Genomic DNA, 56,825 nt, shown 5'->3' on the forward strand with positions numbered 1-56,825 from the left:
CGTCGCCCTCGCGGCGGTCCAGTTCGCGGTCGTCTTCGCCGCGCTGGGCTACCTCGCGGGTCAGCCCTGGGTGTTCGACCTGTTCGGGTTCCCCACCGAGGCGACCTACGCCGGGCTGTTCGTCGCCGTCCTGCTCGTCGCCCCCGTCCTGCAGCTCAGCGCCCCCCTGCAGAACTACCTCTCGCTGGCCTACGAGCGCGAGGCCGACGGCTTCGCCGTCGAGACGATGGGTGCCGACCCGATGGCCAACGCACTGGCCGCGCTCGCCGCCGACAACATGACGAACCCGTTCCCGCACCCGCTGTACGAGACGTTCCACCACGACCACCCGCCCATCCCCGAGCGCATCCGGTACGTGCAGGAGATGGGCGAGGAGTCGGCCGAATCGGTGGACGAGGGCGCGGGTGACGGGACGCCGTCGGCCTGACGGGTTTACAACTATTGTAACCTCTCACTCTACATCCTCGCCCAATCAGCCGGGTGGCGCGCGGCTGGAGAGACCGCGAGCGGGGTGCGATTCGGAGCGAGCGCCAGCGAGTGAGGACCGCGATAGCGGTCGGGAGCCTGCGACCGAGCGAGGAGCTGAGGAGGCGTGAGGTGCGGTGCGGTCGCGGTTGGGAGTCCCCGTGAGCCAACGGGGGCTCGTCGGACCGCAGGTCCGACGATGGGACTGAAAGGGGCTGTTCGGTCGACCAACCCGGGCCCGTAAACACCGTCGCGCAGCGCGGGTCCCGGGGGTCGAGCGAGCGGGGACTTTCTGGTTCCTCGAGGTCCCCGAAGGTGTCTTAGGACTGTTCACAGACCCACCAACAGCGAAAGATTGAATCGGTAGACACGTCCTCTGTATCTACCAGAACGACTCAACGCATCGAAGTGGGTTCTCACCAGCTGATTCGGAGTGAAACTGCCGTTAGGTAGGCATACCTATGTCACGAGCGTCGATTAAGTGATATACCCCACAGCAGGAGAACAACTCCTGCGATGAAATAAACGATAGCAGGAGGAGTGTACGTGAAAACATTCGCCCATTTGACTACACCATATATGAGCAAGAGAAGACCAAGACCCGTCAGTAGTACTGTCTCTGGTCCATTGTTCGTCATATCATAACCCTCTACGTTAGTCCGTATAAGGGTATACGTACGCAGGCCGCACTTACGAGAGAAACTCACCACATCGAGGCGGGTTCTCCCCACCTATGTCGGTGTGAAACAGTCGGTAAGTAGTTGTGCGTATCCACCGGATCAGCATAGACACTGAAAACTTCGCAGCAGCGGAGCTCATCCGGTCGGCGCGATATTCTGGTTCACGTTGAACAGGTTCTCGGGATCCCACTCGGTCTTGATCGAGCGGAGCCGTTCGAAGTGACCGCCATATGCCTCCCTAATCCGTGCCTTCCCCTCATTGCTCAACACGTTCACGTAAACGCCGTCGCTCGCATACGCGGCCAGGTCCTCGTAGACGTCTCGCGCCCACTCGATGAGTGCCTGGTCGTCGTCCGAATCGGTCCACGCTGGCGAGACCGTGATCGCAAAGAGCGGGTCACGGTGTGGGTAGGCCGTTGCGTCCGAATCGACCCGGCTGATCTCGCCCCCTAGGTGCTCGAAGAAGATCGACGAGTACGGTGTGGGGAGGTCCTCGACGTGCGCAACCAGTTGGTCGATGAGCCCGTCCGGTAAGTCGTCGAAGTAGTTCGACTTCCAGTAGTACCGTCGTCCCGCGGGGAAGAGGTCGTCGGAGATCTGCTGGAACTCGACGTACGGCATCGGTTCGAACGAGTTAATGATCGGCTCACCGAACGCTCGAAACGGTTCGAACACCGCTTTTGCCTCTTCGAGGTCGCCGGCGTAGAACAGCCGAAAGAGTAGGAGGGTCTCTCCCCACTGCTCTTCGGGGAAACGAGGTTCAGGTGGTGCCGGGATGAAGGCCGCGTAGACGCTGGCAGCGTCGGGAGCCTCCGCAGCGAACTCACGATAGAAACGGAGCACCTCGGCTACATCGTCGTGCGTGTAGGCCAACACCCCACCGGGAATCTCCGGACCGACCTCGTGAAGATCGAATTCGAGTGAGGTGACGACACCGAAGTTCCCCCCACCGCCCCGGAGTGCCCAGAACAGATCCGAGTGCTGGTCGTCGCTTGCCTGGACGAGGTCCCCATCCGCGGTGACGACGTCAGCCGACCGAAGATTGTCGATGGCCAGGCCGTACTTTCGTCCCAACCGGCCCCATCCCCCACCGAGTGTCAGTCCAGCCACGCCGGTCGATGAGATGATCCCACCCGTGACCGCCAAACCATGTGTTTGCGTCTCGCGGTCGAGGTCCGCCATCGTTGCCCCTCCCTGGACCCGAGCCGTTCGTGCCGCAGGATCGACCCGGACGGCATCCATCGGCGAGAGGTCGATCACCAGCCCGTCGTCGCACAATCCATTCCCGGCGACGTTGTGTCCCCCTCCCTTTACTGCTAATCGCAGATCGTGGTTTCGGGCGAACGTCACCGCGGCAATCACATCACTCGCTCCGCGACACCTCGCAATGAGCGCGGGTTCTTTCTCGACCATCGCGTTCCAGACTGACGTGGCCTCGTCGTAGTCCGGTTCGCCCGGTCTTAGCAGTGTTCCTCCTATTTGCCGTTCGAACGTTTCGACGGTTTTCGTATCGAGGTTGACTGTTGCCATGGTGCCCCTCCGAGTGGCATCTAGGGGAAGACTGGGCACCTATCTACACTTACTCCGTGAGGGACTCGCCCACGGTTTGAGGGGGTCCCCCACACCGCGAATATTGATAACACTGCACACACTACGGAAGGTATGCATGGAAATCCGAACGAGATGCCTCACGATGCGATGGAGGACATCGCGTATCTCGGTCGGTCGGAGAATCGCTTGCCGCTTCTCAACGCTGTTGCCGAGAAACCGGCTACCCGGTCGGAACTATCGGAACGGACAGGTATCGCATCGACGACAATCGGGCGACTCATCAACGAGTTCCAGGGACGCAACTGGGTGGAACGAACCACGGACGGCGAGTACCGTGCAACACCGACGGGACGAAGTGTCGTTCGGGTATTCACCCCGTTCGTGGCTTCCATGGAGACCATCAGAAGCCTCGGTGATGCTGTGGGGTGGCTCCCGATGGATGAGCTATCGATTGAATTGCAGCATTTCAGCGAAGCACGTATCCTCCGGTCGTCACCGAACGCTCCATACGAATTCGTCGAGCAATTATCGGACCGGATTCGGGCCGCGAGTTGGTTCCGCGTGCTGACCTTCCTTGATCCGCCGCTACCGTCTGGTGAGGCCATGCAGACCGGTGTCGTAGAGGGTCGATTGACTGCGGAACATGTGCTTGCTGGAGGGCTTGTTGAGTACCTCCGAGAACAGAAGAAACAGCCGCCACGATGGATGGAGTACATCGAGGCGGGGGCCACGGTTTACTGTTACGATGGCCACATCCCGTGTAATTTATTCATCACTGATAAGACAGTATTGATAATGGATGAGAAACCCGAAGGAGGTGGTGCCGCAATCGAATCGCACGATGAGACCGTTCGGAGAGCCGTCACTGAACTCTACGAGAACTACCGGGATGCTGCAGTTCTCGTCAAGGCTGACCGGTTCGCGTAGTGGGTGACGAGAGGAATGAGGCACCTGACGAACTGCCCCTCTATATTGAACTTTCAGAGTGCCTTGTCGGTACTGTGAGTGAGGCCGCAAACAACGAGTTCACGGCACTGCTTCCACCAGTGCCGTGAGCGCACACACCACCGTTGAGGATCTCAGGCACGCCAGATGACATCGGCCCCAGTTCAACATCGTGTTCGTTCTAGTGGGGTTTTCCAACAGACCTACCGAATAATGACGATGGCGGATCTGAACAACTAGCTCTCTCTGCGTACGGATACGCACACCCACCCATCGGTTGATTCGGCATCTCACCGGCGAAACGAACACCATTCGAACCGGTCTACGACACCCTACAAGGTCCCCCAGCGAGCCAATCGCCGAAAACTGAGCGACGACGTTCGGCGGCGTCTCGGCTCCGTCTTCGGAACTGTGCCAAACTTGCTCAAGCGGCAATCGACCGAGAACCGGCCGCTTTAGTAGCTGGCTGACTGAACGTTCATTCAACGATGGGCGAGAGCAGCCGGTTCGCCGCAGCCGAGGACGACACGCGGGCCGCCATCATGCGGGCCACGTACGACGCCCTGACGAGTCACGGCTACGCGAACCTGACGATCCAGCGGATCGCCGACGAGTTCGAGAAGTCGAAGTCCCTGCTGTACCACCACTACGACGGCAAGGACGACCTCCTGGTGGACTTCCTGCGGTTCATGCTGGAGCACTGGCAGGCGGAGGCGGAGTGCCGCGAGGACCAGGACCCAAAGGCGCGCCTCGAGGCGCTGCTCGACCGGGTCGCCGCGGTCGAGCTGGACGAGGAGACCGCCGCGTTCACCGCGGCGATGGAGGAGCTGCGGGGGCAGGCCCCGCACGACGCGGCCTACCGGGAGCAGTTCACGGAGCACGACCGTGCGCTGCGCGAGCGGTTCGCTGTCATCATCGAGGCGGGCATCGACGACGGCGTCTTCCACGAGGTCGACCCCGAGCGCGTCGCCGAGTTCCTGCTGACGACGGTCAACGGCGTACGCATCCAGCGGGTCACGCGGGACGACGACGGCGGCGTGGCGGCGGCGCGGGCCGAACTCGATGAGTACCTCGCCACGCGGCTCTACCGGGGTGAGCCCTGATGGGTATCTTCGACGTGTTCCGCGGGCAGGACGAGCTGGACCTCACCTCGGGCGGCATCGGCAAGCCGCTGTTCCTGCTCGCGCTGCCGATCGTCATCACGAACCTGCTCCAGACGGCGTACAACCTCGCGGACACGTTCTGGCTCGCCCAGCTGAACGAGACCGCGGTCGCGGCCATCACGTTCGGCTTCCCGATGGTGTTCCTGCTCATCTCGCTCGGGATGGGTCTCTCGGTGGCGGGGAGCGTCCTCGTCGCCCAGCACACGGGTGCAGAGGAGGAGGCCGAGGCCGAGTACGCCGCCTCGCAGACGGTGCTGTTCGCGCTCGTCGCGTCGGCGCTGCTCGGCGTCGTGGGCTACTTCACGGTCGACGAGGTGCTGTGGTTCCTGGGCGCGCGGGGCGACGTGCTCCGGGAGGCGACGAACTACATGGAGGTCATCGCGCTCGGCATGCCGTTCATGTTCGGCTTCTTCGTGTTCATCTCGCTGATGCGGGGCTACGGCGACACGGTGACGCCGATGATCGTCATGTTCGGCACGGTCGTCCTCAACGTCGCCATCGACCCGCTGTTCATCTTCGGCTGGGGGCCGATCCCGAACGGCCTGGGTGTGCAGGGCGCGGCCATCGCGACGGTCATCTCCCGGGCGCTCGCGACCGCCGTGGGCCTCGGTATCCTGTTCCAGGGCACCCGGGGCGTCGAGATCCACCTCGCGCAGATGAAGCCGGACCTGCAGTTCTTCCGGAAGATGCTGAACATCGGGCTGCCGGCGTCGGTCGAGAGCACCGGGCGCTCCATCTCGGTGAACCTGATGCTCGTCGTCGTCGCCATCTTCACGGACACGTTCGTCGCCGCGTTCGGCGTCGGAATCCGCATCTTCAGCGTCATCTTCCTGCCCGCCATCGCGGTCGGCCAGGGCGTCGAGACGATGGTCGGCCAGAACATCGGGGCGGGCAAGCGCGACCGGGCCGAACGCACGGCCCACACCGCCGCCATCGCGATGTTCATCATCCTCTCTGCGGTCGCGCTGTTCGTGTTCGTCTTCACCGAGCCCATCGTCGCGCCGCTGTCGCCGAACGAGGAGGCGACCGACATCGCCGTCACCTTCCTCCGGGTCGTCGCGCCGACGTTCGGCTTCATCGGCATGATGCGCGCCTACAACGGGACGCTCCGTGGCTCGGGGAAGACGATGCTCTCCGCCGCCGTCTCTATCATGATGCTCGGGGTCATCCGGCTGCCCATCGCGTACGTGCTCTCGCGGTCCATCGAGCCGTTCGCCAGCTGGGCACCGTACGCGACGGGACAGGCGGGTATCTGGGCCTCGTTCGTCGTCTCGAACGCCGCCGGGGCGTTCATCGCGCTCGCGCTCATCCGGCAGGGCTCCTGGCGGCACGGCGACGTTCGCGGTGGGACTGCACCCGAGGCCAGCGCCACCGACGATTGATGCATACTCGTGTATAGAACTCTATTCTGAAACGCCGTTTTAGGCACGAATCCGAGGATTGAAGGGAGTCCTCGGCCAACCCCGGGATAATGACACACGTCATCGACGGCAACGCGGTCGCGGAATCAGTCCGGGACGACGTGCGCGCGGCCATCGACGAACTCGAGGCCGACGACGTCACCCCCGGGCTCGCGACGGTGCTGATGGGCGGCGACGACGGCTCGGCGACGTACGTCGCGATGAAACAGCGTGCCTGCGAGGAGGTCGGCATCGACGGCACGACCGTCGAGATCGACCCCGAGGAGCCGCCGGAGGCGCTGTACGAGGTCATCGACGACCTCAACGACGACCCCGCCATCCACGGCATCCTCGTCCAGATGCCGGTGCCCGACCACGTCCCCAAGCGCGAGGTGCTCTCCCGCGTCGACCCGCTGAAGGACGTCGACGGCTTCCATCCCGAGAACGTCGGCCGGATGGTCTCCGGGCACCCCCGCTTCAAGCCCTGCACGCCCCACGGCATCCAGAAGCTGCTCGCCTCGGCCGACGTCGACCCCGAGGGGATGGACGCGGTCGTCCTCGGCCGCTCCGAGATCGTCGGCAAGCCGATGGCCAACCTGCTCATGCAGAAGGCAGCGGGCGGCAACGCCACGGTGACGGTCTGTCACTCCCGGACGCAGGACCTCGCGGAGAAGACCCGCGCCGCCGACCTCGTCGTCGCCGCCGTCGGCCGCCCCGAGATGCTCACCGGCGACATGCTGAGCGAGGGCACAGTCGTCATCGACGTCGGCACGAACCGCGTCGACGCCGACAACGAGAAGGGCTACGAGCTCACGGGCGACGTCGACTTCGAGAGCGCGAGGGAGAAGGCGTCGGTCATCTCGCCGTCGCCCGGCGGCGTCGGCCCGATGACCATCACGATGCTGCTCTACAACACGGTCAAGGCGGCAAGCCTGCAGTCCGGCGTCGACGTCGGGCTGTAGGCGGGGACGACCGCCAATCAGGCCCAGCACCTTTCTCGCTCGGGTCGGTAGCCGTCCGCATGGCCGAGGATCCCCACCCGCAGGTGCAGGCGGTGCTGACCATGATCGAGTCGCTGGACGCGCCGAAGATCCACGAGATGACGCCCCAGGAGGCCCGCGCGGCGATGGACCCGCTGCTGGCGGCGGCCGGGGGCGAGGAGCCCGTCGGCGCGGTGTCGGACCGGACGATTCCGGGGCGGAACGGCGAACTCCCGGTCCGCATCTACCGCCCCGAGAGCGACGGCCCGCACCCGACCGTCGTCTTCCTCCACGGCGGCGGCTTCGTCATCGGCACCGTCGACACGCACGACGGGCTCTGTCGTGCGCTGGCGAATGAGGCGGAGGCGGTCGTCGTCTCGGTCGGGTACCGCCTCGCACCCGAACACCCGTTCCCGGCGGCCGTCGCCGACGCCCACGCCGCCACCGCCTGGGCCGCCGCCCACCGCGACGAACTCGGCGGGAGCGAGTTCCTCGCCGTCGCGGGCGACTCCGCCGGGGGGAACCTCGCGGCCGTCACCAGCCTGCTCGCCCGCGACCGCGGCCCGGAGATCGACTACCAGGTGCTCGTCTATCCGGCGACGGCGGGCGACGTCGACGACGGGACGTTTCCCTCGCGCGAGGAGAACGCCGAGGGCTACTTCCTCGAGACCGCCGAGCTGGAGTGGTTCTTCGAGCAGTACATCGAGGACGAACTCGACGCGTACAACCCGCTCGCGTTCCCGCTACAGGCCCGGGACCTCTCCGGGCTGCCGCCGACCACCGTCATCACCGCCGGCTTCGACCCGCTCCGCGACGAAGGGCGCGCCTACGCAGACCGGCTCGTCGGCGCGGGCGTCGAGACCACCCACCGCGAGTACGACGACATGATCCACGGGTTCGTCTCGATGCTCGGAGAACCCGGCGTCGACCGCGGTCGGGTGGCCATCCGCGAGATAGCCGCAGACCTCGACGCGGCGCAGGAGTGACCGGGGTGCCGGCGCTCAGTCCTGCAGCCGCTCCCGCGCCCGCGACAGCGCCACCTCGTCGCCGTCCTCGATGTACGCGACGACGTCGCGCAACCCCGCGACAAGCGCGTCGGCCTCCCGCGGCGGCACGTCACCCTCCAGCGCCCGCACCCGCTTCACCCGCTCGTCCAGCGACGCGAGGACCTGCGTCGCGGGACGGTCCAGCTCGATGTCGTTCGCGTCCAGCCAGTCCCGCAGCTCGCGGCGGTACTCCCGCACCGCGTTCGCGGCGGCGAGGCCCCTCGCTTCCCGGAGCGACCCGGGCACGTCCCCGGGCTCCGGTCGGCCCTTCGTGTCCCCCTGGAGCAGCCGTAGCAGGTACCACTCCTCGTCGTCGCTCGGGTCGAACGACCGGTCCACGAGGTCCGCGACGTGGCGCAGCTCCCCCGCCACGAGATAGTCGTCGTCCAGTTCCCGTAGCTCCCCCGCGTCGACGAACCCCCGCTTCCGCTGGTACTCGCGGCAGGTCTCAGCGACGGACTTGAGCGCCTCGTCCTCCGGCTCGGTCTCGAAGCGCTCACGGGCCTCGGTGAGGTCGAACGCGACCGACTGGGTCGTGTGCAGCTTCCGGTCGTCGTCGACGCCCACGCTGTGCATGCTCCCGCACTCCGGACACGAGACGCTCCCGGTTTCGTAGTACGACCACCGTGTCCCGCAGTCCTTGCACTCGCGTTCGCCGCGTATCTCCATGCGCGTCGATTCGGTCGTCGCCGACAAAGGCCCACGGGTTCGTCGGTCCGGGCGGCGTCGGCCGTGACCGCCGTCCACCTCGGTCTCGACCCCCCGGGGTCACTCGGGACGGGCCGCGGCACCCTTCCGCCCGGTCAGCTCCGACGGCTCCATGACGACCCTGGTGACCTCGGTGAGCGGTTCCGACCGGGGGTAGATGAAGGGTAACCAGCCGTTCTCCTCGAGGACGGCCTCGTGGTACGCCGCTTCGTCCGCTCCGACTTCCTCGAGCGGTCCGGTCACGACGACGCTCCGCCAGTCGACCTGGTCGCCGACCTCCATCGCGACCAGACAGGCCTCGTCGGTCTCGTCGAGGTACTCGAGTTTCCTGCTTTGCTCCCCGAACGTGAGTAGCTCCATGAACACGCGGTCGCCGTCGTAGCCGAAGGAGATGGGGACCGCGTACGCTCGATCCCCAGCACTCAGGGAGAGCGTCCCGTACCCCTGTTCGGTCAGGAGTTCGTCGACCTCCGCCGGGCTCATCTCGCTGCCGCGGACCGCGTCGTCGCTGGTACCCGTCATGCCATTTCTTACCATGTGACTGGGTCGACGAGACCGTAAAGGTACGGACTGCTCCGGCACGACAGCCAGTCTCGAGCGAGCGGCGCGCGCCGACGAACAACTGCAGCGGTCCGGGGTCCCACGACGGTTCCACAGTCGGACCTGCACGACCACCACGTTTAGGTCGGCCGAGGGACAAGGGGAGGGTACGATGTCCACGGAGACACCAGAGGATAGAGGAAGTCGCACCGAAGCGGCTGGTCGAGAAATTCTCCCCCGGAACTGACACCCCGACGGTCGTCCGCACGGACGACGGACTGCGACTGGCAGTCGATGGAGAGAGCTACGTTCTGACACCCGACTCCGCCGCGGAGCTGCGCGACCAGCTCGCAGAGGCACTGACACGGACCCACGAGTTCGTCCACACGACCGGCACCCATCGGGAGGACGGCAGCTACGTCGTCGCCCGGCGGGGGGCGGACTCGGCGGGCCACAGCAAGGTGTTCGAGCGCGTCGACGCGCTGGAGCGTCTGTACGACAGACTGCCCGACAACTTCACGGCGGAGGACGTGGGCCGGACCGGGCTGACCGGCGGCCGGCGGCACATGCTCGTCTGGCACTTCGCCGAGCACCCGGGCTTCGACTGCGAGCTCGTCTCTCGCCAGCCACTCACGGTGGAGAAGCACGAGGACGGGGGTGAGACGGACGTGGCCGAAGCCCACCTGGCTGCGCCGACGGCGGACTGAGGCCACGGGTCCGCCCCCTGCCGTCCGGCGCGAAGACGCCCCTGCCGGCGACCGCAGGTTTTTGCCCGATGCCGCCGCAGTGGCGGTCATGCAGCCACGGCCATCCACGTTCTCTATCGCCGCGCGCGACCCCGAGACCGGCGCGGTCGGCGTCGCCGTCCAGTCGAAGTTCATCGGGGTCGGCGCGGTCGTCCCGTTCGTCAGCGCCGACGCCGGCGCGGTCGCCACGCAGAGCTTCGCGAACGTCGCGTACGGTCCGGAGGGGCTGGACCTGATGCGGGACGGCTCCTCCGCCGCCGAGACCGTCGCGGAACTGACGAGCAGCGACGACGAGGCTCCGCAACGGCAGGTCGGTATCGTCGAGGCCCCCGGCGACGGCGTTGGCGAGCGCGGGGACAGCGTCGCAGCGTTCTCCGGCGAGGAGTGCTTCGACGTGTACGGCGACGTCCAGGGCGACCACTACACCGTGCAGGGCAACATCCTCGAGAACCGGGCGACGCTGACCGCGATGGCCGAGACGTTCGAGGAGACCGACGGCGGACTCCCCGAGCGCATGCTCGCCGCGCTCCACGCTGGCAACGACGCGGGCGGCGACTCCCGCGGCGAGCAGTCCGCCGCCCTCTACGTCGCCAAGCCCGAGGGCGGCTACGACGGGAAGAACGACCGCTGGGTCGACGTGCGCGTCGACGACCACGAGCACCCCATCGACGAACTCGAACGGGTGTTCCGGCTCTACGACATCACGCTGCTCGCCCGCGAGGAGCCCGACGACACCCGCGAGCTCTCCGGCGAGACGGCCGAGGCCGTCACCGCGACGCTCGCCGACCTCGGGTTCTACGACGACACGCCCGACGGCGAGTTCGACGACGACGAGCGCGCAGCCCTGGAGGACTTCCGCGGCATGAACAACTTCGAGAACCACAGCGTCGCCGTGCTGGAGGACGCGCTGGCGAGAGGCTGGGACGACGCCGAAGGCGACGGCGAGGACCGGATGATCGACGCCATCTGGCACGGGCTGCAGCGACTGGAGCGGAAGTAGGGCCGGTTACCGATTTTCCGGTGCAAGGCGCGCGACTGGCGAGCGTACCGAACGGAGTGAGGTCGCGAGCCATTTCGCGCGAGGGATGAGCGAGGGAGCCTGCGACCGAGCGAATCGGCTGGGGAGGCGTGAGGTGCGGAACGGTTGCGGTCGGGTGTCCCCGTGGGCGAGCCTGCGAGCGAACGGGGGCTCGTCGGACCGCAGGTCCGACGGTGGGACTGAAAGGGGCGACGGGGCTTTCTGCCTGTTCGTGGTCCAAGCGAGTCCCGCGAACGTCCGGACAGACGTCCATACTCGCTAACGACACGCTTTTTGCCGTCACGGGGCCACGAATGGGTAATGAGCACGGAGACGGACCCGACGAACTCGGACGCGTTCGAGGCGGTCTGCGAGACGCTCGTGGAGGGCATCCTCGCGGGCGAGATCGAACGCGAGGACGTCGAGTCCGCGAAGCTCGCGGCCTGCTCCGAGCACAGCGCGCCGAAGGTGCCGAAGAACTCGGAGATACTGGACTACGCTCCCCAGGACCGCCGCGAGGAGCTGGAGGCAGCCCTCCGGCGCAAGCCCGTCCGGACGGCCTCGGGCGTCTCGCCGGTGGCCATCATGACCTCGCCGCACATGTGCCCGCACGGGAAGTGCCTCTACTGTCCGGGCGGGCCAGCGTCGGAGTTCGACAGCTCGCAGAGCTACACCGGGCACGAGCCGGCGGCGGCCCGCGGCGAGCAGAACGACTACGACCCGTACGGGCAGGTGACGTTGCGGCTCGAACAGCTCCGCGAGATCGGCCATCCGGTCGACAAGGCGGAACTCATCCTGATGGGCGGGACGATGACCGCCCGGAGCCACGACTACCAGGAGTGGTTCGTCAAGCGCGCGCTGGAGGCGATGAACGACTTCGACGTCGACAAGCAGCCCGAACCCGCAGAGGGCGAGAGCTTCGCGCAGGACCCCGATGAGTACGAGTTCCGGTACCTGGAGGACGTCATCGCGGAGAACGAGACGGCGGACGTGCGAAACATCGGGACGACGTTCGAGACGAAGCCCGACTGGTGCGACCCCGAGCAGATCGACCGGATGCTCGACCTCGGCGGGACGAAGGTCGAGGTCGGCGTCCAGACGACCTTCGAGCGGATCAACCGCGAGATGCACCGCGGTCACGGCGTGCAGGCGAGCGTCGACGCGAACCGGCGGCTCCGGGACGCGGCGTTCAAGGTCGGCTTCCACATGATGCCCGGCCAGCCGGGGATGTCGAAGGCGATGTGTCTGGAGGACTTCCGGCGGATTTTCGAGGAGGAGCAGTGGAAGCCGGACTACCTGAAGGTCTACCCGACGCTCGTCGTCCGTGGGACCCGGGTCTACGACTCGTGGTACCGCGACGAGTACGAGCCGCTGACGAACGAGGAGGCGGCCGAACTCGTCGCGGAGGCGCTGTCGATGGTGCCGAGGTACACCCGCGTCCAGCGCGTCCAGCGCGACATCCCGGCGGACTTCATCGACGCGGGCGTCTGGAAGTCGAACCTGCGCCAGCTCGCGTGGCAGAAGATGGACGAGCACGGCTGGGACTGCGAGTGCATCCGCTGTCGCGAGGCCGGGATGAACGACGAGGAGCCCGAGAACGTCACGCTCGACACCATCACCTACGAGGCCGGCGGCGGGACGGAGCAGTTCATCAGCTTCGAGGACCGCGAGAAGGACCTGCTCGTCGGCTTCTGTCGGCTGCGGTTCCCGAACGAACCGGTCAGGCGGGAGCTCGAAGACGCCGCGCTCGTCCGCGAGCTCCACGTCTACGGCGACCAGGTCGGTGTCGGCCAGTCGGGCGGCGACGGTGACCAGCAGCACCGGGGCTACGGCCGGCGGCTTCTGGCGGAGGCCGAGCGCCGCGCCCGGGAAGCCGGCTTCCGGAAGCTCTCGGTCATCTCCGGTATCGGCGTCCGGCAGTACTACCGCGAGAAGCTCGGCTACCACCAGGACGGGCCGTACGTGAGCAAGCGGCTGTGACGGATTCCGGTCGGATATCCGACAGTTTTAACGAACATCGTCTCCGACACTAGCACATGGTGAACCTGAACATGCTGTTCTGGGGCGGTGTGGTCGCCGTCTTCGGAGTCGTGGGCTACCGGTACGCCTACGAGCTCTCCCGGTTCAGCGAACAGCTCGACGCGATCGGGAGCAAGCGCGCTGCCGCGGAGGTCGAGCCGGCGGACTGGAAGGTCGCCCTCGAACGCGGCGTCTCCGGACTGCTAGCCATCGTTGGTGCGGGGATGGTCGTCGGCGCGTTCGTCCTCTGAGACGGCGTCACGCGCCCTCCTCGCCGGCTATCAGCGTCAGGATCTCCTCACGCTCGCGACACTCCGGGAGCAGCTCGCGGTCGAACACGCCCGTGGCCCGGGTCACGCCGGGGTGGTCGATACGCTCGCGTTCGACGGTGAGCGAGCCGCCGACGCGGTGGCCGACGAACTGCGCGAGGGGGAGGGTGACGCTCGACCCGTCGCGGTACTGGAACTCGAACCGGCCGGAGTACAGCAGTTCGGTGAGCTCTATCTCGAGGCCGGTCTCCTCGTGGGCCTCCATGTGGACCGTCTCCTCGGGCGTCTGATTGGCCTCGACGACCCCGCCCGGCGGCTCCCAGTGACCGCTCGGGTTGTAGACGAGGACGGTCTCCTCGCGGGCATCGGTGTAGAACACCACGACGGAGGCGATACCGGCGAGGCGTTCGAGCTGGCCGTCGACGCTGTCCGGCGGGCCGTCGGGGTCGAAGTGGCGCGGGCCGTACTCGAACGGTTCGACGGTGCGCTCGGTGTCCCACCGCTCCCGGAGGTCGGCGAGGACGCGGTCGGTCCGGGCGGCGACGCGTTCGCGGACCGCGGGCCAGTCGTCGGTCATCGACCACCGTACTCGTTTCAGTTATTTATCAGTTCTGTGCGGAACGACCGTGAGGGTTGTCCACACCGACCGAGGCTATGCAGGAACCGGCATCGTCCGGGACGAACTGGGGAACTGAAATCCCCGGACGATGTGGACGACGTATGGACAGGACGGTGTCGAGCGAGCGACTCCGGGAGCGGTTCGACGAGTTCAACGAGATCGGCGAGACCGAGCGCGGCGGGGTGAACCGACCGTCGCTCTCTGACGCGAACCGGCGGGCGAGGGACACGCTGGTCGAGTGGTTCGAGGCGGCCGGGCTGACGGTCACCGTCGACGAACTCGGGAACATCTTCGGCCGCCGACCCGGTCGGAACGACGACCTCCCACCGGTGCTCGTCGGCTCGCACGTCGACAGCCAGTACAACGGCGGGCGCTACGACGGCGTCATCGGCGTCCTCGGCGGGCTGGAGATCGTCGAGACGCTGAACGACGCCGGAATCGAGACGGAACGACCCATCGAGGTCGTCGCCTGGAGCAACGAGGAGGGCGTGCGCTTCCAGCCGGACATGCTCGGCAGCGGCGCGTTCGCGGGCAAGTTCGACGTCGACTTCGCCTACGACCTGACCGACAAGGAAGGGAACCGCTTCGGCGACGAGCTGGAGCGCATCGGCTACCGGGGCGACGCGCCCTGCGAGCCCCGCGACCTGCACTGCTACCTCGAACTCCACGTCGAGCAGGGGCCGAAACTGGAGCAGGCGGGCCACAGCGTCGGCATCGTCGAGGGCGTCTACGGCTTCGTCTGGTTCGACGCGGCGTTCGAGGGCGCGGCCGACCACGCCGGCCCGACGCCGATGCACCAGCGCCACGACGCCCTCGTCGCGACGAGCGACGTGGTCGAGGCGGTCCGGCGCATCGCCGGCACGGGCGGCGACGACCTCGTCGGGACCGTCGGCTCGGTCGACGTCTCCCCGAACGCCATCAACGTCATCCCCGAGCGCGTGGACTTCACCGTCGACTTCCGGTCGTACGACGACGGGACCGTCGAGCGGGCGGCCGAGAAGGTCCGGAAGGAGATTGCCCACGCCGCGGACCGCGAGGGCGTCGACTGGGAGTGCGAGGAGGTCATGCGCATCGAGTCGCAGTCGTTCGACGACGACCTCGTCGAGACGGTCGCAGACGCGGCCGACGCGCTCGACGCCGAGTACACCCGGCTGGTCAGCGGGGCGGGCCACGACGCCAGCTACCTCAATCGGGTCTGCCCGACGGCGATGGTGTTCGTCCCGAGCGTCGACGGCATCAGCCACACCGAGGACGAGTTCACCGAGTGGGAGGACGTCGTCGCCGGGACGAACGTGCTGCTGAACGCGGTGCTGGAGCAGGCGGACGAGTCCTGAGCCCCGGCGGTCCGACTCAGGGACGCGACGATTCGAAGAAGTCGGTGAGTTCGTCCCACGCGACGAGTACCAGGCCGAGCGCGACGAACCCGGCGACCAGCCGGAGGACGGTCGTGTTCACCGGGCGACCGGCCAGCGAGCAGTAGACTCCGTACGCCGTCAGCGAGACGACGGTGAGCGCGATGGTGGCGACGCCGAGCACCCGTGCAGGGAGCGGAATCAGCGAGCCACCGTTGCCGGAGCCCGACGAGCCGGAGATGGGACCGCCGTGCATCTTCGTCCCTGCCGACACGTCTGGTGGAGAAAGTCCTTTCGACACCGCCACACACGAACGACAGGCCCTTACCCCAGCCACGAAAATTCGGGGGCATGGAACCGAAGCGCGAACTGACCAGCGTCGACCTCGCCGCGCTCGTCTCCGAGCTGAACGCCTACAAGGGGGCGAAGCTCGACAAGGCGTACCTCTACGGCGACGACCTGGTCAGGCTGAAGCTGCGCGACTACGACCGGGGTCGCGTCGAACTCATCCTGGAGGTCGGCGACGTGATGCGCGCCCACGTCGCCGCGCCGACGCACGTCCCCGACGCGCCCGGGCGGCCGCCGAACTTCGCGATGATGCTACGGAACCGGCTCTCGGGCGCGGACTTCGAGGGCGTCGAGCAGTACGAGTTCGACCGCATCCTCGAGTTCGAGTTCTCCCGCGAGGACGGCGACACGAAGATAATCGTCGAGCTGTTCGGCCACGGCAACGTCGCGGTCTGCGACGGGACGTACGAGGTCATCGACTGTCTGGACACAGTGCGACTCAAGTCCCGCACGGTCGCGCCGGGCTCGACCTACGGCTTCCCGGACTCCCGCATCAACCCCCTCACCGTGGACTACGAGGGGTTCGCCCACACGATGGACGACTCCGACACCGACGTGGTCCGCACGCTCGCCACCCAGCTGAACTGGGGCGGGCTCTGGGCCGAGGAGCTGTGCACCCGCGCCGGCGTCGAGAAGGTCCTCGACATCACCGAGGCCGGCGACGAGGAGTACGAACAGTTGTACGACGTGGTCCAGCGCCTCGCCGAGTCGCTCTCGTCGGCCGACCTCGACCCCCGGGTGTACTACGAGGTCGACGACGGGGACGACGAGGATGGCGAGGACTCCGGCGACGACGGTCCTCGAGGCGTCGTCGACGTGACGCCCGTCCCGCTGGAGGAGCACGAGATGGACGACTCGCTCGCCAGCGACGCCTACGAGACGTTCAACGGCGCGGTCGACGACTACTTCTACGAACTCGACCGGAGCGACGACGAGGAGAGCGAGCCGGTCGGCAACACCGGCCCGGACTTCGAGGAGCAGATCGCCAAGCACGAGCGCATCATCGAGCAGCAGGAGGGCGCGATTTCGGGCTTCGAGGAGCAGGCCGAGGAGGAGCGCGAGAAGGCCGAACTGCTGTACGGCAACTACGGGCTGGTCGACGAGGTCATCTCGACGGTCCGCTCGGCCCGCGAGGACGACGTGCCCTGGGACGACATCGCCGAGACGTTCGAGGCCGGCGCGGACCAGGGCATCCCGGAGGCCGAGGCGGTCGTCGACGTCGATGGCTCCGAAGGGACGGTGACGCTCGAACTCGACGGTACGCGCGTCGCGGTCGACGTGGCAGACGGCGTCGAGAAGAACGCCGACCGGCTCTACACCGAGGCCAAGCGCATCGAGGGCAAGAAGGAGGGTGCGATGGCGGCCATCGAGGACACCCGCGAGGAGCTCGCGGAGATCAAGGAGCGCAAGGCGGCCTACGAGGAGCGCGACGAGGACGACAGCGAAGACGAGGACGACGAGCACGAGGTCGACTGGCTCGCCCGCGCCGACATCCCGATCCGCCGCGACGAGAAGTGGTTCGAGCGGTTCCGCTGGTTCCACACGAGCACGGGCTACCTCGTCATCGGCGGCCGAGACGCCGACCAGAACGAGGAGCTCGTCAAGAAGTACGTCGAGGGCGGCGACAGGGTGTTCCACACGCAGGCCCACGGCGGCCCCGTCACCGTGCTGAAGGCGACGGACCCGAGCGAGCCCTCCCGCGAGGTCGACTTCGACGACGGGACCCTGCAGCAGGCCGCCCAGTTCGCCGTCACCTACTCCTCGGTCTGGAAGGACGGCCGGTACGCCGACGACGTCTACATGGTCGACGCCGACCAGGTGTCGAAGACGCCCGAGAGCGGCGAGTTCCTGGAGAAGGGCGGCTTCGCCATCCGCGGTGACCGGACCTACTTCCGGGACACGCCGGTCGGCTGTGCGGTCGGCATCCAGTGCGAGCCGTCGACCAGGGTAATCGGCGGCCCGCCGGCCGCAATCGAGGACCGCGTGGAGACGAGCATGCGCGTCGAGCCGGGTCGGTACGCCCAGGGCGACGTGGCCAAGCGCATCTACCGCGAGTTCCGCGAGCGGTTCAACGACACCTCCTTCGTCCGCAAGGTCGCCAGCCCGGACCGCATCCAGCACTTCCTGCCGCCGGGCGGGAGCCGCATCGTGGAGGAGTGATGGCGATGCGGGACGGGATTCGGAGGGGAAAGCGTGGTCGCTGAGGCGTTCCTCTACCCGTTCCGCGACGGGGCGGACCGGTCGGCCCTCGCCGTGCTGTTCGCCTGCGGGCTCGTGACCGCCATCTGCGGCCAGCTCGCCGTCGCGCTCTACCCGGCGACACCGTGGCTCGTCCCCGCGCTCGTCGCACCGCTCCCGCTCGTCGCCTGGGCGGGCTTCTGTCGACACGTCGTCGCGTCGACGGTCACCGACCGGGACGCCCCGCTGCCGTCGTTCGGGAGCGTGCGAGGCCGCTTTCGCGACGGGCTCCTGCTCATCGCCGTGACGGTGGCGTACCTCGCAGTCCCGGCTGGGATGTTGCTCATCACGGTGCGGGGCGCGACCCGGATCGACCCGGTGGCCATCACGCTCGAGACCGGGACGGTCGTCCTGCTCGGCTCGACGCTGACCATGTTCGTCGCCCTCGCCGTCGGCTACGTCTACCCCGCCGTCGTCGCCCGCCGGCTCGACCGCGCGGACGCGCCGCTGTTCCACCCGGGCGGGCTGCTCTACGTCATCCACAACCCCTCCTACCTCGTCGCCTGGGCGGCCGCGATGGTCGTCGCGTTCGTCGGCTTCGGCGTCTCCGGCCAGCTGTTCGGCGGCCGCGGCGTCCCGGGGCTGCTCGCCGGGCTCGTGGCGGTGTACGCGAGCGTCGTGGCTGCGAGGCTGGTCGGTATTGGGTACGTACGGGCCAGGTAGCCTGCGGAAGTTTACGAATATTGTAAACTTTCAGTGGCGACATCGAAGAATCAGCCGGGTGGCGCGCGGCTGGCGAGACTGCGCGACCGCAAGGGAGCGCGTCTCGCCGCACTCGCGCGAGGGATGAGCGAGGGAGCCTGCGACCGAGCGAAGAGGTTGGGGAGGTGTGAGGTGCGGTGCTGTGCGGTGGGCGGGACTGAAAGGGGCCGCTGCTCGACGAACCCGGACGAAGCAAGGACCGCAGGAACGAGGACCACAGCGAGTTCTCCGCGAGCCTGCGAGCGGAGAGCAGCGAGACGACGGAGGAGTCTCGCCAATCCCGGGAGTCGAGCAGCCGGGGGCTTTCTGGCTGTTCGTGGAGAGAGATTCAGATGAGTAAGCTGCTGTCGAGGTATCATCAGTCGCTTCACGACCACTGCAGATGCATCCACCAAACCACACCGAAAGGAAAGGCATGTAGCCCCGGACACCCGATGCGACCGTATGCAGGTGAAGAGCCGGGTCCGCGTCGAGGGCGGTCGCGAGCGCATCACGCTCGTCCCCGAGAGCCTCGACGACCTCTGGCACCTCCAGTACGTCCTCGAGCCCGGCGACCTCGTCGCCGGCGACACCACCCGCCGCATCCAGCGCGACGACGAGGAGCTGCGCGACACGGGCGGCGAACGCGAGCACATGCACGTCACCATCGGCGTGGAGGAGGTGGAGTTCCACAAGTTCGCGAACCGGCTGCGCGTCTCGGGGACCATCGAGGACTGCTCCAGGGAGGACCAGCTGGGGCTGCACCACACGCTGAACGTGGAGGACCACGACGAGATCGAGGTCACGAAGCACTGGAAGCCGGACCAGCTCGAACGCCTCGAGGAAGCCGAAGAATCCGCGGACAACCCGGACGTGGTCATCGCGACGGTCGAGGAGGGCGAGGCGCACATCCACACGGTCACGCAGTACGGCACGGAGTCGCGGGGCACCTTCACGGGGACGACCGGCAAGGGCGAGTACGCCCGCGGTCGCGGCGAGCTCTTCGCCGAGCTCGCGACCGCGCTGGCACGGATGGACGCCGACGCGTTCATACTCGCGGGGCCGGGCTTCACGAAGCAGGACGCCTACGACCACATCGAGAAGAACCATCCCGAGGTTGCGGAGAAGATGACCGTCGTGGACACCGCCTCCGTGGGCGACCGCGGGGTCCACGAGGTGCTGAAACGGGGTGCCGTCGAGGACGTCCAGCGCGAGACGCGCATCGCGGCCGAGGCGGACGCCATCGACGAGCTGATGGAGCGCATCGCCACGGGTCACGAGGCAGCGTACGGGCTGGAGCAGGTCCAGAAGGCGGCGGAGTACGGTGCCATCGACGAGCTGCTGATCCTGGACGAGAAGCTGCGCGAGGAGCGCGGCCCCGACGGCGAGTGGGTCCTCGACGTCAACGACCTCATCACCGACGTCGAGCGCAAAGGCGGCGAGATCACGGTGTTCTCGAGCGAGTTCGACCCCGGCCGACAGCTCCGGAACCTCGGCGGTATCGCGGCGCTGCTGCGGTATCGACTGGAGTGACGCCTACACGGTTTGGTGTCGGTTACTGGGACGTGGCGGAGAGAGTTCCGGCTGCGGCGTCGAGCCGCCGGTAGCACGGACTGCCGAGACGACGACCTCCGCAACTCGTCGGTTCCGTTCCCCTCTCTCCCCCTGTCCGTCGACACGCGGACCGGACGGCCGTACACCCCGGCCGTCCGCTCCCGGTTCCGCCTATCGGTCGACCGGCGAGATGGTCGTCTCGACCAGCTGGACCAGCACCTCCGCGAATCCGGTTCCGGCGCTCCAGAACGCGGTCTCGCGGTTGATGCCCGGCAGCTCCTCGTCGTCGCCGAGCACGCTCAACAGCAGGATGTCGTCGTCGCCGAGCAGCGCACGACCTGTGTGCTCGTCGTTGACGTGGGTATCGGTCAGCGGTTCGACCGCCTCGATGCCCGGGTGGTCGTCGTACAGCGCCCGGACCGCGGGGTCCTCGCTGAAGACGACGACGGCGAGCCCGTCGTCGGCGCGCTCTCGCAGCGCGGTGTCGATGTCATCGCCGACGAGTTCGGGGGACCGCGCGGCGAACAGGATGGAGTCCTCGGCGCGCCGGATGAGGTCGGCGGCACGGTCGGCGATCCGGTCGTGCCCCCGGACCATCCAGATGTCCTCCTGCTCCTCCTCCTCGTCGCGGCCGAACTCCTCGCGGACCGTCTCGACGTAGTCGAACGCCCGGTTGGACTCCTGCTCGAAGCGTTCCCGGAGCGTCGAGCGGGCCTCGTCGATGCTGACCGCACGGTACTGGATGGGGCTGGACTGCTGCACCTCCACGAGCCCGCGGTCCTCGAGGCTCTCGGTGACGCTGTACACCTGCGAGCGCGGCACGTCGGTCACGCGCGAGACGTCCCGGGCGGTGCCGGTGCCGAGCTTGTGCAGGGCGATGAACACCTTGGCCTCGTAGCTGGTGAGGCCGAGGCGTTCCATCGACTCGATGGCGTCGTCCTCGTCGGCGGTCATCGGTCGTCCCCCGCCAGCCAGCGGTCGTACAGCGATTCGAGCTCCTCGCTGGTGAGTTCGCCCTCGCTCGCGAGCTCGCTGGCGCGGTCGAGCGTCTCCCGCGTCACGGGGCCGGACAGGGCCTCACGCAGGAACGGCGTCGTCACCGTCAGTGCGTCGGGGCCGTCGAAGGTGGCCTCGCCCGCGGCCGAGGAGAGCGTCGCGTCGAACGCGAGCTCCTCGCCGGCGGTCGCGTCGGTCGGGACGGCCGCCTCGTAGGCGAGTGTCACGTCGGCCGGCTCGTCGAACTCCCAGGCCACGTACAGCCTGCGGCCGACCATCGAGTACGAGGTCGGCTTCGGCGAGAGCGTCGTGACGCGCCCGCCGGTGCCGGGCACCGTCTCGGAGAGGACGACACGGCCATCGACGTCCTCGACCGAGAGGGTGACCTGGAACGTCGCGCCGGGCTCGGGTCGCTCGTCGGAGACGGTTCGGGTCGCCGTCGGGGTGTCGTCGGTGGTGGCGACCGCGGCCGCGCCGGCCGCGCCCGCGCTCCCGACGGCGGTGGGTTCGGTCGTCTCCGCAGTCGTCTCGTCCGTCGTGGCCGCCTCGGCGTCCGTGACTGCGGTGGCGTCGGCAGCCGTGTCGGCCTCGGTCACGTCTTGCAGGTCGCTCCCGCCGCCGAGGTCGAGGTCGTCCGACGGGACGGCGTCCGCGGACGCGGCCGCCCGGGTATCGCTCGACGAACCGGCGGCGGACCCCGGCTGGGGTGCTGCGGGCTCGTCGTTCGTCGTGTCGTGGGCCGCGGGAACGGGGGCGTCCGTCGTCGCCGTCGTCTCCACGGTGGTCGGGTCGTCGGCCCCGCCGTTGGCGGCGGGCACGGCGTCGCCACCGTCGTCGAACATCGACCCGACCTCGTCGGGGCCGAGGTAGCGGTGCCAGACGACGAGCAGGCTCGGCAGCACCAGCACGCTCGCGAGGAACGCGTAGATGATGGTGAGCGCGGTGATGACGCCGAACTGCTGGAGTGCCGGGAAGATGGCGAAGCTGAGCACCCCGAAGCCGCCGACGGTCGTCGCGGCCGAGCCGAGCAGCGCGCCGCCGGTCCCGGTGATGGTGGTGCGCATGGCCTCCCACTGGTCCGCGCGGCGGCCGAGCTCGAGGTTGAACCGCTCGGAGACGTGGATGCTGTAGGCGACCCCGAGCCCGACGGTCAGGCTGGTGATCATCCCGGTCAGCACGTTGAACGGCATCCCGATGAGGTACATCGTCCCCAGGATCCACGTCACCGAGAGGGCGACGGGGAGCAGGGTGACGATACCCAGCGTCGCGCTCCCCTCGGTGATGCGGTAGGCGATCATGAGGAACGCGAACACGGCGACGAGCGTGATGACGAGGCTCTGGATGACGGTGTCGAGCAGCTGCTGCTGGATGACCTCGTTGACGACCGGCGAGCCGGTCGCGATGGCGGTCACCGAGTTGCCGCCGTCCTCGATGGCGGTCGCGATGGCGCGCATCTCCTCGGTCTGTTCGGAGGTCGTCGTCCCGCCGTCGGTGGGCACGACGAGCCGCATCGCCACGTAGTCGCCGCCCTCGGTCCGGTAGAGCACGTCCGCGGCCTGCTGCGGGGCGACCTCGAACAGCCGGTCGTACAGCGCCGTGACGTTCTCCTCGGGCACGCCGTCCGGGCCGAGCGACGCCTGGTAGCTCTCGTTGAAGCTCTCGTTCTCGGCGGCGACCGTCTCCATGACCGTCAGCGGCGAACGGTAGGCGACCTCACCACTCGCGCCGACGAACGGCGTCTGGTAGGTGTCCTCGTCGCCGAGGAGCTCCTGTTGCTCGTGCAACGCCTGCAACGTGGCGGGGTCGTCGATACCGCTCCCGTCCCCGCCGGCCTTCATCAACACCTGCGCCTGCGAGTCGTCGCGCTGGAAGTTGTCGTTGACGTAGTCGAGGTTGGACTTGGCGGTGTACTCGCCGGGCGCGAGCGGCTCGGGCAGGTCGTACATCCAGTTCGGCGGCTCGTCCGCGATGAAGTCCTCGTTCGCGAACGAGGTGTCGACCTGCGTCGCGCCCGCAGCGCCCCCGACGGAGAGCAACAGGGCGACCAGGATGACCGCGACGGGAGCCTTCTTCGCGAGCGTCGAGCCGACCGCGAGGAGCTCGCTGAAGCGACCGCCACCGGTCCCGAACGCGCGCTTCCTGCGGTCCCAGCCGAGGCGGTCCTCGAAGAAGCTGTCGAACTCCACCTTCAGCGCGGGGACGAACGCGCCGAAGACGACGAGCGCGGCGACGATACCGAACGAGGAGACGACGCCGAAGTCCTGGATGGGCGCGAGCGGGCTCGTGAGGTTCGAGAGGAACCCGATGACCGTCGTCGCGGTCACCCAGACGAGGGCGACGCCGACGCCGGCGAGCGCGTAGCTCATCGAGCCGCGTACGTCGCTCGGCGTTTCGTCGTCGAGGCGCTCCTCGCGCTGGCGCATGAAGATGTGGATCGCGTAGTCGATGGAGAGCCCGATGAGCAACACCGGGACCGCGATCATGATCTGGTTGAACGAGATGTCGGCGTAGCCCATGAACCCGAACGTCCACGTCAGCACCACGCCGATGCCGAACAGCCCGAGCGCGATGTCGAGCGCGTCACGGTACGCGATGGTGAGCGTGATGAGGACGAAGAGGATGGCGAGCGGGCCGACGATGGCCAGCGAGTCCTCCATCGACATGTTGATCTCGTTCGAGATGATGCCGAAGCCGAAGACGAGGTAGTCCTCGCCCGAGTTCACGTCCTGGGCGTACTCCTGCATCTCCAGCTGGGCGTCGATGGTGACGTCCTCGACGGCGGCACCGCCGCCGACGTCGCTGCTGGACTGGGCGACCTGCTGGATGATCATCGTCCGCGCGCTGGCCTCCGTGGAGCCGGGCGTGTAGCTCTTCTCCATCAGCCCGACGGCCTGCCCGGCGAACGGCGAGTCGCCGTTCTCACCGTCGCCATCGCCCAGGACGGTGGTGAGCACGGAGTCGAGCTCCGAGGCGTTCATCGATTCGAGCTGTTCGCGCTGCTCTGCGAGCGTCGGCGTCGAGGCGTTCTGGAGCGCGGCCTGCTGCTCCTGGAACGCCGCGAAGTCCTCCTCCAGGGCCGCGCCGCGCTCCTCCAGGGACTCCCGCTGGTCCTGGAGTTCGGCGGCGCGCTGCTGGAGCGCCGCGCCCTGGTCCTCGAGGGCGTCGTACTGGCCCTGCAGGACGCCGACGGTCCCGAGCTGGTACGCCTGCTCGATCTCGGACTGGCTCGTCGCGTTCCGGACGTCCTCGCCGGCCTGCTCGAAGACTGCGTACTGCGTCGCGTTCAGGGTGACCGAGCCGTTGGGCTCGACGCCCTCCCACTGCGTCCGGATGGAGGCGTTGGGGTTCCGCTGGACGACGTTGAGTGCGGCCTGCAGCTGGTCGGCCGTCGCGTTCAGGTCGTCGCTGCGCTGTTGGAGTGCGGCCCGGTCCGTTTCCAGTTGCTCGAAGGCGTCCTCGAGTTCCGTCTGGTCCTCCTCCAGCCGGTCTTGGCGCTGCTGGAGCGCCGCGCCCTGGGCCTCCAGCTCGGAGATGCGTTCCTGCTGGATGGCCGCGATGGCCACGATGTTCGAGACGCCAGTGATCGGCTGGTCCTCGACGAGCGTCCCGTTTATCGACTCGTCGTCACGCAGCGTCTGCTGGAACTCGATGGAGCGTAGCAGCGACTCCTTCGAGAGGACGTTCCCGTTCTCGCTCCTGACGATGACCTGTGCGGACTGCGTCTGTTGGTCGCCGGCGGTGAAGTTGTTGGTGATGAAGCTCTGAGCTGCGTCCTCCGGGGTGTCGCTCTGGAACTGTCCGAGATCGGACTGGCTCGAAACGCTGCCCGCCCCGGCGCCGAGGACGACGGTCATGACCAGCATCACCGCGATGATGACCTTGCTGTACGACGTGACTCCGTCCGTGAGCCGCCGAAGCGCCTTCATCCGTCATCCTCCGTGACGAACGCGCCGGCGGCCTTCCTGTGTGTTCCGACCATAATGACAGTGGTGTTGTTATGTCGCTACTAACAATCTCCCTCGAATAAAGCTGTCGCTATCCGAAGATGAAACGGAGCGCACGTCGTCACCAGTTCACTCGATGCTCAGCGAGAGCATGTCGTCGGCGAAGCGCACGTCCCCGTCGTAGTGCTCCGCGATGGACGACAGCATCGCCTCGTGCTCGCCGTTTGTGTGCGGGTAGAGGTGCGTGAGGTACACCCGGCCGATCTCGTGGCCCGACAGGGCCCGCCCCAGCTCCGACGGCGTCGGGTGGTTGTCCACGTCCACGCCGTCCGGGAACGAGCAGTCGTGCGCCAGCACCGCCGCCCCCTCCGCGAACGCCGCCAGTCCAGGGAACGCCTCCGTGTCACCCGAGAACGCGAACGCGCCGTCGAACTTGTAGGCCAGACACGGCAGCGAGTGCCGCACCTCGAAGGCCTCCACGTCGAAGCCCGCGACCGAGAACTCGTGCGGCCCGACCTCCCGCACCGTGAGGTCGACCCGTCCGTCGAGGTAGTCGTGCACATCGAGCAACCCGTCCACCAGCTCCTTCGTCCCCGTCGGGCCCACGACCTCGAGGTGGTCCTCGCCAGCCAGCCAGCGCGCCTTCAGCAGCGCCATGAGGTCCGACACGTGGTCGAGATGGTGGTGGGTCAGGAGGACCGAGGAGACGCCCTCGTAGCCGACGTTCGTGCGGGCGAGCCGGTGGAGCGTCCCCGCCCCGCAGTCGACCAGCAACGGCCGTTCGTCGCCCTCCAGCAGGATGCCGGTCTGGTGCCGGTCCGCCGTCGGCATCGCACTCCCCGTTCCGAGAAACGTGACGCGCATGTATGTCCTGTCGCGTGGGGTCCGTGAAATGTGTGACGCCACTCGTTCGAGATGTGTGCCCCTTCAGCGGGGAACGCTGGGGACGATAGCAGCCAGAATGCCCTCTCGGTCGTGGGACTCGCTGGTGACGACAACACCCTGGCCATCGGAATCGCTCCGCGATTTCGAGACAGCCGCGCGCAACCCGGCTGACCGGTCGACATCGACCCGCCCTGACGGGGTGCGAACGACTTCGCGAGTGCAAAGGCACTTGCCGGTCCATCCCCCAGGGGCCATCAATGGACGCGAGGGCGTTGCTCGCCGAGCTGGATGGGTTCGAGGGGGAGCCCGACTCGGTCGCCATCGACGACGAGGACGTCTTCGAGCTGCTGGACCCCGCCGTCCAGCGGTGGTGGGTCGAGCAGTTCGGCGAGTTCGTCCCGGAGAACGGCGGCTTCTTCACGCCGCCCCAGAAGGGGGCCATCCCGCACGTGCACGCCGAGGAGAACGCCCTCATCTGCGCGCCGACGGGCAGCGGGAAGACGCTGGCGAGCTTCACCGCCATCCTGAACGAGCTGTTCGCCAGGGAGCGCGAATCGGGGCTGGAGAACTCGGTCTACTGCCTGTACGTCTCGCCGCTGAAGAGCCTCGCGAACGACATCCACCGGAACCTCGAGGAGCCGCTGTCGGGCATCCGCGAGGTGGCCGAGGAGCGCGGCGAGCCCGTCGGCGAGGTGCGCCACGCGATTCGCCACGGGGACACCGACCAGGCGGAGCGACAGCGGATGCTGGCGGAGACGCCGCACGTGCTGAACACGACGCCGGAGACGCTCGCCATCCTGCTGAACGCGCCGAAGTTCCGCGAGAAGCTCCGGACCGTGGAGTACGTGGTCGTCGACGAGATCCACAGCCTCGCCGAGAGCAAGCGCGGCACCCACCTCTCGGTGTCGCTGGAGCGACTGGAGGCGCTGGCGGACACCTCCCCCACCAGAATCGGGTGTTCCGCGACCATCGACCCGCTCGAGGACGTGGCCGAGTTCCTCGTCGGGAACGACGTGCCGGAGCCCGACGACGCCGAGGCCACGGACGGACGCGGCGGCTTCCCCGAGCCCGAACCCCGCGAGTGCGAGATCGTCGACACCCGCTTCGCCCGCGAGTTCGACCTCCAGCTCACCTCCCCGACGGACGACCTCATCGACACCCGGCGGGACGTGGTCACCGAGCGGTTCTACAGCCAGCTGCACGACCTCATCCAGGAGCACACGAACACGCTCGTCTTCACGAACACCCGGTCGGGGGCCGAGCGCGTGCTCCACCGTCTGCGCGAGCGGTTCGACGGCTACGACGAGGCGAACTCGGGCTGTCACCACGGCAGTCTCTCGAAGGAGGTCCGCGAGGGCGTCGAGTCGAAGCTGAAATCCGGCGAGCTCGACGTGGTCACCTCCTCGACGAGCCTCGAACTCGGCATCGACATGCCCCACGTCGACCTCGTGGTGCAGGTCGGCTCGCCGAAGTCGGTCGCCGCACTTCTCCAGCGCGTCGGACGGGCGGGCCACCGGGTCGGCCAGACGGTGACCGGACGGGTCGTCGCGCTCGACCGCGACGAGCTCGTCGAGTGTGCGGTGATGCTGAAGAAGGCCGCCGAGGGGTTCGTCGACAGCGTGGACGTGCCCGAGCGCGCACAGGACGTGGCCGCCCAGCAGGTGTACGGGATGGCCATCGCGGGCATCAGGCCGGAGCGCGAGGTGCGGCGCATCCTCCGGTCGGCGTGGCCCTACCGCGAGTACGGCGAGGCCGAGTGGGAGCAGCTGATGGCCTACCTCACGGCAGACTACGACGGCCTTGAGGAGAAGAACGTCTACGCGAAGATCTGGCGCGACACGAACGACGCGCCGTCGGGCGAACACCACTACGAGGAGTACCCCGTCGGCGAGCACCTCATCGGGAAGCGCGGCCGGCTCGCCCGGGTCATCTACATGACGAACGTCGGTACCATCCCGGACTCGTTCACCTGCGACGTGTTCACCCGGGCGGGCGACGAGTGGGTCGGCCAGCTCGACGAGTCGTACCTCGATACGCTCGAACCCGGCGACGTGTTCGTCCTCGGCGGCCAGCACTTCGAGTTCCGCTACCGCCGTGGCTCGAAGGTGTACGTCGATCCGACGAGCGCCGCACCCACGGTCCCGTCGTGGTACTCCGAGCGCCTGCCCCTCTCGTACGACCTCGGGCAGGAGCTCGCCGCGTTCCAGGGCGAACTGCTGGACAGACTTGCCGAGGGCGGCCCACCGGCGGTCCGACACTGGCTGAGGGAGTTCCCGCTGGACGACAACACCGTCCGCGCGGTCACCCGGATGTTCGAGGAGCAGGTCGCCTACGCCGGCCCGGAGAGCGTCAGCACGAGCGACCGGCTCGCCATCGAAGAGGTGGTGGACCGGAACGACTACGAGCGCCGCTACCACGTCCACTCGACGTACGGACGGCGGTTCAACGATGGGTTCTCGCGCCTGCTCGCCTATCGGTGTGCGCAGGCGACGAACGCGAACGTCTCGGTCAGCGTCGCCGACAACGGCTTCACGCTCTCGATGCCGCTGAACCGGAAAGTCGACCTCGTCGGCATCGTCGAGAGCCTCGACGCGGGCGAGGTGCGCCCGGACCTGCGGGCGAGCCTGCAGGGCACCGAGCTGCTCCAGCGCTACTTCCGCATCGACGCGACGCGCTCGTTGATGATCCTCAAACGGTACAAGGGCTACGAGAAATCGGCGAAACAGCAGCAGGTCTCCAGCGAGATGCTGCTGGGCTTCGCCGAGGACCTCGACGACTTCGCGGTGATGGAGGAGACGTACCGCGAGATCCTGGAGGACAAGCTCAACGTCGCGGGCGTGCAGGAGGTCGTCCGCGCCATCGGGGCCGGGCAGATCGCGGTGAGCCACACCCGCGTCGAGTCGCCGACGCCGCGGGCGTTCGGGCTCGCGACGCTCTCCGCGAGCGACGTGGTGCTCGCCGAGGACGAGAGCGCCGTCCTGCAGGAGTTCCACGACCGCGTCGTCGAGGCCATCGGCGACGAGGCCAGTGGGGTGGACGACCTCGCCGGGACAATCGAGTAGACAGCGCAGTCGTCGTCGACGCTACCCCATCATCCACGTCGTGATGATGGGACAGTACACCGTCGTCGCGTTGCTGTTCAGGATGTCAGCGTCGTCGGCGGATTCGAAGTCCGTCACGGCGTCGAAGTGGAACCGGTTCTACGGATCAGACGGCGATGTCGGGGGTCTCGCGGTGGCCGGTCAGCCGCCCGGCGACGAAGCCGAGCAGGTAGCCGTACGTGATGTGGGTGGCGATGGACGTGACGACGAACACCGCGAGGTCCATCCCGGAGTACATGCTCCCGAACGCGACGACGAAACCAGTCCAGAGCACGAGCGCGAAGACGACGCCCTGTCTGGCACGGGTCCCACCCGGCAGGTACGCACCGAGCGTGGCGAAGGTGAGCGGCCAGGCGAGCGCCCCGGCTCCGAGGAACATCGCCATCCCGAGGGCGACGTTGTCGGCTCCGACGCCCGCGAGCTCCGCGAGCGTCGCGAACACGCTGATCTCCGGCGCGTATATCGCGTTCACCGCCAGCAAGACGCCCGTCATCACGGTCGTGCCGACGATCCCGCCCGCGACCGCTCCCATCGCCGCCCGCAGCTCGTCCTCGCGTTCGGCCGTTCGGTCGAACTGCTCGCTCTCCTCTTCTGCACCCGAGTGACTGCTTGCCATGTCACGACGTACCACTGCCAGCGTGATAAACGATTGGCCGGTCTGGCGAAGGTGTTCGGCACCGAATTTATCCGGAGAATCGCCGCTTTCAGCCCGTGACGCGCTGGACGAGGTCGAACGCGTCGGCACGGTCGAGCAACGCGGGGAGTCCCAGGATGGCCGCGACGGTCGCCACCCCGACGACGAACTGCGCCGGCCGGTTGGTCTCCAGTGCGACCTGCACCGCGACGAGAACGACCGCGAGCACGATACCGACGGCGAGCAGGAACGCCCGCTCGGCGCGCCCGCGGTCCACCGGGAGCGGCCGTATCGTCCGGCAGGCCCAGACGCCGCCGAGACAGGACCCGAGGACCGCCACCGTCTGCGGGTCGGCCGCGGAGACCACGACGGCCGGCACGGCGACGACCGCGCCGAGGCCGTAGCCGACCGCCGGCCGGTCGCGCCAGAGCAGGTGCCCGACGGCGAGGACGCCCAGCCCGAGCGCCGCCCCCACGAGCACGTCACCGAGGTAGTGGACGCCGAGGACGACCCGCGAGAACCCGACCGAGACGGCGAGCAGGCCCGCAGCCAGGGCCTTCGGCGGCTCCTCGAACCAGTCGAACTCCACTGCGAGCCCGCCGTAGACGACGACCCCGGCGATGGCGTGCCCGCTCGGGAAGCCGTAGCCGTCCTCCGCGACGAGCATGACCGACTCCGGAGGGCGCGGCATCGCGAAGAGCTCCTTCAGGAACAGTACGAGCGCGAACGCGAGAAAGGCGTAGCCGACGACCGTCGCGGTCTCCTCGCGGCGGTACCCCCAGTAGACCAGCGCCAGCAGCACCGTCAGCAGGCCGGGGTTGCCGAGCGCGGTCACGGCCGCGTAGATATCGACGAGTCCGTTCGGGAACGCCGCCCGGATCGTCTCGCTCGCTGCCTCCAGTCGAACCATACCTTGCACGTTGCTCGGGGGTGAACTGAACCTTTTCGTTTCAGCGGTCCGCCCAGTCGACCATCCGGCCGTACACCTCGTCGGTCGCGAGCGTCTCGCTGTCGCCGACGAGCACGAGCGAGCGCTTCGCCCGCGTCAGCGCGACGTTCACCCGGCGGTAGTCCTCGAAGATGGGACTGTCGAGGTCGCCCGAGGCGACGAAGGAGACCACGATGACCTCCTTCGCCGACCCCTGGAAGCGGTCGACCGTGTCGACGGCGACGCCGTCCGGCACGTCCCGGGTTATCTCGGCGACCTGCGCCCGGAACGGCGCGATGACGCCGATCTCCTCGGGCTGCAGCCCGGCCTCGAGGTGGGCGTCGACCACCCGGCGGACCTCCGCGGCCTCGACGGCGTCGGTGTGACGGCCGTCGTCGCCCGGTGTGTCGACCATCGAGACGCCGTCCCGGAGCGAGTCGGGCAGCGCCCCCACGTCGACGTGGTCGAGGTCGGCGAGCGAGCGGCCCGCAACCTCGCCCGTCGCGGGCCGGAGCTGGCCGTCGTAGAACTCCCGCGAGGGGAACGCCTGGATGCGCTGGGACATCCGGTACTGCCGGTCGAGCAGCACGCTGGCCTCGGGGTGGGTGTCGATGAGACGCTCGAACAGCGACCGCGAGAGGTCGGTGTCGGCGCGGACGACCGGCGGGAGCTGCTGGTGGTCGCCGACGAGGACGAACCGGTCGGCGAGGTTGACCGCCGCGAGGGTGCCGGGCTCGGTGAGCTGGCCGGCCTCGTCGACGAGCGCCACGTCGAACGCCTGCTCGCGCATCACGGTCGAGCCGCAGGTCGCGGTCGTCGCGGCGACGAGGCTCGCGGACTCGAGTTCGCCGGCGCGCTCCTGCGGGTCACCGTGACGGCGCAGCCGGAGGTCCTGCATGTCCTCGCGGACGCCCGATTCCGTGCCGATGCGGACGATGTCGCCGAGGTCGTCGTTCTCGAACCCGGTGTCCCGAATCGCCTCCAGCGCGTTGTCCACCGCGCGGTTCGTGAACGCCGAGAGGAGGACGCGCTCGCCGCGTTCGACCATCGCCCGGACGGCCTGTGCGATGGTGTAGGTCTTGCCGGTCCCGGGTGGGCCGTGGATGAGCGCGCAGTCGTCCGCGGTGACCGCCATCCTGACCGCCTCGTCCTGTGCGTCGTTGTTGTCGACGAACGTCTCGTCCGTGGGTTCGAACGTCGGCGATTCGCGGCCGAACAGCACGTCCTTCCGGCGCTCGTCGCCCTTCAGCAGCGCGTCGTGGACCGCGGTGAGCAGGCGGGAGGGCCCGATGTCCGAGGGGTAGACGTCGAGCCGGTGGACGTCGACGGGCTCGTCGGCGGTGAGGACGATCTCCTCGTCACCGAGACGGTCGACCGTCGCGAGTTCGGAGTGGCCCCGGATAGGGTCGCCGTCGCTCGCCAGCACGTAGTCGCCCTCGCGTATCTTCGAGACGGCCGCGGACGTGCGCCGGGCCGTCAGCTCCCAGCGGCCGGCGGGGAGTTCGCGCTTCCGGACGGGTTCGAGGTCGACCAGCGCGCGGTCGTCGTCCGCGCGCTCGGCGGCGGTCTGTCTCCAGAGCTTCACGAACTCGTCGTGGGCCGCGTCGCGCTCGGCCTCGATGGCGTCGTAGGTGCGCTCGAAGTACTCGCGCTCGTCCTCGGGGATGGCGGTACCGATCTGGCCGGCCTTGGACTCCTGGTCCAGCCGGCCCGAGACGACCATGCAGGTGTCCTGCTCGAAGCAGTAGTCGCACCTGGCGTCGGCCTCGTAGCCCGTCGGCACGTCGGCGTCGAACTCCATCGCGGCGATCTCGTTGCGGGCGCGGACGACGAACTTCAGGAGGCCGTCGCCGATGGAGAACTCCTTCGCCGGCGAGAAGTCGCCGGTGAACTCGTCGCGGTCCAGGGCCTCGTTCTTCGTGTACAGCAGCGTGCCGGTGTCGGCGGGGACGCCGCGCTCCTGCAGCAGGAGGGCGTACGCCGCGGCCTGTATCTTGTCGTGGAATCGCGGCTCGCTCTTGAGGTTCTTCCCGGTCTTCAGTTCGACGGGCTGGCCCCGACGGATGGCGTCGGCCCGTCCCTTGATGCCGAACGTCTCCGAGACCAGCAGGCGCTCCGAGCGCCACTCGTCCTCGTCCGCCAGTCTGCCCTGCTGGAGCCAGCCCGCGATAGCCTGGGCGTTCTGGGCCACCTCGCGCTCGACGTCCTCGGCGGTGCGGTCGAGGAGGCCGAGTTCGAGCGCCTGCTCCGCGACGCGGTCCGACACCGCCTCGTCGAACTCCCGGCCGCGGAGCAGGTCGCCGAACACCTCGTGGACGACGGTCCCCTTCACGACGGGGTAGGCGAGCGGGACGCTGGAGAGCTTGTTCAGGTAGTACATCCGGGGGCACTGCACCCACTGGCGCACGTCGGTCACGTTGACGAGGAAGTCCGGCTCGACGACGACGTACGAGTCGCCCGTCGTCGAGTACGAGAGTTCGCCCTCGTACTCCTCCTGTTTCGGCTCGGTGACCAGCAGCTCCATCCCCGGTTCGAGCACCGCTGCGGTCTCGGTCCAGCGGCCCCACAGCGTGACGGTCGTCGGGGTGTCCTCGGGTCGCTCCAGCCCGACCTCCACGAGTTCACTGGTGCCGTGGCTCGTGTTCACCGACCGCTCCTCCCCGACCGTCGTGACGATGCCGCGAACGCTCACGCTCTCCCCTCGGTCGGCACCGTTCTTAAACGCTGGCTCCCGGCGAGGGCGATTGCCCGTGGCTTGACGGGGTTTGATAAGGCCCCGTCGGCAACCGTCCCGGTATGTCCAGTCCCGAGGACCGCGAGATACCGGTGTTGACCCCCCTGGCCGACGCGCTGGAGCGCGTCGTCTTCGCCGACTGGTACCGCTGGTTCGTGCGCGGGCTGCTGGTGGCTGCCGGGCTCGTCGGTGCGGTCCACCTCGTCCGGGCGACGACCGACCTGCTCGCCCTCTCCGCCGGTGGGGCCGAGCTCCTCACCGTGTTGACGAACGTGGTCGTCACGCTGTTCGTCCTCGCTGGCGCGCTCCAGCTCCTGATGCTGGCCCGTGGCGTCAGGCGGCGGGAGCTCGTCGTCGCCGAGTCCGCCGCCGGCGTCGAGGAGTCCGCCGAGGAGGTCAAGACCGCGGCGAAGGAGCTGGAGGAGACCGCCGCCGATACCGGCGACGAGGAGGTCGAGCGCGAGATATCCGACCGCGTCGAGCAGGTCGAGGAGCAGGCCGACGAGGTCAAGGAGAACGTCGAGGGTGTCAAGAACGAGTTGTACGGCCCGAAGCGGGCAGAGAACGACGAGGACGCCTGATTCGCGGACGCCGGGACTCCACCGGCGGCGGACACGGCTCTCGGCCACCGATACGTTCTTGCGACCGTACGAGCTAGCCCCAGTATGCGCGTTCGAGACTGGGACGACATCGTCGCGGACGTGGTCGAGTCGGGCGCGGAGCCCGAGGGCTGGCGCGCGGTCGCCGGCGACCGGGCGACCGGGCTCGGCGAGGACCTGTATCTCGGACACCCGGACAGCGGCGTCTACCACCTGAAGACGTACGCGAAGAACCCGTTCGAGGTCCACGGCGTCGGCACCCGGGTCGCCCGACGGCTGGACGACGAACTCGAACCCCTGTTCCCGACGAAGACCGACGGGAGCCGGTTCGCGGTGCAGTCCCCACCCGAGGACGAGGAGGAGGCCGAAGACGCCGCCAAGCGCCTGCAGGCGGTCGTGGAGGCCCACGCTGACGCACCGACGACGCCAGCCGATTTCTTCGACGACGTGATGGACGCGCTCGACAGCCCGGCGTTCGGGCCGATGGAGTTCGACAACTACGACCGACCGGAGGGGCTGGACGACCTCGCGACGACGTTCGCGGACGCAGAGGAGGTGCTGGACACGGAACTCGACGAGGTCATCGAGGACGACGGGGTCGACCGGGGGTTCCAGTGAGGGGGACGCGGCGGTGGTCGACGCCCCCGGGAACGGGGGTTTCAAACCCGCCGGGGCCGTTGCCCCGGGTATGACTCCCGAGGAGACCGTCCTGGACTACTACGAGGCGTTGCGCCGGGGCGAGCCGCTGTACCCGTACTTCGCCGAGCGCGAGGAGACGTGGAAGGCGGCCATCAGCACCGAGTACAGCGGCTACGACGCCGTCAGCGAGGCACTGCGAGAGCAGACACGCACGACCGACGAGTGGACCGTCGAGAGCGAGGCCCTGTCGGTCACCGAGAGCGAGGGGAGTGCGCTGTTCGACGACGCCGTTCGGATGGCCTGGACCGACACCCGGACGGGCGAGCGGTACGGCTTCGACTCGCGCTGGAGCGGCGCGCTCGAACCGGTCGACGGCGACGAGGCGGAGTGGGGGTTCGTCCAGATGCACGTGTCGGCACCGCAGTCCATCTGACATGGTCGGACCATCGATGACCGGCGAGGACCGTACGGTCGGGATGAAACGCATCCAGTTCGCGTTCGTCGTCATGGTCGCTGCGTCGGGCGCACTCGTCGCGCTGCAGGCGGAGGCGTCGCTGGCCATCATCGCGGCGGCGGCGGTCGGCGGGGCCGTCGTCGGTGCGGTGCTCTGGTGGTACCTCGTCAGCACGTTCCGTTCCTCGCAGCGGGAGACGGAGGCGCGGTCGCGTCGATAGAAGACCGCGGGAGCGACCTAGATACCCATCCGGCTGATCCACGTGCCGGGGTCGTCGAGCTCGTCGTCCGTCGGCAGGTTCTCGGGCGACTCCCAGACCAGCCCTGCGGCCTCCAGCCCGCGGAGTGCGGCGACGCCCTCGAAGAACGCCTTGCCGCGCTCGTACTGCTGGCGTTTCAGGCCGAGGCCGAGCAGCCGCTTCGCGAGCTTCGAGAGCGGACCGCCGCCCTGTCTGCGGGCGTCGACCTTCGCGCGGAGGTCGGCGTACTCGTCGTCGAACGCGTGGTCCATCAGGAGCTCGGCGTAGCCCTCGACGACGGTCATCGCGACGTTCATCTCGCGGAACGCCTCCCTGTCGAGCCCGCCGTGGGTGAGGTCCTCGAGGCCGTCCTCCATGCGCTCTTCGAGGTAGGAGGAGAGCCAGGGTGCCGCCCCGAACTCGGCGGCGTGGGTCACCTCGTGGAAGGCGATCCAGCGGCGGAACCGGGGGAAGTCGACGTGGAGGTCGGCCGCGACCTGCCGGATGTTCGGGTGGACGAAGTAGAGCGCGTGGTCGGCGTCGACCTCGTCGGCGAGCAACAGCGGGTCGTACTGGCCGAGGACGTTCCGCGCGAGGAAGCCCAGCATGAACGACATCGTCCCGGTGTTGACGGCGCGGGCGACGCCGGGGAGGAAGTCGGTCTGCTGGCCCTCGAGCGGTTCGAGCACGCGCCGGAAGGTGGCGACGTTGGCGTCGATCCAGTGGTGGCGGTGCTGTATCTCGATGGTGTCCGGCACGTCGAAGTCGATGGCGGCGACCTCTCGGACCCGGTCGCGCGCGTCCCGGACGTCTGTCGCGTAGCCCGAGCGTTCGGCGGCGGTCAGGGCGACCGAGCCCGGTTCCGTGCCGGCGCGGGCCGCCTCGACGACGGCGTCCCAGTCGATGGCACCCTCGCCGCTCCCGGAGGATGCGACCGCACGGACGCTATGGAAGAGGTTCACACGCCCGGATTGGGACCGCGGACGCAAAACGTTTCTGTGTAGTCGAGTCGTCGCTACTCCTCGATTTCGACCATCTCGGGCTCGAACTCGTCGATATCCTCCTCGGCATCGCCGTCGAGCGCCTTCTTGACGCCGAACGCGACGAGCACGAGCAGGAGGAGGCCGACGAGGACGGCCACGGGGCTCGGGCCCGGGAGGCCGGCGGAGCCGGAGTCGTCTCCCCAGTCGATATCGACCTCGTCGTCGGCTGCACCCTCCTCGAGTGCCTCCTCCTCGTCGCCATCGCCGAACGTGGGACCGAAGCTCGTGTCGCCGTCGAAGTGGAGCTCGAACAGTGTAATCTCCATACGAATCAGTTCGACGACAGTCGACTTATTGATTGTCCCTCCACGTTCGCACGGCGCGGGACCGTCGGGTTCAAACCGGGGCCGTTCCATCGACCGGTATGGACGAGCACGAACGCGAGTTCCTGATGGAGCTGCTGGAGACGCCGAGCCCGTCGGGCTACGAGACGCGCGGCCAGCGGGTGTGGGTCGAGTACGTCGAACAGTTCGCCGACGAGGTACACACGGACGCATACGGCAACGCGGTGGCGGTCGCAGAGGGGAGCGCCGACGCACCCTCCGTGGCGTTCACGGGCCACGCCGACGAGATCGGCTTCGCGGTCAACCGCATCGACGACGACGGCTTCCTCCACCTCGCGCCCATCGGGGGCTCCGACCGGACCGTCTCGAAGGGCCAGCACGTCACGGTCCACACCGGCGACGGACCGGTGTCGGGCGTCGTCACGCAGACCGCCATCCACCTGCGCGAGCGCGACAAGGACGAGTTCGAGGACATCACCGCACAGACCGTCGACATCGGGGCCGCGGACGGCGACGCGGCCCGCGAGACCGTCGAGATCGGCGACCCCATCACGTTCGCAAGCGGCGTCGAGGAGCTCATGGGCAGCCGCATCGCGGGCCGCGCGCTCGACAACCGCGTCGGCACGTGGGCGTCCGCCGAGGCGCTCCGCCGGGCCGTCGCGGCAGACGTCGACGCGACCGTGTACGCCGTCTCGACGGTTCAGGAGGAGCTCGGCGCGCAGGGCGCGAAGATGGTCGGAACGGAGGTCGACGCCGACGCGGTCGTCGTCGTCGACGTCTCCCACGTCTCGGACTACCCGGGCGGGAAGGCGGACAAGGCGGGCGACACCGAACTCGGCGGCGGTCCCATCGTCGGCCGCGGCGGCGCGAACCACCCGGTCGTCGCGCAGGCGGTGCGGAAGGCCGCGGCGGACGCGGACATCGACGTGCAGCTGCAGGCCGACCCGAACGCCGGCGGCACCGACGCGCGCTCGTTCTACACCGCCCGTGGCGGCGTCCCGACGCTGAACCTCGGCGTGCCGAACCGCTACATGCACACGCCCGTCGAGGTCGTCGACACCGAGGATCTGGACGCCGTCGCCGATCTGCTCGCCGCGTTCGCCGGCCAGAGCGGCGAGTACGACACGTTCGCCGTCGACGTGTAAGGGCGGCGACAACGCGTCCACGACTCGGTACGTTTATGAACGCGTCGACAGGCCGTGTGAGTATGAGTGAATCGAGTGGCAGGCCGCTTGACGTGCTCGAAGCCTCCGTCGGCGAGCAGGTCACGGTCCGACTGAAAGGTGGCGAGGAGTACGACGGCGAGCTCACCGGCTACGACCAGCACATGAACCTCGTGCTGGACCGAGGCGACAACACAACCATTATACGAGGCGATAACGTCGTTTCGATAACTCCATGACTGGTGCAGGAACCCCCTCCCAAGGCAAGAAGAACACCACGACGCACGTGAAGTGCCGACGGTGTGGTGAGAAGTCCTATCACGTGAAGAAAAGCGTCTGCTCCTCGTGTGGCTTCGGCAAGTCCGCCAAGCGGCGCGACTACGAGTGGCAGTCCAAGGCCGGCGAGTAACGCCCGATTCTCACTCGCGTTCTCCACCGACGCAGAGCCGTGGCTCCGTGCGTCGCACCCGGGATTATATCCACGAACGTGCATATATTTCCCCGGGACAGCGGCCAAGAGAACACAACCACGGGGATTTTTACCGTCCGGTACCTGACCCTCTCACATGACACACGGGTCGGGGCAGTCCCCGCACCGGAGCGGACCAACCGAGAAGTGCGGCGTCGTCGGCGTCGCGCTCGCCGACCGCGCCGCCGCGCGGCCGCTGTACTACTCCCTCTACGCGCTCCAGCACCGCGGGCAGGAGTCCGCGGGCATCGTCACCCACGACGGGTTCCAGCAGCACGACCACGTCGAGATGGGACTCGTCGGCGACGCCTTCGACGAGGCCGACATCGACCGGCTCAACGGTGAGTCCGGGATCGGCCACGTGCGCTATCCGACCGCCGGGAGCGTCGACAAGTCCTGCGCACAGCCGTTCACCGTCTCGTTCAAGTCGGGCTCGCTCGCGCTCTCGCACAACGGCAACCTCGTCAACGCCGACGAGATCCGCGACGAGCTGGCGGGCATGGGACACGCGTTCACCTCCGACGGCGACACCGAGGTCATCGCCCACGACCTCGCGCGGAACCTGCTGGAGGCCGACCTCGTACGGGCGGTCAAGCGCACGATGAGCCGCATCCACGGCTCGTACTCGCTGACCATCATGCACGACGAGACGGTGCTCGGCGTCCGCGACCCCGAGGGCAACCGTCCGCTCTGCATCGGCGAGATCGAGGACGGCTACGTGCTCGCCTCCGAATCGGCTGCCATCGACACGCTCGACGGCGACCTGGTCCGAGACGTGAACCCCGGCGAGCTCGTCGTCCTCCACGAGGACGGCTCCGGCTTCGACTCCTACCAGCTCGTCGAGCAGGAGAACACCGCGCACTGCTTCTTCGAGCACGTCTACTTCGCCCGGCCCGACTCCGTCATCGACGACGAGCTCGTCTACGAGGTGCGGCGCGAGCTCGGACGCCACCTCTGGGACGAGTCCGGCATCGAGACCGACGTCGTGATGCCCGTACCCGACTCCGGGCGTGCGTTCGCCTCCGGCTACGCCGAGGCCGCACAGGAGGCAGGGGCCGGCACCGAGTTCGCGGAGGGGCTGATGAAGAACCGCTACGTCGGCCGGACGTTCATCATGCCCACCCAGGACGAGCGCGAGCGCGCCGTCCGCCTGAAGCTCAATCCCATCAAGTCCACCGTCGAGGGCAAGACCGTCACGCTCATCGACGACTCCATCGTCCGCGGGACGACCTCGACCCAGCTCGTCGCCCTGCTCAAGGACTGCGGGGCCGAGGAGGTCCACATGCGCATCGGCGCACCGCCCATCGTCGCGCCCTGCTACATGGGCATCGACATGGCGACACGGGAGGAGCTCATCGCCGCGGGTCAGGACGTCGCGGACATCCAGGCGGAGATCGAGGCGGACTCGCTCGCGTACCTCTCCATCGACGCCGTCGCGGACGCCCTGAACCGCTCGCGGGCCGACCTCTGTCTCGGCTGCGTCACCGGCGAGTACCCGTACGACATCGAGGGCGAATCGACCGACCGCGAGGTCGAACGACCCGTCATCGAGGGGCAGGACCTCGCCGCCGACGACTGAGGCCACCCCGCGGGGATTGCTACCACACGTTGTCACTCGTTTAAGAACCGCCGAGGCGGACGTTCGTGTATGCCCGGAGCAGTCTTCCTGGAGGGCGACGACGTCGACCTCTGCACCATCGAGAAAGCGGATGCGGCGTTCGTCACCGAGGCCCTGAACGACCCCGAGGTGCGGGTCCCACTCGGCATCGCCGAGCCGAAGAACGAGACACAGCACGAGGAGTGGATCGAGGAGCAGGTGTCGAGCGACGAGGGCTTCAACCTGCTCGTGGTCGCCGACGACGAGCCCATCGGCGTCATCAACTCGAACTGGTTGAGCGAACGCCACGGCCACGCGGTCATGTCGGCGTGGCTCGCGGCCGACGCCCAGGGCCAGGGCTACGGCGCGGACGCGACTAGCACGTTCGTCGACTTCCTGATGAACGAACGGCGGATGCAGACGGTCCGCGCCGAAGCGTTCGCGTTCAACGAGGCGTCCAACGCGATGCTGCAGTCCATCGGCATGGAGCGCGTCGGCTCCATCCCGAACTGGGCGTTCGTCGACGGCGAGTACCACGACTCGCACATCTACGCCGTCACGGCCGAGCAGTGGCGGAACCGGCGCTGAGTGCCCGGCTCGCTCAGTAGACGCTCGCCGGCACCAGGTACAGCAGCACGTAGACGACCGTGCCGAGGACGAACGAGATCAGCCACAGCGGGGCGGCGATCCGCCCGACCTTCGGGTGCGCCGTCTCGGAGAGCTCGCTCATCGGTCGGGTCACCGCGAGGAGGAGGACGTAGTACAGCAACGGGATACACGCGATGGCGAGTATCATGTGGATCGCCAGGATGGCGAGGTACGCCAGCTCCGCGACGCCCGAGCCCGGGAACGTGTTCGGGCCCTTCAGCGCCACCTTGTAGAGGTAGAGCGCGAGGAACGCGACGAACAGGACCGTCGCCGAGAGCATCAGCTTCCGGTGGCGGTCGTACTGGCCCTGCTTGATGGCGCGCAGTCCCGCGAGGATGACGACGACCGCGACGACGCTGATGGCCGCGTTCACGTGCGGGATGGCCGAGAGCACCCACTCCGGAGCCGCCGGTAGCAGCGCCTTCGGGATGAGCTGCCGTGCAGCGCCGAAGACGAGCGCCAGCGAGACGATGGAGAAGACGGCGGTCACCGCCGGGACGTTCCGCTTGACCGTCTGTTGCATACCCGGGTCTCGGGGCGGGACGCCCAAAGCCGTTACTCAGTCGCCTCGACGAGGAGGACACCCTGCTCGCCGAGGCTCTCGTGGGGCTGGCAGACGAACTCGTAGCGGCCGGTCGCCTCGAAGGTGTGCGTTCGTTCGTGGCCGGCGTTGAACACGACCCCGTCCTCGTTCGTCCACGTCGAGTCCTCGGGCATCGTCCCCATGTGAACGTTGTGGTTGTCCGACTCCCAGACGAACGTCACCCGCGTTCCGGGCGGGACGCTCACCGGGCGCTCGGTGCCGGGCTCGAAGACGTAGTCGCCGCCGGCACCGACGCGGATCTCCGCGGTGCCGTCGTCGCCGAGGGTGACCGGCTCGTCGGAGCCCGGCTGCTCGGTTCCGGTCTCCGGCGGCCGGCCCGTCTCGTTCACGACGATCTCGCCACGCATGCCGAGGGAGTGGTGTGGCTCGCAGTGGAACCGGTACTCGCCGAGTGTCTCGAACGTGTGGCGGTACTCGAATCCCTCGTTCTCGACGGGCTCGTGGCCCTCCCACTCCGCACCGTCCGGTGCGCTCTCGACGACGATGTTGTGGCTGTCGGAGGCCCAGTAGAACAGGACCTCGGTCCCGGGCGTGACGTACACGGCCTCGTCGGTCCCGGGCTCGAAACGGAAGTCGCCGTCCGGCCCGACCTCGATGACCGCACTCGCTCTCGACTGGCCGCCGTCACCGCTTTCGTCGTCGGTCGACGGCTCGGACTCGGTCGACGGTTCGGGTTCGGACGTCGTCGCCGGTGGCTCGGTGGTGGCAGTCGGGGTCGCGGTCGGCGTGTCCGTCGGCGTCCCGTCGCCGCCACCGTCCGAGCTACAGCCCGCGAGCGAGCCGAGGAGGAGCGCCGTGCCGGTTGCTTTCAGTACTCCGCGCCGTCGCTTCGCTGGTACGTCGTCGTCGTCGTGCATCGGGGACCAATCCTCGGTTCGTCTACTTGGTCGCCGGTAAAAATACCCCCGAACGTGTTCCCAGCGGCTGGGAACCGAACCGCCGGCGAACCCTGCACTGTCAGGCTGGACAGCGACGCGGCGCTGTCGTTCCTGACCAGTACGCTGTCGGGAATCTGCTCCCTTCCGAAGCCCGGACCTGCCCAGAACACCGACAACGACTCCTGGCCGGTCCGTTCGAAGAACGTGACGGTGATGCGGTGGGTGCCAGCCTCCAGGTCGATGGTGCCCGACTCCTCCTCGTAGGGGTGGGTGCCGTCGTTGTCGACGACGACCTCGTTGCCGATCTCCAGTCGGCTGCCGTCGTCCGACCCGGTCCAGAACGTGTACTGGCCGTCCTCGGGCACCTCGACGTAGCCGGTGTAGCGGACGGCGAACTCGTCGTCCCGCTCCCGGACCGAGATGTCGAAGTTGGTGCTCGTGCCGGTCGTCTCCGGCGAGAGGCCGTCGAAGTTCGGCAGGCTGTTCCAGTAGCCCTCGTGGTACTCGTACTCGAGGCCCTGCGTGGTACTCCCCGGCGAGTCCGGCGCGCGGAGGTCCTCGACGGCCACGGTCTGGCTGGTCGTGTCGCTCCGTCCGCTCGACCCCTGGACGGTCAGGCTGACGGTCCGGTCGCCGTCAGACGTGTACTCGTGGTCGACCGTCGGTCCGCTCGTGGTCGTCGTGTTCCCGTCGCCGAACTCCCACTCGTAGGACTGGACCGTGCCGCCATCATCGCGGGACGACCCGGCGTCGAACGAGCAGTTGTAGCCGACACAGGTCGCGTCGAACGCGGCGACGGTCGACGGCTGGGTGTAGAGCGCGCTTGCCGGCACCGCCTCTTTGCCGAAGGTCGGTCCCTCCCACGACACGTCGAGCACCTCGCTGCCGGTGTGCTCGAAGTGCGTGACGGTGATCGGGTGTAGGCCCGCCGAGAGCGTGACCGTACCCGAGCGCTCGCGGGCACCGTGCAGCCCCCGGTTGTCGACGACCCGGGTCCCGTCGACGTACAGCTCGCTGCCGTCGTCGGAATTCGTGTAGAACGTGTACTGGCCGTCCTCGGGCACCTCGACGTAGCCCGTGAATCGGAAGGCGAACTCCGACCCGCGGTCGCGCAGCGAGATGTCGAACGTGCTGGTCGGGCCGGTCCGCTTCGGCGTCTCGCTCGCGAAGTTCGGCATCGAACTGTACTGGCCGCTCGCCTCGTAGTACTCGTAGGTGAGCCCCTGGGCCAGCCCGACGGACGGGGCGGCGTCGGTCGGCACCCGGTACTCGGCGAGGATGGCGGTCCGGCCGTCGTCGCCCGGTGCATCCCAGACCACCCGGACCGTGTCGCCCTGCCGGAACGCGGTCGGGTACGTCACGTTGCCCGCGACGGGGCTGTTCGTCGCGTTCAGCCGCAGGCGCTCGCCAGCCCGCATCTCGAAGTCGTTGCCGCCGACCCACGTGTAGTTCCGGCGCATCCCGCCGTCGGCCGGCGACACCTGTATCGTCACCGCCCCGGTGTTCGTGTTCGACAGCGACTGCCCGCCGCTGTGGGACACGTCGAGGACACCCGTCTCCGCGTCGTACTGGAACTCGAACTCCGCCTGCGGCGTCGGCTCGCCGAGCAGCCCGGTCAGACTCGTCCCTGTCAGGAACACCGCCCCGGCCGCGACGAACGCGATGGCGACGATGAGCACGACCGCGATCTGCGAGTTCAACCCCCGCTCGTCCATTCCCCCTTGCACCTCTATGCCGGAACTTGTCTTGGCGGCTACAAAAGTCGCGCGGCCGTTCGACCAGTAGTCTCCGCTGGCGAACGACGGCACCGTCGCTGTGCGAGTGGTGCGTCGGAAAGGAATATGCGTGGGTGCTGTCCGTCAGGAGAGCACCCGCATCGTACTGTGGCCGAGTTGGTGGCCACGTATGCGATGCGTGGGACCGGATTTGAACCGGCGGACCTCTACAGGACAGCGCCCTCAACGCTGCGCCGTTGGCCTGGCTTGGCTACCCACGCTCGCTGTGTCTTGCTGCACTCCTGCGTTTCACCGGGATAAATAAAAGCGTGTCCTTTTGCCGCCGCCGGAGAGGATGGTAGCGATGCGCAGTCGGCGTGACACGGAACAGCAAAGCGGGGTATTCAAATGGACTCCCACGGTAGGGGTTCGTATGGCGAAGTACTCGACGGGCGACTCGTCGGGTGGTGGCGACGGTGACACCTGCGAACTCTGCGGTGCGGCCAGCGACCGACTCCGGCTGGCGAACGTCGCCGGAGCGGAACTGGAGGTCTGTCCCGACTGCGCCCCGCACGACGACGCCCAGAAGACGACGAGCGGTTCCAGCGACGACGGCAGCAGCCGCGAACGCGGCGAGCGCAAGCGCAACGCCGCCCGGAACACGGCCCGCACCTCCAACTGGGACGGTGACACCTCCCACTGGGAGGAGGGCGGCACGAACTACGACGACGACCAGCTCCCCTACCTCGTGAAGGACTACGGCAAGACACTGACCGAGGCCCGGCAGGACGCCGGCCTCCAGCGGGACGAACTCGCCGAGGAACTCGACACCGATGAGGCCGACATCATCGCCGTCGAGCAGGGCCGGGCGGCGCGTGCTGGCATCGGCGGCGGCCTCATCGCGAAGCTCGAGGACAGACTCGACGTGCAGCTTTCGGAATCCTGAGCGGACTGCGGATTCTCGTTCTCACGCGGCCGCTCGACCGTGACCGCGAAAACGGACGCGTCGTTACTCGTACAGCGGGTTCGCGTCGCACAGCTCCGCGACGGTCGCCTCGACCTCGCTCTTGACGGCCTCGTCCTCCGGTGCGTCGACGACCTTCTTGATGCAGTCGGCGACGACCCGGAGGTCCTCCTCGTCGAAGCCGCGGGTGGTCAGCGCGGGCGTGCCGATGCGGATGCCCGACGGGTTGAACGCCGAGCGCGTCTCGCCGGGGACGGTGTTCGCGTTGAGCACGATGCCGGTGTCTTCCAGCGCCTCCTCGGCGTCGCCGCCGGTGGTGTCCGGGTGGGACGGCCGGAGGTCGACGAGCACGAGGTGGTTGTCGGTGCCCTCGGAGACGAGGCTGAAGCCGTGCTCCTGGAGCCCCTCGGCGAGCGCCTTCGCGTTCCGGACGGTCTGTGCGGCGTACTCCTCGAACTCGGGCTCCAGCGCCTCCTTGAAGCCGACGGCCTTGCCGGCGATGTTGTGCATGAGCGGACCGCCCTGCCCGCCGGGGAAGACGGCCGAGTCGATGTCGTCTGCGTACTCCTCGTCGCACATGACGATGCCGCCGCGGCCCGCGCGGATGGTCTTGTGCGTCGAGCCGGTGACGAAGTCGGCGATGCCGACCGGGGAGGGGTGCGCGCCGCCGGCGACGAGCCCGGTGATGTGGGCGATGTCGGCGAGATGGAGCGCGTCGGCGGCGTCGGCGGCCGCCTGGATCCGCTCCCAGTCCACCGTGCGGGGGTACGCGGAGTAGCCGGAGACGACGATGTCCGGCTCGAACTCCTCGGCCATCGTGTGGAGCTCGTCGTAGTCGATGTAGCCCGTCTCGGGGTCGACCTCGTACGACTCGACCTCGTAGAGCTGGCCGGTGAAGTTCGCGGGGTGGCCGTGGCTGAGGTGGCCGCCGTGGCTCAGCTCCATCGAGAGGATCCTGTCGCCGGGTTCGAGCATCGCGAAGTAGACCGCCTGGTTGGCCTGGGTCCCGGAGTGGGGCTGGACGTTGACGTGCTCTGCACCCCAGAGCTCCTCGGCGCGCTCGATGGCCAGGTTCTCGACCTGGTCGGCGTACTCGCAGCCCCCGTAGTACCGCTTGCCGGGGTAGCCCTCGGCGTACTTATTCGTCAGTGCCGAGCCCTGGGCCTCCAGCACTGCCTCGGAGACGTGGTTCTCGCTCGCGATCATCGCCAGCGTCTCGTTCTGGCGTGTGACCTCGCCAGAGAGGGCGTCTGCGACCGCCGGGTCGACCTCGCGGACGTGCTCGTAGTCCATGCGAGAACACCCGACCGGTTCGGGCATAAGTGTACTCGTCTCCGGGCGATACTGCCACCGAATATGTACTCACGTGCGGCTCCCGATACATCTAACTTCCATTAGTTACATCTACCAGAGCGAATGATAGAGTGGGAGGTGACGTCCACCGGACTCAGGGTCGTCGACCCTGGGAACTCGGAGTTCACGGTCGAAGGACCGAACCTCTCCGTGGCCGACGACGGCGTCTCGCTCCCACGGCCGGTCGACGCCACGCTCTCCTGCCGAACTGACGAGATCCGGTTCCCCATCTCGGTGGTGTACGTCGCCTCGGAGTCGAGCGACGCGACCTACGAGCTGGAGAACGACACCGGCCCGCTGGAGCTGCCGAACGGCGAGTACATCGTCGACCTCGACACCGACATCAAGACGTACCTGCGCGCGGACGGCCCGTTCGCCATCTCGAAGACGCCGGACTTCGAGGAGGTCGTCGTCAGCTTCGCCGAGGAGACGGACGTGACCCTCGGGTTCCGGAGTCGGAACGTCCGGCCGTCGGGTCGCATCACCGTCCCCCCGACGCCGCGGGGGCTGGCCGTCGCGCTCAGCCACCTGCCGTCGTCGCACAAGACCACCGCGCCGGACCGGACGTATCCGACGTTGCGGGGACACCCGCCGCTGGTCGAGACGGGCGACACCGTCGAGGTGTCCTCGGCCATCAGGGACGCGACGCCGGACGTCGGTATCGAGCTGCTGGTCCCGCCGTCGTTCGAGGAGCTCTACGTCACCGCCCCGCTCGCGTACTACCTGCAGGCGGATGTGGAGACGGTGCGGGATATCGAGGCCCCGATGCTCTGTGCGCCGGGAGCCGGTATCCGCCACGAACTCGGGACGATGCCCGACCTGGAACGGTGGACGACACGGCTGCTCCGGAAGACGTTCTTCCTCGACTGTCTGGTCAGGAACGCCGGGCCGTACGGGACGAACCTCGCCGAGGAGAGCCTGCTCGACGCGCTCGGCCTCGACGCCGAGGCGCTGTACCACGCAAGTCCGGTGGACCGCCTCGAAACCTACCTCGACGTGCCCTACGCCGCACTCGAACACCGGCTGCCCGACTGGCACCTCTCGATGTACGTCGAACCGAGCGCGGAGACGCTGGAGACGATTCCGTTCCTGTTGCACGACCTCGCTGCCATCTACATGCCCCGCACGTCGGAGCTGGAGGGGTCGGAGCTGGTCGAACGCTCGCTCGACGACTTCTACCGGGCGGTCGGCCCCGGCGAGGTCGCCTCCGTCGACATCGTCAAGCCCGAGCTCCGGGCGGGGCGGGTGCACGGCTGGCTCGCCGACGGCGTCCCCATCGACGTGTTCAAGTGCACGCCGGCGGCGTACCGGAACCGGCTGTCGGTGCTCGACCGACAGCACGAGACCGCAGAGGTGACCGTGGTGCTCAACGACGAGAAGATGGACGACGAACAGATCGACGTGGGCCGTATCTACCGCGAGCACGCGGCCGACCTCCCGCTGTCGGTGAACGTCGTCGACCACCTCGGCACCGCCGAACTCGCCCGCGTGTTCGAGGGCGACAACGACTTCGTCCACTACATCGGTCACTGCGAGACGGACGGGCTGCGCTGTCCCGACGGCTACCTCTCGGCGAGCAGCCTCTCGTCGTGTGGCACCCAGACGTTCTTCCTGAACGCCTGCGGCTCGTTCCACGAGGGGATGGAGCTCGTCGAGAACGGTGCGGTCGCGGGCGGGGTCACGTTCACGCAGGTGCTCAACGACCACGCGGTGAAGGTCGGTTCGGCGTTCGCCCGGCTGCTCATCCACGGGTTCAGCTTCGAGCGCGCGCTCCGCATCGCGCGGCGTCGGATCATGATGGGCAAGGACTACGCCGTCGTCGGCGACGGTACCTACACGCTGACGCAGACGACGAACCGGCTGCCGACGACCGCCGAGCTGGAACGGCTCGACGACGACCGGTTCTTCCTCACGTTCGACCAGTTCTCGCTGCAGCACGCCGGCAGCTACTACCACCCGTACGTCGAGGGCAACGAGTACTCGTACCTCTGCGGGAACGAGTCGGAGTTCGCGCTGTCGAAGACATCGCTACTGGACTTCCTCGAGCGGGCGGACACGTCGGTCATCTACGACGGCGAGTTCTGCTGGTCCGACGACCTCTACGTGCAGCTGGCGAACGAGTGACGAACGAGTGGCGTCCCCGGCTCAGGGTCCGGTGTAGGGGCTGCTTCCGCCGTCGAGGCTGTTCTTCGGGGGCCGTCCGGAGGTGGGGGTGCCACGTCGCATGGATACACCGTCCTGTCTCCCAATCTGACTTATAGATTGTGGGGTCCGAGTCGTGTCGGGTAACCGGAACGTACCTTCGACCATCGAAGCGAGACGGCGCGAACGCCTTCGAACCCGAACCTGTGAACGGACTGGTGGGTTTCAGGAACCAAAGTAATTCGACGTCATTTGCCACATCAACCCATGTGATAGCCTCTCAATTTTCCTCTCGTTTACACTGGAGCGGAATCAAGAGCCGATTGCCAAGATTTGAGGCCTCACTGGCCAATAAAATTAAGTAGCGCCGGGGCGTTTTGTTGTGCATAGGCATGAGTTCGAATTTACTCGACAGACAGATTGACGATATCCTCCACACCGTGCTGGAGGATACCACGGGCGACGTGTTCGTGGTGAACCCGTCGGCCGACGCCATCGAGGAGTTCGTCCGCGTCGCGACTCGCTTCGAGGGCGAGCTTCCGACGGTCCACATGCTCGCCGACGAGCGGACCCTGAAGGACGTCATGGACGACTTCATCGTGGCGTCGAACGCGGCGGACCTCGTCGACCGGGACGCGCTCGAACTCCGCACGGTCGAGGAGACCCCGGAGAACTCGCTGCTCGTCACCGAGGACAGCGTCGTCGCGCTCGTCACGGCGGGCAACCGTGTCGGTGGGCTGACGACCGAGGACGACGAGTTCGTCGCGACGGCGTACGACGCCTACATGGCGTCCTGGGAGGACGCGGAGGCGTTCAAGCTCCGGACGCCCCCGATCTCGCGCGTCCGCGAGTCACTGGAGACCGACATCAGCCCCGAGGCCGAGGCGGACTTCACGAACATCCTCGACTCGCTCGAGACCGCACGTGGTGACGGCGAGGGACTCGACGAGGTCACCATCTCGCTGCTCGTCGCCGCGAAGAACGAGGCACTGCTGTACGACATCAGCAAGTGGGGCGAGGACGTGGGCATCGCCAGCAAGGCGACGTTCTCCCGCACGAAGACGAAGCTCGAGGACATGGGCCTCATCGACACCGAGAAGGTCCCCATCGACGTCGGCCGGCCGCGCCTGCGTCTGAAAATCGGCGACGACCGCCTGCGCAACGCCGACAACGGCCAGCTCGCGACGGTCGCACAGTCCATCCTCAACTGAGCCGGTCACACCGTTCTTCGCCCGTACACGCCCGGCGAGTGGCCACGCCGTCGGCGAGGTTTCTGTCCTCGTCGAGAGGGCACCGCGTTGGCCGTTTGCGGTACATTTAAGAGTCTGGCACCGATTGTTTCAGGTGACGCTTCGCTTGGAGGGCCGAAGCGTCAGCGGGGACCAATTCAGGGCGGCAAGCGACCACGCGGGCCCACTATTCCCGCGTGGTCTGCTTTCCTGTTTCGAACATCACACCCGGAGCTTCAGCTCCGTCGTAACGACCGAAAGAACGAGCCGCAGCGCTGCCGATTACTCGATGGCGAGGTCGCCGGTGTCGCCGGCACCGCCGGACTGACGTTCGTCCCACTCGAGTTCGAACTCGATGCTGAGCTCGCCCTCGCTTGCGCCCTTGCTCGTCTCGCGTTCGGCCTTGACCTCGAACTCGACGCGCTCCGGCGGGTCCATCGTGACCGAGTCGTTGCCGGCGGTGAGCGTCAGGGACTCGCCGCCGTCGAGCTTGTCCGCGACGGTCCGCAGGTACTCGGCGACGTCTGCACGGGTCCGCATCGCCTCTGTCTTGAACAGGACTTCTTCTGGCATGGATATCCATACGCGCCGACACACCATAAGTGTCTCAACTCGGCGGACATAGACAGATTCCAGACAGCTTTGCCTGTAAATCGGCGGTTCTATCGCCATCGGTGAGCTCCTGTAGCTACCGAAAACCGGATACATAAGGCAGTTCCTGCCGTTCGACACTGAATATGCAGGGCGGGGCCGACATACTTAATAATAGTCGACAATAAATCGCGAGCGACGTTCCCCCAATGCACGACCTGACAGGATTCCAGCGCGATTTACTGTATGTAATCGCCGGGAAAGACGAACCACACGGACTCGCGATCAAGGAAGAGCTAGAGAACTACTACGAGAAGGAGATCCACCACGGTCGCCTCTATCCGAACCTCGACACACTCGTCGACAAGGGCCTCGTCGAGAAGGGCCAGCGTGACCGTCGGACCAACTTCTACACGCTGACGCGCCGTGGCCGTCGGGAGATCAGCGCCCGCGACGAGTGGGAGTCGCAGTACGTCGAGTGAACAGGCACACGCTCGACGACGAGTGACAGGCACTCACTCGTCACTCTGACCCGCAGGGGAGCCACCGGGCACATCTTCTGTTCCAGTCTCCGCCGGTTGGTCCGTCGCCGTCTCGAAGTGCGACGGGTCGACCGCGTAGGGCTGGACGCGTTCCGCGTTGAGCAGCTCCGGCAGCACCAGTCGTGCGAAGTGGACCGAGAGCACCAGCAGCATCGGTCCGAGGAAGATGCCGTACCAGCCGAAGAGCAGCGGCCCGAAGATGTACGCGAACATCACCGACCCGACGTGGAGGTTCCGCCCCGAGACGTAGGGACGCAACACGAGGTCGGGGATGACGTCGACGATGACGAACGAGACGGCGACGAACACCACCGGGAACCAGAACGCGCCGGTCGGCTCCTCGGTCGCCGCACGGAAGAACAGGAAGCCGGCGACCGGGAAGTAGACGAGCTTCATGCCGACGACCGGGATGAGGCTTGCCGCGCCGGCCAGCAGGCCGACGAGTGCGGCGTACGGGATGGCTCCGCCCGGGGGCGCGTACACGTTCAGGAGGCTGTAGGAGATGGTCCCGATGATACCCGTGAGGAAGGCGTTCAGGATGTTCCCGAAGAAGATGTTCCTGAAGTCGCGGTCGACGACGCGGAGGTAGGCCGCGAGCACGCCGCGGTCGTCGCCGAACGTGGTCCGGAACCACCGCGAGAGCCGGTGGCCGTCCCGCAGCAGGTAGAACGCGATGGCGATCATCACGAACAGGTGGAGCAGGCCGGTGCTCACGAAGCCGACGTACCCCTGTGCGTCGCTCGCGAGGTTCGTGACGAGGTCGAGGCCCTCCGGGTCCGAGAGGAGCTGTTCGGGGTTGTTGACCGCCGAGGCGATGTCGAAGTACGGCTCGAGCACCTCCGAGATCTGGTCGACACCCGTGCCGCCGCCGCCGTTCGCCTGTTGCTCCTGGACGTTCTCGAGGAAGGCGTTCAGCTCCTGGAGACCGATGGCGATGGCGTAGGCGAGCAGGAGTAGGAACGGCAGAGCGAGGGTGAAGATGGCGACGGTCGCCGCCAGGCTCGGTGGTCTGACACCGCGTCGCCGCATCCGGCGGTAGATGGGCCGGGTCGCGTAGTAGATGAACACGCCGAAGACGAACGTGCCGACGAACGAGTAGAACACCCAGAACAGGATGGCACCGAGGGTGAACGCGAGCAGCCACCACGCGGCCTCCGAACGTCGGACGTCGTGGCCCCACATGTGTATGGACGCGTTGGCGACCAGCAAAAGGTTAACCCGCCCGCACGAGGGCAGGCTTTTTACATGGGAACGAGGTACGATATGGGGTGAACGTCGTGCTTCAGGGGTCCGCGAGCCTCTCGCTGGACAGTACGGTCATCCGGTTGCTCCTCGCCGGAGCCCTCGGGATGTTCCTCGGCCTCGAGCGCGAGTGGTCACAGAAGTCGGCCGGGGTCCGGACGTTCTCGCTCATCGCGGTCGCGGGGGGCGTGTTCACGCTGCTCGCCATGGAGACCCAGTGGGGCGGGCTGTTGCACATCATCGGTGGTGTCCTCGTCGTCGCACAGGGTGTGGTGCTCGCGGTTCGGGGGCTGATGGAAGGCGGGGAGAGCGGGCTGGCGCTGACGACCTCGATGTCGATGCTCGTGACCTACGGCGTCGGCGCGCTCGTCGTCGCCGGGTTCGTCCTGGAGGGTGTCACCGTCGCGGTGCTGTCGTCGATGCTCCTCGTGCTCAAACGGGAGCTGCACTCGTTCGCGGACAACCTCTCGCGCGAGGAGGTGCGCTCGGGGGCGGAGTTCGCCATCCTCGCGTTCGTCGTCTACCCCCTGCTCCCGCCTGGAGAGCAGACGTACGCGTACGAGCGCCTGGGCGTCGAGGCTATCCAGATCGAGCCACGGGTCGTCTGGCTCATGGTCGTCACGGTCGCGGCCATCGGCATCGTCAACTACGCGGTCGTGCTGATGTACGGGAGCCGGGGCATCGCCGTCACCGGCTTCTTCGGCGGGCTGGCGTCCTCGACGGCTGTCGTCGGGTCGATGATGGACCACGTCCGACAGCACGACGACGCCGTCTCCTACGCCGTCGCGGCCATCCTGCTGGCCGACGCCGCGATGGCGATCCGGAACCTGTTCATCGTCGTCGCCTTCTCGGTTTCGACGGACATCCTCGTCCCGACGGCGGTACCGCTCGTGATGCTCGTCCTGGCGTCGTTCGCGGTCGCGGCCTGGTCGGCGGACTGGCGCGACAGCGTCGAGATGGACCTGGAGAGCCCGTTCTCGCTGCGGTACGCGCTCGGCTTCGGCGTGATGTTCCTCGTGGTTCTCGTGGTCGGTGCCGTGGCGGAGGCCCAGTTCGGGGCGGAGGGGTTCATCGCCACCGCGGTCGCCTCCGGCCTGGTGTCGAGTGCCGGTGCGACCACCTCGGCCGTCCTGTTACACCGTGGCGGGACCCTCACCACCTCGACGACCGTCATATCGATACTGGCAGCGACGGCCTCCTCGGTGCTGGTGAAGGCCGCACTCACCGCCGCGAGCCCGAACCGACGGTTCGCGCGGCGGGTCGCCGTCTTCAGCGGCGTGCTCGTCGTCGTCGGCGGTGTCGCCACGGTCGCCGTCCTGTTCGCGTGATGGTGTCGCCCCGGGAAAATGTTACGTAGAACTAAACGAATGTATTAAACGAGCCCTCCCCGTAGCGGGAATATGGACAGAGACACGGCCGAGCCACGGGTACGAGAGATGCCCGGGGCGAAGGCGAAACAGTGGGTGGAGTACCACCACCAGTTCTCCGCACCGAGTACGTACGTCTACGACTTCGTCTGGGACATCACCGAGGAGTCCACGGGTCCGTTCTGTACCGACGTCGACGGCAACGTCCTGCTCGACTTCACGAGCCACGTCGCCGCCGCACCGCTCGGGTACAACAACCCGAAGGTGATGGAGCCGCTCTCGGAGCTCGAGCTGTTCGACCCGGTGAAGATCGCCGGACAGGACTTCTACGCCAGCGGTGGCTGGCCGCCCGAGGACCCCGACATCCCGACCCCGACGCAGCTGATGGACCGGCTCGTCGACGCGACGGACCACTACGACATGGACCGGGTGTTCCTCTCGAACTCCGGTGCAGAGGCGGTCGAGAACGCGATCAAGATCTGCTACAACCGGCGCGGCCACCGCGCCTTCACGTTCGAGGGGGCGTTCCACGGGCGGACGCTCGGCGCGCTCTCGCTCAACCGCTCGAAGACGGTCCACCGGAAGGGCTACCCCGAGGTTCCCGGCATCGTCTCGCTCCCCTTCATCTCGACCGAGGAGGAGTACCAGCAGCGCTGGCGGACCGACGGTCACGGCGGGAACGTCCTCGCCGACAGGCTCCACGCCGCCGGCAACGTCGACCCCGACGAGGTCGCCTACATCATCCTCGAACCCGTCCAGGGCGAGGGTGGCTACCGCGTCCCCCACGACGGCTTCATCCGGGACATCGCGGACATCCGCGACGAGCACGGCATCTACGTCATCGCCGACGAGATACAGGCCGGTCTCGGCCGCACCGGCGAGATGTGGGGCATCGACCACCTCGACCTCACGCCCGACGTCATCACGTCCGCGAAGGGCCTGCGCGTCGGTGCGACCGTCTCCCGCTCCGACGTCTTCCCCGAGGAGAAGGGTCGCCTCTCCTCGACGTGGGGTGCGGGCGACATCCTCTCCGCGGCACAGGGCGTCGTCACGATGGACGCCATCCACGAGTACGACCTCCTCGAGAACGCCCGGACCCGCGGTCGCCAGCTCTGGGAGACCATCGCCGACGCCGACCTCGATAGCGTCGTCGACATCCGTGGCCGCGGGCTGATGTTCGCCGTCGAGTTCGACACCAAGGACCGCCGCGAGGCCGTTGTCAAGGAGGCGCTCCACCGCGGACTGCTCACGCTCGGCTGTGGCTACAAGAGCCTGCGCCTGCTCCCGCCGCTCGACGTCACCGAGCGCGAGATCGAGCTCGGTGCGAACCTGTTCGTCGAGGCCGCCGAGGCCGCCGAGCGCGACGCACCCGTCGCCACGACCGACTCCAGCGACGCGTACTGAGACACGCCCGAGTTTTCCAGCGACCCCGCGTCAGAACTGGTAGCGCCGGTCGTCGTTCGTCTCCGGCTGCGGGAAGCTCCCGCCCGTCATCTCCTCGTAGGTCATCCCCGAGAGGTACTCGTCGTAGGTCACGTCGTACTCCGACCGCAGCTGGAAGTCCAGCTTGCCCGAGTCGACGGTCGTCTGGAAGAGCAGGTGGACCGCACGCTCGAGCAGCTGGTCGGTGTCGGTGCCCAGGCCGGCGGCGAGCATCGCCAGCTCGTTCTTCGTCTCGCGGTCGAGGTCGAACTCGCGGTCGATGTCCTCGTACGCGTCGGTCACGTCCGTCTGCAGGTCGTCGAGTCCACTCATGGCTGCGGGTAGTCGGTCGCGACTGAAGCGCGTTTCGTGTCCGGGTCGAGGGAGACGGACGTCGCTGACACCGACAGCGGTCTGGCCGCCACGACCGCGGCTGTGCGTCCCGGTCGCGGAACCGTACCCCTTTTTGCCGCTCCGCTCCCAGGAGTGTGTATGTCGGTCACAGCTGCACCCGACCGTATCGCCGTCGACCACCGCCGGTCGAGCACGGCGTGTCGCTGTTCCCCGTCGGGTGCACGTGGCCACGGGGTGGGGGGCTGATGCTCGCCCGACTCCGCGAGGACGTCGCGGCGGTGCTGGAGCGCGACCCCGCCGCGAAGAGCAGACTGGAGGTGCTGACCTGCTACGCCGGCCTGCACGCCGTCTGGGCCCACATCGGCATCCACCGGCTCTGGGAGGCCGGTCTCCACCTGTCTGCACGGCTGCTCTCGCAGTTCGTCCGGTTCATGACCGGCGTGGAGATCCACCCCGGTGCAGAGCTGGGACGTCGCGTCGTCATCGACCACGGGATGGGCGTCGTCATCGGCGAGACGGCCGAAGTCGGCGACGACGTGCACATGTACCACGGCGTCACCCTCGGCGGGAACTCCCCGAAGCCCGAGAAGCGGCACCCGACGCTCGGCGACGGTGTCGTCGTCGGCGCGAACGCGACGCTGCTCGGTGACATCCACGTCGGCGACGGCGCGCGCGTCGGGGCGGGCTCGGTGCTGACGAAGGACGTCCCAACCGGCGAGACGTGGGCGGGGGTCCCCGCGGCCCGGGTCGACGGGCCGGCCGAGGCGTCGGAGGCCGGCGCGGACGAGGCCGAGACGGCCGACACCGCGGGCACCGATGACCCGGGTGTTCCGGGCGACGGGGCCGAGGTCGAGGCCGACGACTAGTCGAGCGGCACCGACCCGTCGATGGGTTCGCCCCGGCCACAGCGAGGCACCGTGACGAGCACGCCGTCGGCGGTCCCTTCGGCGGTCGCACCTTCGGCGGTTATCGGGAACGGTGGCACGATGCGAGCGACGCGTTCGGTCCGGTCGACGCCGTCCTCGCGGTCGGTCTCGCCGAGCAGCCACACGCAGAGCGCGCCGTTCGCGACACGGATCTCGGCGTGTGTCTGTGCGCCCGGCGTGGGGTCGAATCGGACGACGAGCTCGTCGCCGGTCACGGTCACGTCGCCGTCGCCGATGCGCTCGCGGAGGCCGAAGGCGCGCTGTGCGACCCCGGCGATGGCGGGGACGACGACGCCGGCGAGGAACCCGCTCCCGCGGAGTCGTTCGAGGGTGTACGAGGGCGGGGTGTCGGGGGGTGTCGGTGGGCCCTGTCGGCCCTCGCGGACGAACCGGTCGCCGTCGCGGCGGAACGTCGCCTCGTGTGCGACCGACCCGTCTACGTCGCAGGTCCGGAGTGTCGGGCGGACGAGCCGAACGTCGGAGGCGGGGCCGGGGAGTTCGGTGACGAGGACTCGCGCGCAGGCCAGCGTGACGTGGTGGCCGAGCTCGGCGGTGGTCGTCAGCTCCTCGTCGGCGTGCAGGACGCGGTCGACCAGGGAGCCCTCGTCGGTGGGTCGGACGCGGAGGGTCACCGCCTCGGTCTCCCCGACGGCGGAGCGGAGCCGACAGGTGAGCGACTCTGGCGAGACGCTCGGAGGTCGTTGGCCGGCCGCGTCACCACGCTGCCCGTCGGTTCCGTCGTTGTCGTCCCGTTCCGGGTCGGTCCTGCCGGTAGCCATCGGTGGTGGCAACGAGGGCGACCGTAATAATTTTCAGGG

The 56,825-nt window shown here is 67.9% G+C and carries 51 protein-coding genes, 1 tRNA gene and 1 pseudogene (1 of these 53 running past the window's edge); 31 read left to right on the forward strand and 22 right to left on the reverse strand.

All coding sequences use genetic code 11. The features are described 5' to 3' along the window. Window positions 1–427 carry the end of a M48 family metallopeptidase gene (locus tag NO345_RS05985; protein WP_256297363.1) on the forward strand. 866 nt of this gene lie to the left of the window's left edge, so the window shows 427 of its 1,293 coding nt (coding positions 867–1,293); its start codon lies beyond the left edge, outside the window; it ends in the stop codon at window positions 425–427. Window positions 428–1,280: 853 nt separating this feature from the next. On the opposite strand, the gene NO345_RS05990 is transcribed toward NO345_RS05985, so the two are convergent. Beyond that, window positions 1,281–2,675 (reverse strand): FAD-binding oxidoreductase, encoded by a 1,395-nt coding sequence (locus NO345_RS05990; protein ID WP_256297365.1) that lies wholly within the window; start codon window positions 2,673–2,675, stop codon window positions 1,281–1,283. A gap of 168 nt (window positions 2,676–2,843) precedes the next feature. Here NO345_RS05990 and NO345_RS05995 point away from each other — a divergent pair, with 168 nt between their 5' ends. The 5 genes from NO345_RS05995 to lipP1 all read left to right on the forward strand — a co-directional run bounded on the left by NO345_RS05995 (window position 2,844) and on the right by lipP1 (window position 8,170). Continuing rightward, window positions 2,844–3,623 (forward strand): helix-turn-helix transcriptional regulator, encoded by a 780-nt coding sequence (locus NO345_RS05995; RefSeq protein ID WP_256297367.1) that lies wholly within the window; start codon window positions 2,844–2,846, stop codon window positions 3,621–3,623. A gap of 506 nt (window positions 3,624–4,129) precedes the next feature. After that, entirely contained in the window at window positions 4,130–4,744 is a 615-nt protein-coding gene (locus NO345_RS06000; protein WP_256297369.1) for a TetR/AcrR family transcriptional regulator, read from the forward strand. Beyond that, window positions 4,744–6,186 carry an MATE family efflux transporter gene (locus tag NO345_RS06005; RefSeq protein WP_256297371.1) on the forward strand — a complete coding sequence of 481 codons (1,443 nt, stop codon included), beginning with the start codon at window positions 4,744–4,746 and terminating at the stop codon, window positions 6,184–6,186. The genes NO345_RS06000 and NO345_RS06005 overlap by 1 nt, the downstream gene beginning before the upstream one ends. A gap of 89 nt (window positions 6,187–6,275) precedes the next feature. Next, window positions 6,276–7,166, forward strand: coding sequence for a tetrahydrofolate dehydrogenase/cyclohydrolase catalytic domain-containing protein (locus tag NO345_RS06010; RefSeq protein ID WP_256297373.1), 891 nt, complete (start codon window positions 6,276–6,278; stop codon window positions 7,164–7,166). Window positions 7,167–7,225: 59 nt separating this feature from the next. Next, complete coding sequence (gene lipP1, locus NO345_RS06015) at window positions 7,226–8,170, forward strand: LipP1 family hormone-sensitive lipase (RefSeq protein WP_256297374.1); 945 nt, start codon at window positions 7,226–7,228, stop codon at window positions 8,168–8,170. 15 nt (window positions 8,171–8,185) lie between these two features. On the opposite strand, the gene NO345_RS06020 is transcribed toward lipP1, so the two are convergent. Continuing rightward, window positions 8,186–8,899 carry a DUF7117 family protein gene (locus NO345_RS06020; protein WP_256297376.1) on the reverse strand — a complete coding sequence of 238 codons (714 nt, stop codon included), beginning with the start codon at window positions 8,897–8,899 and terminating at the stop codon, window positions 8,186–8,188. A 99-nt stretch (window positions 8,900–8,998) separates the two neighbouring features. After that, entirely contained in the window at window positions 8,999–9,475 is a 477-nt protein-coding gene (locus NO345_RS06025) for a pyridoxamine 5'-phosphate oxidase family protein (RefSeq protein ID WP_256297378.1), read from the reverse strand. A gap of 281 nt (window positions 9,476–9,756) precedes the next feature. Between NO345_RS06025 and NO345_RS19775 the strand changes: the two genes are divergently transcribed. The 4 genes from NO345_RS19775 to NO345_RS06045 all read left to right on the forward strand — a co-directional run bounded on the left by NO345_RS19775 (window position 9,757) and on the right by NO345_RS06045 (window position 13,512). After that, entirely contained in the window at window positions 9,757–10,185 is a 429-nt protein-coding gene (locus NO345_RS19775) for a DUF7528 family protein (protein ID WP_368407851.1), read from the forward strand. A gap of 88 nt (window positions 10,186–10,273) precedes the next feature. Beyond that, window positions 10,274–11,224, forward strand: a complete 951-nt coding sequence (locus NO345_RS06035; protein WP_256297382.1) for a DUF1028 domain-containing protein — start codon at window positions 10,274–10,276, stop codon at window positions 11,222–11,224. A 339-nt stretch (window positions 11,225–11,563) separates the two neighbouring features. Next, on the forward strand, window positions 11,564–13,222 hold the full coding sequence (locus tag NO345_RS06040) for a tRNA uridine(34) 5-carboxymethylaminomethyl modification radical SAM/GNAT enzyme Elp3 (protein ID WP_256297384.1): 1,659 nt from the start codon (window positions 11,564–11,566) through the stop codon (window positions 13,220–13,222). Between the two features lie 56 nt (window positions 13,223–13,278). Next, window positions 13,279–13,512 (forward strand): DUF6199 family natural product biosynthesis protein, encoded by a 234-nt coding sequence (locus NO345_RS06045; RefSeq protein ID WP_256297386.1) that lies wholly within the window; start codon window positions 13,279–13,281, stop codon window positions 13,510–13,512. 7 nt (window positions 13,513–13,519) lie between these two features. On the opposite strand, the gene NO345_RS06050 is transcribed toward NO345_RS06045, so the two are convergent. Beyond that, entirely contained in the window at window positions 13,520–14,107 is a 588-nt protein-coding gene (locus NO345_RS06050) for an NUDIX hydrolase (RefSeq protein ID WP_256297388.1), read from the reverse strand. 143 nt (window positions 14,108–14,250) lie between these two features. On the opposite strand from NO345_RS06050, the gene NO345_RS06055 reads away from it, so the two are divergent. After that, on the forward strand, window positions 14,251–15,483 hold the full coding sequence (locus tag NO345_RS06055; protein WP_256297390.1) for a Zn-dependent hydrolase: 1,233 nt from the start codon (window positions 14,251–14,253) through the stop codon (window positions 15,481–15,483). 16 nt (window positions 15,484–15,499) lie between these two features. On the opposite strand, the gene NO345_RS06060 is transcribed toward NO345_RS06055, so the two are convergent. Continuing rightward, a complete protein-coding gene (locus NO345_RS06060; protein WP_256297392.1) occupies window positions 15,500–15,775 on the reverse strand; it encodes a hypothetical protein in 276 nt (91 codons plus the stop codon). A gap of 77 nt (window positions 15,776–15,852) precedes the next feature. On the opposite strand from NO345_RS06060, the gene rqcH reads away from it, so the two are divergent. The 3 genes from rqcH to NO345_RS06075 all read left to right on the forward strand — a co-directional run bounded on the left by rqcH (window position 15,853) and on the right by NO345_RS06075 (window position 20,301). Then, the gene (gene rqcH / locus NO345_RS06065; protein ID WP_256297394.1) at window positions 15,853–18,009 is read left to right on the forward strand and encodes a ribosome rescue protein RqcH; all 2,157 of its coding nucleotides are present in this window, start codon (window positions 15,853–15,855) and stop codon (window positions 18,007–18,009) included. A 33-nt stretch (window positions 18,010–18,042) separates the two neighbouring features. Next, complete coding sequence (locus tag NO345_RS06070; RefSeq protein WP_256297396.1) at window positions 18,043–18,750, forward strand: DUF4013 domain-containing protein; 708 nt, start codon at window positions 18,043–18,045, stop codon at window positions 18,748–18,750. A 483-nt stretch (window positions 18,751–19,233) separates the two neighbouring features. Then, complete coding sequence (locus NO345_RS06075; protein ID WP_256297398.1) at window positions 19,234–20,301, forward strand: mRNA surveillance protein pelota; 1,068 nt, start codon at window positions 19,234–19,236, stop codon at window positions 20,299–20,301. Between the two features lie 192 nt (window positions 20,302–20,493). Here the strand turns inward: NO345_RS06075 and NO345_RS06080 are convergent, their stop codons facing one another. From NO345_RS06080 to NO345_RS06090, 3 genes are all read right to left on the reverse strand, one after another. Further along, on the reverse strand, window positions 20,494–21,276 hold the full coding sequence (locus NO345_RS06080) for a TrmB family transcriptional regulator (protein ID WP_256297400.1): 783 nt from the start codon (window positions 21,274–21,276) through the stop codon (window positions 20,494–20,496). Next, complete coding sequence (locus NO345_RS06085; protein ID WP_256297402.1) at window positions 21,273–25,244, reverse strand: MMPL family transporter; 3,972 nt, start codon at window positions 25,242–25,244, stop codon at window positions 21,273–21,275. The genes NO345_RS06080 and NO345_RS06085 overlap by 4 nt, the downstream gene beginning before the upstream one ends. Before the next feature lie 147 nt (window positions 25,245–25,391). Then, entirely contained in the window at window positions 25,392–26,126 is a 735-nt protein-coding gene (locus NO345_RS06090) for an MBL fold metallo-hydrolase (protein ID WP_256297404.1), read from the reverse strand. Window positions 26,127–26,404: 278 nt separating this feature from the next. On the opposite strand from NO345_RS06090, the gene NO345_RS06095 reads away from it, so the two are divergent. Continuing rightward, entirely contained in the window at window positions 26,405–29,209 is a 2,805-nt protein-coding gene (locus NO345_RS06095) for an ATP-dependent helicase (RefSeq protein ID WP_256297406.1), read from the forward strand. A gap of 145 nt (window positions 29,210–29,354) precedes the next feature. On the opposite strand, the gene NO345_RS06100 is transcribed toward NO345_RS06095, so the two are convergent. The 3 genes from NO345_RS06100 to NO345_RS06110 form a co-directional block, all read right to left on the reverse strand. After that, on the reverse strand, window positions 29,355–29,864 hold the full coding sequence (locus NO345_RS06100; protein ID WP_256297408.1) for a DUF6789 family protein: 510 nt from the start codon (window positions 29,862–29,864) through the stop codon (window positions 29,355–29,357). Window positions 29,865–29,952: 88 nt separating this feature from the next. Beyond that, a complete protein-coding gene (locus tag NO345_RS06105; protein ID WP_256297410.1) occupies window positions 29,953–30,792 on the reverse strand; it encodes a phosphatase PAP2 family protein in 840 nt (279 codons plus the stop codon). Between the two features lie 40 nt (window positions 30,793–30,832). Then, window positions 30,833–33,502 (reverse strand): AAA domain-containing protein, encoded by a 2,670-nt coding sequence (locus NO345_RS06110; protein WP_256297412.1) that lies wholly within the window; start codon window positions 33,500–33,502, stop codon window positions 30,833–30,835. Between the two features lie 104 nt (window positions 33,503–33,606). On the opposite strand from NO345_RS06110, the gene NO345_RS06115 reads away from it, so the two are divergent. The 4 genes from NO345_RS06115 to NO345_RS06130 all read left to right on the forward strand — a co-directional run bounded on the left by NO345_RS06115 (window position 33,607) and on the right by NO345_RS06130 (window position 35,456). Then, entirely contained in the window at window positions 33,607–34,125 is a 519-nt protein-coding gene (locus NO345_RS06115; RefSeq protein ID WP_256297414.1) for a hypothetical protein, read from the forward strand. An 84-nt stretch (window positions 34,126–34,209) separates the two neighbouring features. Then, entirely contained in the window at window positions 34,210–34,761 is a 552-nt protein-coding gene (locus tag NO345_RS06120; protein ID WP_256297415.1) for a hypothetical protein, read from the forward strand. Between the two features lie 70 nt (window positions 34,762–34,831). Next, a complete protein-coding gene (locus tag NO345_RS06125; RefSeq protein ID WP_256297417.1) occupies window positions 34,832–35,215 on the forward strand; it encodes a nuclear transport factor 2 family protein in 384 nt (127 codons plus the stop codon). A gap of 1 nt (window position 35,216) precedes the next feature. Beyond that, on the forward strand, window positions 35,217–35,456 hold the full coding sequence (locus NO345_RS06130; RefSeq protein WP_256297419.1) for a DUF8527 family protein: 240 nt from the start codon (window positions 35,217–35,219) through the stop codon (window positions 35,454–35,456). Between the two features lie 17 nt (window positions 35,457–35,473). On the opposite strand, the gene NO345_RS06135 is transcribed toward NO345_RS06130, so the two are convergent. After that, the gene (locus NO345_RS06135) at window positions 35,474–36,436 is read right to left on the reverse strand and encodes a zinc-dependent metalloprotease (protein WP_256297421.1); all 963 of its coding nucleotides are present in this window, start codon (window positions 36,434–36,436) and stop codon (window positions 35,474–35,476) included. A gap of 53 nt (window positions 36,437–36,489) precedes the next feature. Then, the gene (locus tag NO345_RS06140) at window positions 36,490–36,783 is read right to left on the reverse strand and encodes a hypothetical protein (RefSeq protein ID WP_256297423.1); all 294 of its coding nucleotides are present in this window, start codon (window positions 36,781–36,783) and stop codon (window positions 36,490–36,492) included. Window positions 36,784–36,881: 98 nt separating this feature from the next. Between NO345_RS06140 and NO345_RS06145 the strand changes: the two genes are divergently transcribed. The 5 genes from NO345_RS06145 to NO345_RS06165 all read left to right on the forward strand — a co-directional run bounded on the left by NO345_RS06145 (window position 36,882) and on the right by NO345_RS06165 (window position 40,618). Beyond that, window positions 36,882–37,946: a M20/M25/M40 family metallo-hydrolase gene (locus NO345_RS06145; protein WP_256297425.1), complete on the forward strand. Its 1,065-nt coding sequence runs from the start codon at window positions 36,882–36,884 to the stop codon at window positions 37,944–37,946. 62 nt (window positions 37,947–38,008) lie between these two features. Continuing rightward, window positions 38,009–38,203 (forward strand): LSM domain-containing protein, encoded by a 195-nt coding sequence (locus tag NO345_RS06150; RefSeq protein WP_256297427.1) that lies wholly within the window; start codon window positions 38,009–38,011, stop codon window positions 38,201–38,203. Further along, window positions 38,200–38,373: a 50S ribosomal protein L37e gene (locus NO345_RS06155; protein WP_089735067.1), complete on the forward strand. Its 174-nt coding sequence runs from the start codon at window positions 38,200–38,202 to the stop codon at window positions 38,371–38,373. The genes NO345_RS06150 and NO345_RS06155 overlap by 4 nt, the downstream gene beginning before the upstream one ends. Window positions 38,374–38,530: 157 nt before the next feature. After that, window positions 38,531–40,012: an amidophosphoribosyltransferase gene (gene purF, locus NO345_RS06160; protein ID WP_256297428.1), complete on the forward strand. Its 1,482-nt coding sequence runs from the start codon at window positions 38,531–38,533 to the stop codon at window positions 40,010–40,012. Between the two features lie 69 nt (window positions 40,013–40,081). After that, window positions 40,082–40,618, forward strand: coding sequence for a GNAT family N-acetyltransferase (locus NO345_RS06165; RefSeq protein ID WP_256297429.1), 537 nt, complete (start codon window positions 40,082–40,084; stop codon window positions 40,616–40,618). Window positions 40,619–40,631: 13 nt separating this feature from the next. Here NO345_RS06165 and NO345_RS06170 read toward each other — a convergent pair whose 3' ends face one another. From NO345_RS06170 to NO345_RS06185, 4 genes are all read right to left on the reverse strand, one after another. Further along, a complete protein-coding gene (locus NO345_RS06170) occupies window positions 40,632–41,201 on the reverse strand; it encodes a DUF420 domain-containing protein (protein WP_256297430.1) in 570 nt (189 codons plus the stop codon). Between the two features lie 32 nt (window positions 41,202–41,233). Next, entirely contained in the window at window positions 41,234–42,139 is a 906-nt protein-coding gene (locus tag NO345_RS06175; protein WP_256297431.1) for a plastocyanin/azurin family copper-binding protein, read from the reverse strand. Beyond that, a complete protein-coding gene (locus NO345_RS06180; RefSeq protein WP_256297432.1) occupies window positions 42,091–43,887 on the reverse strand; it encodes a PA14 domain-containing protein in 1,797 nt (598 codons plus the stop codon). Before NO345_RS06180 ends, NO345_RS06175 begins: the two co-directional genes overlap by 49 nt. A 184-nt stretch (window positions 43,888–44,071) precedes the next feature. Beyond that, a tRNA-Leu gene (locus tag NO345_RS06185) sits at window positions 44,072–44,156 on the reverse strand. A 152-nt stretch (window positions 44,157–44,308) separates the two neighbouring features. Here NO345_RS06185 and NO345_RS06190 point away from each other — a divergent pair. Further along, window positions 44,309–44,821: a helix-turn-helix domain-containing protein gene (locus NO345_RS06190; RefSeq protein ID WP_256297433.1), complete on the forward strand. Its 513-nt coding sequence runs from the start codon at window positions 44,309–44,311 to the stop codon at window positions 44,819–44,821. Between the two features lie 63 nt (window positions 44,822–44,884). On the opposite strand, the gene glyA is transcribed toward NO345_RS06190, so the two are convergent. After that, the gene (gene glyA, locus NO345_RS06195) at window positions 44,885–46,132 is read right to left on the reverse strand and encodes a serine hydroxymethyltransferase (protein WP_256297434.1); all 1,248 of its coding nucleotides are present in this window, start codon (window positions 46,130–46,132) and stop codon (window positions 44,885–44,887) included. Between the two features lie 123 nt (window positions 46,133–46,255). Here glyA and NO345_RS06200 point away from each other — a divergent pair, with 123 nt between their 5' ends. Then, a complete protein-coding gene (locus NO345_RS06200; RefSeq protein WP_256297436.1) occupies window positions 46,256–48,316 on the forward strand; it encodes a hypothetical protein in 2,061 nt (686 codons plus the stop codon). Window positions 48,317–48,726: 410 nt separating this feature from the next. Then, entirely contained in the window at window positions 48,727–49,545 is an 819-nt protein-coding gene (gene tbsP, locus NO345_RS06205; RefSeq protein WP_256297438.1) for a transcriptional regulator TbsP, read from the forward strand. A gap of 300 nt (window positions 49,546–49,845) precedes the next feature. Here the strand turns inward: tbsP and NO345_RS06210 are convergent, their stop codons facing one another. Further along, window positions 49,846–50,136: an amphi-Trp domain-containing protein gene (locus NO345_RS06210; protein ID WP_256297440.1), complete on the reverse strand. Its 291-nt coding sequence runs from the start codon at window positions 50,134–50,136 to the stop codon at window positions 49,846–49,848. A gap of 227 nt (window positions 50,137–50,363) precedes the next feature. Between NO345_RS06210 and NO345_RS06215 the strand changes: the two genes are divergently transcribed. After that, window positions 50,364–50,636, forward strand: a complete 273-nt coding sequence (locus tag NO345_RS06215) for a PadR family transcriptional regulator (RefSeq protein ID WP_256297442.1) — start codon at window positions 50,364–50,366, stop codon at window positions 50,634–50,636. Window positions 50,637–50,669: 33 nt separating this feature from the next. On the opposite strand, the gene NO345_RS06220 is transcribed toward NO345_RS06215, so the two are convergent. After that, entirely contained in the window at window positions 50,670–51,878 is a 1,209-nt protein-coding gene (locus NO345_RS06220; RefSeq protein WP_256297443.1) for an AI-2E family transporter, read from the reverse strand. A gap of 86 nt (window positions 51,879–51,964) precedes the next feature. Here NO345_RS06220 and NO345_RS06225 point away from each other — a divergent pair, with 86 nt between their 5' ends. Beyond that, entirely contained in the window at window positions 51,965–53,266 is a 1,302-nt protein-coding gene (locus NO345_RS06225) for an MgtC/SapB family protein (RefSeq protein ID WP_256297445.1), read from the forward strand. A gap of 72 nt (window positions 53,267–53,338) precedes the next feature. Next, a complete protein-coding gene (locus NO345_RS06230) occupies window positions 53,339–54,709 on the forward strand; it encodes an aminotransferase class III-fold pyridoxal phosphate-dependent enzyme (protein WP_256297447.1) in 1,371 nt (456 codons plus the stop codon). 30 nt (window positions 54,710–54,739) lie between these two features. Here NO345_RS06230 and NO345_RS06235 read toward each other — a convergent pair whose 3' ends face one another. Next, window positions 54,740–55,060, reverse strand: coding sequence for a ribbon-helix-helix protein (locus NO345_RS06235; protein ID WP_256297449.1), 321 nt, complete (start codon window positions 55,058–55,060; stop codon window positions 54,740–54,742). Window positions 55,061–55,326: 266 nt separating this feature from the next. Between NO345_RS06235 and cysE the strand changes: the two are divergent. Beyond that, window positions 55,327–55,833, forward strand: a pseudogene (gene cysE / locus NO345_RS06240) (serine O-acetyltransferase); the annotation flags it as partial. A gap of 110 nt (window positions 55,834–55,943) precedes the next feature. Here the strand turns inward: cysE and NO345_RS06245 are convergent. Beyond that, window positions 55,944–56,786 (reverse strand): hypothetical protein, encoded by an 843-nt coding sequence (locus NO345_RS06245; protein WP_256297452.1) that lies wholly within the window; start codon window positions 56,784–56,786, stop codon window positions 55,944–55,946. Window positions 56,787–56,825 lie beyond the last annotated feature (39 nt).

The sequence above is a fragment of the Haloarchaeobius salinus genome, assembly GCF_024464185.1.
In the GTDB taxonomy this organism is placed as follows: domain Archaea; phylum Halobacteriota; class Halobacteria; order Halobacteriales; family Natrialbaceae; genus Haloarchaeobius; species Haloarchaeobius salinus.

Bases quoted from the DNA above. Each gene is read 5' to 3' on its own strand.
- NO345_RS05990 (WP_256297365.1), bottom strand. From the start codon at position 2,675: ATGGCAACAGTCAACCTCGATACGAAAACCGTCGAAACGTTCGAACGG.
- NO345_RS06000 (WP_256297369.1), top strand. From the start codon at position 4,130: ATGGGCGAGAGCAGCCGGTTCGCCGCAGCCGAGGACGACACGCGGGCC.
- NO345_RS06055 (WP_256297390.1), top strand. From the start codon at position 14,251: ATGGACAGGACGGTGTCGAGCGAGCGACTCCGGGAGCGGTTCGACGAG.
- NO345_RS06145 (WP_256297425.1), top strand. From the start codon at position 36,882: ATGGACGAGCACGAACGCGAGTTCCTGATGGAGCTGCTGGAGACGCCG.
- NO345_RS06045 (WP_256297386.1), top strand. From the start codon at position 13,279: ATGGTGAACCTGAACATGCTGTTCTGGGGCGGTGTGGTCGCCGTCTTC.
- NO345_RS06170 (WP_256297430.1), bottom strand. From the start codon at position 41,201: ATGCAACAGACGGTCAAGCGGAACGTCCCGGCGGTGACCGCCGTCTTC.
- NO345_RS06020 (WP_256297376.1), bottom strand. From the start codon at position 8,899: ATGGAGATACGCGGCGAACGCGAGTGCAAGGACTGCGGGACACGGTGG.
- NO345_RS06125 (WP_256297417.1), top strand. From the start codon at position 34,832: ATGACTCCCGAGGAGACCGTCCTGGACTACTACGAGGCGTTGCGCCGG.
- NO345_RS06095 (WP_256297406.1), top strand. From the start codon at position 26,405: ATGGACGCGAGGGCGTTGCTCGCCGAGCTGGATGGGTTCGAGGGGGAG.
- NO345_RS06100 (WP_256297408.1), bottom strand. From the start codon at position 29,864: ATGGCAAGCAGTCACTCGGGTGCAGAAGAGGAGAGCGAGCAGTTCGAC.
- NO345_RS06220 (WP_256297443.1), bottom strand. From the start codon at position 51,878: ATGTGGGGCCACGACGTCCGACGTTCGGAGGCCGCGTGGTGGCTGCTC.
- NO345_RS06130 (WP_256297419.1), top strand. From the start codon at position 35,217: ATGGTCGGACCATCGATGACCGGCGAGGACCGTACGGTCGGGATGAAA.
- NO345_RS06200 (WP_256297436.1), top strand. From the start codon at position 46,256: ATGATAGAGTGGGAGGTGACGTCCACCGGACTCAGGGTCGTCGACCCT.
- tbsP (WP_256297438.1), top strand. From the start codon at position 48,727: ATGAGTTCGAATTTACTCGACAGACAGATTGACGATATCCTCCACACC.
- purF (WP_256297428.1), top strand. From the start codon at position 38,531: ATGACACACGGGTCGGGGCAGTCCCCGCACCGGAGCGGACCAACCGAG.
- glyA (WP_256297434.1), bottom strand. From the start codon at position 46,132: ATGGACTACGAGCACGTCCGCGAGGTCGACCCGGCGGTCGCAGACGCC.
- NO345_RS06010 (WP_256297373.1), top strand. From the start codon at position 6,276: ATGACACACGTCATCGACGGCAACGCGGTCGCGGAATCAGTCCGGGAC.
- NO345_RS06165 (WP_256297429.1), top strand. From the start codon at position 40,082: ATGCCCGGAGCAGTCTTCCTGGAGGGCGACGACGTCGACCTCTGCACC.
- NO345_RS05995 (WP_256297367.1), top strand. From the start codon at position 2,844: ATGGAGGACATCGCGTATCTCGGTCGGTCGGAGAATCGCTTGCCGCTT.
- NO345_RS06080 (WP_256297400.1), bottom strand. From the start codon at position 21,276: ATGACCGCCGACGAGGACGACGCCATCGAGTCGATGGAACGCCTCGGC.
- NO345_RS06155 (WP_089735067.1), top strand. From the start codon at position 38,200: ATGACTGGTGCAGGAACCCCCTCCCAAGGCAAGAAGAACACCACGACG.
- NO345_RS06235 (WP_256297449.1), bottom strand. From the start codon at position 55,060: ATGAGTGGACTCGACGACCTGCAGACGGACGTGACCGACGCGTACGAG.
- NO345_RS06150 (WP_256297427.1), top strand. From the start codon at position 38,009: ATGAGTGAATCGAGTGGCAGGCCGCTTGACGTGCTCGAAGCCTCCGTC.
- NO345_RS06140 (WP_256297423.1), bottom strand. From the start codon at position 36,783: ATGGAGATTACACTGTTCGAGCTCCACTTCGACGGCGACACGAGCTTC.
- NO345_RS06075 (WP_256297398.1), top strand. From the start codon at position 19,234: ATGCAGGTGAAGAGCCGGGTCCGCGTCGAGGGCGGTCGCGAGCGCATC.
- NO345_RS06120 (WP_256297415.1), top strand. From the start codon at position 34,210: ATGCGCGTTCGAGACTGGGACGACATCGTCGCGGACGTGGTCGAGTCG.
- NO345_RS06035 (WP_256297382.1), top strand. From the start codon at position 10,274: ATGCAGCCACGGCCATCCACGTTCTCTATCGCCGCGCGCGACCCCGAG.
- NO345_RS06215 (WP_256297442.1), top strand. From the start codon at position 50,364: ATGCACGACCTGACAGGATTCCAGCGCGATTTACTGTATGTAATCGCC.
- NO345_RS06175 (WP_256297431.1), bottom strand. From the start codon at position 42,139: ATGCACGACGACGACGACGTACCAGCGAAGCGACGGCGCGGAGTACTG.
- NO345_RS06115 (WP_256297414.1), top strand. From the start codon at position 33,607: ATGTCCAGTCCCGAGGACCGCGAGATACCGGTGTTGACCCCCCTGGCC.
- NO345_RS06190 (WP_256297433.1), top strand. From the start codon at position 44,309: ATGGCGAAGTACTCGACGGGCGACTCGTCGGGTGGTGGCGACGGTGAC.
- NO345_RS06105 (WP_256297410.1), bottom strand. From the start codon at position 30,792: ATGGTTCGACTGGAGGCAGCGAGCGAGACGATCCGGGCGGCGTTCCCG.
- NO345_RS06230 (WP_256297447.1), top strand. From the start codon at position 53,339: ATGGACAGAGACACGGCCGAGCCACGGGTACGAGAGATGCCCGGGGCG.
- lipP1 (WP_256297374.1), top strand. From the start codon at position 7,226: ATGGCCGAGGATCCCCACCCGCAGGTGCAGGCGGTGCTGACCATGATC.
- NO345_RS06050 (WP_256297388.1), bottom strand. From the start codon at position 14,107: ATGACCGACGACTGGCCCGCGGTCCGCGAACGCGTCGCCGCCCGGACC.
- NO345_RS06025 (WP_256297378.1), bottom strand. From the start codon at position 9,475: ATGGTAAGAAATGGCATGACGGGTACCAGCGACGACGCGGTCCGCGGC.
- NO345_RS06090 (WP_256297404.1), bottom strand. From the start codon at position 26,126: ATGCGCGTCACGTTTCTCGGAACGGGGAGTGCGATGCCGACGGCGGAC.
- NO345_RS06005 (WP_256297371.1), top strand. From the start codon at position 4,744: ATGGGTATCTTCGACGTGTTCCGCGGGCAGGACGAGCTGGACCTCACC.
- rqcH (WP_256297394.1), top strand. From the start codon at position 15,853: ATGGAACCGAAGCGCGAACTGACCAGCGTCGACCTCGCCGCGCTCGTC.
- NO345_RS06245 (WP_256297452.1), bottom strand. From the start codon at position 56,786: ATGGCTACCGGCAGGACCGACCCGGAACGGGACGACAACGACGGAACC.
- NO345_RS06040 (WP_256297384.1), top strand. From the start codon at position 11,564: ATGAGCACGGAGACGGACCCGACGAACTCGGACGCGTTCGAGGCGGTC.
- NO345_RS06210 (WP_256297440.1), bottom strand. From the start codon at position 50,136: ATGCCAGAAGAAGTCCTGTTCAAGACAGAGGCGATGCGGACCCGTGCA.
- NO345_RS06085 (WP_256297402.1), bottom strand. From the start codon at position 25,244: ATGAAGGCGCTTCGGCGGCTCACGGACGGAGTCACGTCGTACAGCAAG.